Consider the following 54,696-nt stretch of genomic DNA (forward strand, 5'->3'; position numbering starts at 1 on the left):
CGCGAAGCGCTCTACATGGCGGCGCTAACCGCCATCCGTTACGAGCCCAGGCTACGTGACTTTTACGCGACCTTGAAAGCCAAAGGCAAGGCGAGCAAGGTGGCGCTGGTAGCGGTCATGCGCAAGATGCTGGTCATCCTCAACGCCCGCAAGCGGGACGCCGAGGCCGCGTTGGTCTGCACCTGATAAGACAGTTGCTACCCCTGGGGGCGGATGCCGCGTCGCAAAAACAAAACCCCGCTTGCGCGGGGTTTTGTTCTTCATCTCATTGCCGAAGGGATCAACCCTTGGCTTTGAGCTTCGCCAGACGCAGCCAGGTATCCACCACGGTGTCCGGGTTCAGCGACACCGATTCGATGCCTTCCTGCATCAGCCATTCCGCCAGGTCCGGATGATCGGACGGGCCCTGGCCGCAGATGCCGACGTACTTGCCCTTGGCGCGCGCGGACTTGATCGCCATCGACAGCAGCTTCTTCACCGCCGGGTTCCGCTCGTCGAACAGGTGCGCGACGATCGAGGAATCGCGGTCCAAGCCCAGGGTCAGCTGGGTCAGGTCGTTGGAGCCGATGGAGAAGCCGTCGAAGATCTCCAGGAACTCATCGGCGAGCAGTGCGTTGGACGGCACTTCGCACATCATGATGATCTTCAGGCCGTTTTCGCCCTGCTTCAGGCCGTTCTGTTCCAGCACCTCGACGACCTTGCGGCCTTCTTCCAGGGTGCGCACGAACGGGATCATGACCCACAGGTTGTCCAGGCCCATCTCGTTGCGCACGCGCAGCACGGCCTGGCATTCCAGGGCGAAGGCGGCCGAGAAGCTCGGGTCGACGTAACGGCTGGCGCCGCGGAAGCCGATCATCGGGTTCTCTTCGTGCGGCTCGTAGTTGCTGCCACCGATCAGGTTGGCGTACTCGTTGGACTTGAAGTCCGACAGGCGCACGATCACCGGGTTCGGGGCGACCGACGCGGTCAGCGTGGCGATGCCTTCGGCCAGACGACCGACGTAGAAGCTGACCGGATCGGCGTAACCGGCGATCTTCTCGTCGATCTTCTTCTTGGTCGCCGCGTCCTGGCGGTCGTACTCCAGCAGCGCGTTCGGGTGGATGCCGATGTGGCTGGCGATGATCATTTCCAGGCGGGCCAGGCCGATGCCGGCGTTCGGCAGCTGGCCGAAGTCGAAGGCACGTTCCGGGTTGGCCACGTTCATCATGATCTTCAGCGGCGCGGGCGGCATGTTGCCCAGGTCCGTGGTGGTGCGCTCGAATTCGAGGATGCCGTCGTAGATGAAGCCGGTGTCACCCTCGGCGCAGCTGACGGTCACTTCCTGGCCATCCTGGATCAGCTGGGTCGCGTTGCCGGAGCCGACCACGGCCGGTACGCCCAGCTCACGCGCGATGATCGCCGCGTGGCAGGTACGTCCGCCGCGGTTGGTCACGATGGCCGAGGCGCGCTTCATCACCGGCTCCCAATCGGGATCGGTCATGTCGGCGATCAGCACGTCGCCGGGCTGCACGCGGGCCATGTCGTCCAGGGTGCGCACGACGCGGGCGGTACCGGCACCGATCTTGGCACCGACGGCGCGGCCTTCGGCCAGCACCTTGCCGTCCTTCTGGTTCAGTGCGAAACGTTCGATCTGGGTGGCATGGCCACGCGACTTCACCGTCTCCGGGCGCGCCTGCACGATGAACAGCTTGCCGCTGACGCCGTCCTTGGCCCACTCGATATCCATCGGGCGGCCGTAATGCTTTTCGATCACCAGCGCCTGCTTGGACAGTTCCTGCACGTCCTCATCGCTGATCGAGAAGGTGTTGCGCAGCTCGGCCGGGGTGTCTTCGATGCGCACGCGCTCACCGGGGACATCCGAATACACCATGCGGATCGCCTTGCTGCCGAGCGAGCGGCGCAGGATCGCCGGCTTGCCCGCGCTCAGGGTGGGCTTGTAGACGTAGAACTCGTCCGGGTTGACCGCACCCTGCACGACCATTTCGCCCAGGCCGAACGAGGAGGTGACGAACACCACGTCGCGGAAGCCGGACTCGGTGTCCAGGGTGAACAGCACGCCGGAGGCACCGACGCCCGAGCGCACCATCAGCTGCACGCCGGCGGACAGGAACACGTCCTCGTGCTTGAAGCCGTGGTGGACGCGGTAGGCGATCGCGCGGTCGTTGTAGAGCGAGGCGAACACTTCCTTGACCTTGAGCACGACATCGTCGGCGCCGGTCACGTTGAGGAAGGTTTCCTGCTGGCCGGCGAAGGACGCATCGGGCAGATCTTCGGCGGTGGCCGAGGAACGCACCGCGACCGCGACGTCGCCGCCGCCGTTTTCGCTGCACAGCTTGGCGTAGGCGGTGCGGATGTCCTGGTCCAGCGCCGGGTGGAGCGGGGCATCGATCACCCAGCCGCGGATCTCCTTGCCGGCGATCGTCAGGGCACCGACATCTTCCACGTCCAGCGTGGCCAGCTTGTCGAAGATGCGCTTGGACAGATCGTTATGGGCGATGAAGTCCTTGAAGGCTTCAGAGGTGGTTGCGTAACCGCCGGGGACAGACACCCCCAGACCGGCCAGATTGCCGATCATTTCGCCAAGCGACGAATTCTTGCCGCCTACGCGGGCCAGATCGGCCAGGCGCAGTTCGTGCAACCACAGGATGTTCTCGTTCAAGCGCGATGCTCCGTTTGGCCATCGCCCGAGGCGGGCTGGATGGCCACGTCCGTAGGAAGAAGCCGATATGATGCCGGGCAGACCGCTGTCGGCACAAGCTTGTATCGACAGCCTTTTTAAGCTTCGGAGGGGGTAAAAGCCGTATGTCGACGATCCGTCCGGTGTTCTACGTGTCCGATGGAACCGGTATCACCGCTGAAACCATTGGGCATAGCCTCCTGACCCAGTTCTCCGGGTTCAGCTTCATCACCGACCGAATGTCGTTCATCGATGATCCGGAAAAAGCGCGGGAAGCCTGTGAAAGGATCCGTGCAGCGGGGGAGCGGTACCAGGTTCGGCCCATCGTGGTCAGTTCCTGCGTGGACAGCGGGCTGAGCATCATCCTGGCCGAAAGCGGCGGGTTGATGCTGGACGTGTTCGCCCCCTTCATCGAGCCGCTGGAGCGCGAACTGGCGGTCAACCGGCATTCCCGGGTCGGCCAGGCGCACGGCATGGTCGACTTCGAGACCTACCACCGGCGGATCAACGCGATGAACTTCGCACTGACCCATGACGACGGCATCGCTATCAACTACGACGATGCCGACGTGATCCTGGTGGCCGTGTCGCGGGCCGGCAAGACTCCCACCTGCATCTACCTGGCCCTGCATTACGGGGTCCGCGCGGCCAACTACCCGCTGACCGACGAGGATCTGGAGCAGGACCGCCTGCCTCCCCGGCTGCGTCCTTACCGCAAGAAGCTGTTTGGCCTGACCATCGACCCGGACCGCCTGCAGCAGATCCGCCAGGAGCGCCGCCCCAATTCGCGCTACGCCAACCTGGAGACCTGCCGCCGCGAGGTCGCCGCGGCCGAGACCATGTTCCGGATGGAGCGGATCCCGACCCTGAGCACCACCCACACCTCGATCGAGGAAATCTCGAGCAAGGTGCTGGGCACGCTGGGGCTGCAGCGCGAGATGTACTGATTCGGCACGCCGAATCAGTCCGCGCATTGCACCTCTCCGGGGGAGCGGCCGGCACTACCCCGCGTCCGTGAACCGGTTGCGGGCCGCCCCTTTGGCCGGGCTGCCACCGCCCCCACGTTGGGAGATCAACGTGTAGGATCGACCCATGGCCCAGGCATCGCCCCGTATCGAACGCATTCCCCGGCTCAGCCGCCTGAGCTGGCTGATGGGCCTTTACGCCGAGAACTACCAGCACCTGGTGCGTCTGTTCGCGCCGTCCGAGCTGGTGCCCGGCAGTTACGTCTCCTCGATCGGCGATGGGCTGGATGTGCGGCTGGACGTGATCGAGTGCCACCGCTACACGGTCGAGCTGCGGCTGACCTACGACTTCGCCGACCCGGTCACCGGGCAGCCGGACCCGTCGGCCTACGTGCGCCTGTACCGTGACGCCCGCCAGGCCGAGACCACCCATTGCTATGTCGGACGCCGCTGGCAGGACGTGGTGGGCATGTACCCGCCGCCGGCCGAGCTGATCAGCCACCGCATGCGGATGAACACCTTCCTCGGCAAATGGCTGGAATACCTGGCCGAACGCGGCCACGGCGTGGCGACCCTGCGCCGCGATGGCGCGGTGGCGGCACCGGCGGATGCCCGTCGCACCACCCTGGTGCCCTGAGCCGCCCCCTGGCGGATCACGCATAATCGGGGGTCTGTGTACCCCCGAGCCTGTGCGAAATGCCCTATACCCCCATCGTGGCCACCCTGGGCTACGTGCTGTCCGCCGACGGCAAGCAAGTGCTGATGATCCACCGCAACGCCCGCCCCGGTGATCTGCACCTGGGCAAGTACAACGGGCTGGGCGGCAAGATGGAGCGCGATGAAGACGCCGCCGCCTGCATGCGGCGCGAGATCCGCGAAGAGGCCGGGATCGAGTGCGGGACCATGCGCCTGCGCGGCACGATCAGCTGGCCGGGCTTCGGCAAGAACGGCGAGGACTGGTTCGGTTTCGTGTTCGTCATCGATGACTTCACCGGCACGCCGCTGACCTCCAATCCGGAGGGCACCCTGGAATGGGTGGACGTGGACAGGATCGACAGCCTGCCGCTGTGGGAAGGCGATCGCAGCTTCCTGCCGCTGGTGTTCGACGACGAGCCCCGCGCCTTCCATGGCGTGATGCCGTACCGCGATGGCGCCATGGAATCCTGGAGCTACACCCGGCTGTAGTGCCGGCCGCTGGCCGGCGACCCATGAACGGTGGTGCATGCGCCAGTAATGCCCGCCAGTGGCCGTCACTACCTGCGGGCGAGCAGCAGGTGGAAATGCTTGCTGACCTCGCGCCCGTCGTTGCTGCGCCCGGTTTCGTGATGGGCGCGCCAGCCCTGTACGGTCAATCCGGCGCTGCGCAGGGCCTGCTCGACATCGGCCAGTTCGTGCAGGTGAAAGCCATGCGCGGTGAACGGCAGGGTGCGCATGAAGGCGGCATCGCCGAAGGCCAGGCAGAGCCGGCCACCCGGGCGCAGCACGCGGGCCAGTTCGGCGAACGGGAATTTCAGGTCGTCCCAGAAGTACAGGATGTTCACCGCCAGCGCCGCATCGATGCAGGCCGCGTCCAGGGGCAGGGCCTGGGCATCGCCGAGCCGGACCTCGGCGCGATCCTGCAGCCCGCGCGCGGCCAGCAGCGTGTTGCCCGCGTCGACCATCGCGGCCGAGACATCCAGCCCCAGGTAGAGGCTGCCCGAGGAACGCAGCAGATCGGGCGCGAAGGCCGCATTGCCCGGGCCGATCTCCAGCACCTGCTCGCCCGCAGTGACCGCCAGCAGGGCGATCGCAGCGCGGTTGAGGTCGCCGTTGCTGCGGTTCATCGATTCGGCCACGACGAGCGCGTGCTCACCGTGCGGGTGGCGCAACTGGGCGGCCAGATGGTCGGGGGAAAGCACGCGCAAGACTCCTGTCGGTGGGCGGCAGGACCTGGCGGCGGCGGAGTCCATCCACCAGCTTAGCCCACCGGCGGCACCGATGGGCGCCCCTGTGAAGATGGATCGGCCATCCACGATGAAGATCGGTGATCAGAAAATCACCAAGGTCGCGTCTATTGAGACTGAGTTGTCCACAGGGGGTGTGGATGACTCGTGGGCAAGTTTGTGGATAAGCGCCTCCGGCCCCCGCTGGCACTCGCTGTCAAGATGGGTGGCCAAAAATTCACCGCAGGTCGTCCCCGCGTGAACGGCCCGGCAAGGGCGGGCTACGGTGGCGTAGGGTGGGCTGTCCGGGCGCGGGCCGCTCGCGGTACTCTCTTGTGATTGCCGCCACCCGATCTTCCATGAAACGTCATTTCTCGATGTTGCGCGAGTTCCACCTGGCCGACTGGTTCACCCTGGCCAACGCGTTCTGCGGCACCGGCGCGGTCTTCGCCGCCATGCGCTACCTGCAGGACGGCGAGCGCAGCTACGTGCTGTTCGGCATGGCGCTGATCCCGCTGGCTTTCATCTTCGACGCACTGGACGGGCGCATCGCCCGCTGGCGCAAGTCCAGCTCCACGCTGGGCCGCGAGCTGGATTCGCTGTCGGACATCATTTCCTTCGGCGTGGCCCCGGCGGCGCTGGCCTACGCCTGCGGCATGCAGGGCGGCTGGGACTGGCTGGTGCTGAGCTATTTCGTCTGCTGCGGCGTCAGCCGCCTGGCCCGCTACAACGTGACCGCCGAGGCGCTGGCCGGTGAAGGCGACAAGGTGCCGTACTTCGAGGGCACCCCGATTCCGACCAGCCTGGCGCTGGTGGTGGTGCTGGCCGTGGCGGCCAGCGTCGGCGCGACCGGCGCGGACCTGTGGCTGGGCCAGTGGCAGCTCGGCCCGTGGCAGCTGCACCCGCTGGTGCTGCTGTTCGCGCTGTCCGGCTCGCTGATGATCAGCAAGACCCTGCGCATCCCCAAGCCGTGAGGCAGCGCGGCGAGCCATTGCTATCATCGTTTCCCGAGACGGGAGCACGGTCATGACCACGGCGGGCAGCGGCAGCGGCGCAGGCGATGTAGAGGCCTTGGCGCGGCAGTATTTCAGTGCCTGGGGCGATGCCCTGCGGCACGCTGCGGCAGCGCCGGGCCATGCGGGTGGCCCCGACGGTCAGGGCAACTGGCAGCAGGCGATCGACGGATGGGCGCAGATGATGCCCAACGCCGCCAGCGGCCCGGCCGACGAGGCCGTGCACCGCTTCCGTGAGCAGGCCGGCGGCTGGTACGGGACCATGCAGCAGGTGGCCGCGCAGTTCGCCGGCCGCGACACCACCAGTGCCGACGTCGCGCAGGCCTGGCGGAAAGCCGTGCTGGGTCAGGGCGACGGATTGCTGCAGTGGATGCTCCAGGGCGCACGCGGACACACGCATGCCGAGGGTCCGGATCTTCTTCAGTTGCTGGAGACCTTGCAGCGCCAGCTTGGCCCGTGGCTGCAGAGCCCGGCGTTCGGTCCCGGTCGCGAGCATCAGGCCCGCTGGCAGGCGCTGCTGCGTGCGCAGCAGGAGTATCAGGCGCACTCGCGCGATTACGTGGAGCAGATCAAGCAGGCGCTGGACGATGCGTTCACCCTGTTCGAGCAGCGCCTGGCCGAGCACGAACAGCCGGGCAACCAGCTGACCAGTGCGCGGGCGATGTTCGATCTGTGGATCGACGCGGCCGAAGAGGCGTATGCCAAGGTCGCGCTGTCCGAGCCGTTCCAGACGGTCTATGCCTCGCTGGGCAACGCCCAGATGCGGCTGCGCGCGGCCACTCAGCAGGAAATCGAACGGCTGACCGAGAGCTTCGGGCTGCCGACGCGCACCGAGATGGATGCGGCGCATCGCCGGATCGCCGAGCTGGAGCGGCTGGTGCGACGCATGGCCAGCGGTGCGGGTGCGGCGGGCCGCAACAAGGCAACATCCGGCAAGGCAGCACCGAAGCAGGGCAAGGCACCTGCGGCAGCGCGTGCGGCTGCGGCACCTGCCAGTAAGGCCAAGGCGAGCAGGCCCGCGGTAAAGCCAGCCGCCGCGAGCAAACCCGCAGGCAACGTTTCCACGCCGGCCAAGGCCACCAAGCCCACCACCAAGCTCACCTCCAAGCCCACCTCCAAGCCCCGGAAGCGCAGCGCATGAAAGGCCCCCTGGGCTTCAACGCCGAAGACCTGCTGCAGGAAACCCTGGCCATGCAGCGCAAGCTGATGGATGGCCTGAAGCTGCTGCCGTCGGTGGACGATGTCGATTACGGCGTGACCACGCGCGAAGAGATCTGGCGCGACGGCAAGGTCACGCTGTACCGCTTCGTCGGTACCGAAGCGCCGGTGCACCGCACGCCGCTGCTGATCGTCTATGCGCTGGTCAACCGGCCGTACATGGTCGACCTGCAGACCGACCGCTCGCTGGTGCAGAAACTGCTGGCGCTCGGCCATGATGTCTATGTGCTGGACTGGGGCTACCCGGACCGCTCCGAGCGCTACCAGACGCTGGAGGATTACCTGCTGCGCTTCGTGGATGGCGCGGTGGATCACCTGCAGGCGCGCAACGGTGGCGAGCCGATCAACATGCTGGGCATCTGCCAGGGCGGCGTGTTCGCGCTGTGCTATGCCGCGCTGCGCCAGGCCAAGCTGGCGAACCTGATCACCATGGTCACCCCCGTCGATTTCCACACCCCGGACAACATGCTCTCGCACTGGGCGCGGCAGGTGGATGTGGACCTGCTGGTGGACACGCTGGGCAACATCCCGGCTGACCTGATGAATGCCAGTTACCTGATGCTCAAGCCGTTCCGCCTCAACGTCCAGAAGTACGTGGGCCTGCTCGACATCCTCGACGACAAGGACGCGCTGGAAGATTTCCTGCGCATGGAGAAGTGGATTTTCGACTCGCCCGATCTCGCCGGCGAGGCGTTCCGTGACTTCATCAAGCAGTTCTACCAGGGCAATGGCCTGATGCACGACGGCGTGCGCATCGGCGAAGAAACGGTCGACCTCCAGCAGGTCACGTTGCCGGTACTGAACATCTATGCCGAGCAGGACCATCTGGTCCCGCCGGATGCATCGCGCGCGCTGCGCGGCCGGATCGGCAGCACGGACTACACCGAGAGCAGTTTCCGCGGTGGCCATATCGGCATCTACGTTTCCGGGCGCGCGCAGCGCGAGGTTCCGGCGACCATCACCGGTTGGTTGAACGAGCGCGCACAATGAACATGCGTCCCCTTCTCTGGCTGGCCGTGAGTCTGTCGGGCATCGCTACCGCGCAGGCCGCCCCCAGCGAGGCCGCCCGCCGCGAGATCGCCGGCCTGATCGGTGCGCTGGATGGCTCCAGCTGCCGCTTCCAACGCAACGGCAGCTGGCACGATGCGCCCGAGGCGCGCGCCCACCTGCAGCGCAAGTACGACTACCTGCTCAAGAAGGACAAGGTGGACACCGCCGAGCAGTTCATCGAGCGGGCCGCCAGCCAGAGCAGCATGAGCGGCAAGCCGTACCGGATCGCGTGCCCGGGCCAGCCGGAGCAGACCGCCGCGGTCTGGTTCGGGGCGCGACTCAAGGCCCTGCGCCAACGCACCCCGTAGACACGGTTCGCGCTAGAGTCGGCACCTACCGGCTCGAGACCCCGTGCATGAACACACCGCCGCGCCCGCTGTCCCGTTCGCTCAACGACCGCATGATCGCCGGGGTGATGGGCGGCATCGCGCATCGCTACGGCTGGAACGTCACCCTGGTGCGGGTGCTGTTCGTGCTGATCTCGATCGGCTCGGCCGCCTTCCCGGGCATCCTGGTCTACCTGATCCTGTGGCTGTTGATCCCCAACGAGGCCTATTGAGCCTGTCGCCACTGCTGCTGCGCGCCCTGCAGGTGCTGGGCGCGCTGTGGACGTCACCCAACACCCTGATCGGCCTGGCCGCGGGCACCGCCGGGATGCTGGCCGGTGCGCAGCCGTCGTGGAACGCGCGCGACTGCGCGATCGTGTTCCGCGAGTTTCCGTGGGGGCCGGGTGGGGCGATCACGCTGGGCAATGTCATCCTGCATACCGGACCGGTGCTGGACGTGCCGTGCCGCACCTACGCGCACCAGGCGGGCCACGCCAGCGAGCCGGTGATCGGCCTGCACGACCACGAGCGTGCGCACGTCTACCAGTATCTGGTGCTGGGGCCGTTGTATCTGCCGGTGTATCTGCTCTGCGGTGGCGTGAGCGCACGCAATCCGTTCGAACGGGCCGCCGACGTGTACGCGCTGCACGGGCGGGGTTGGTGGCCCCGTTATTTCCGCGTTAAATCCATGTAAGAAAAATGTCGACAACGCGGCGTCATCTGCATGCAAAAAAACGTTATTAGCCTGCATGACGAATCAGTCAGGTTTGCCGGGGTAAACTTGCATCGCTGTATGAGCAACAACGTTTTTCTGGAGGAATACATCACATGGCAATCGTCCTTTATGTCGGTGGTAGCAAGGATGGCGACAAGGGCCTCGTGCCCCATGGCTTCAGCAAGTCCCAGGCCGATACCGAGCTGGGCCCGGAGATCTACACCGAGCGGTTCATGGAGCTGCAGGGTGTGGGCAAGGTGCGGGTGATGGCGTTGGAGTCGATGCGCGACGACATCGTCCATCAGCGTGCAGCGGTGCATTACCGGTAAGCGAGCCACACCGCGGAGGTGCCCGGTTGTCGCGGGCGCCCGCGCCGGCATCCCAGCCCCACGCAGGATGCCGGCGTGAACGCAGGACCTCTCGTGTGGTGATCGCCACGGGGCGACAGGTTCGGTCCGCCCTGTCAACGGCTTTCCCCCGCCGCCCGGCATCGCCAGAATGGGTTCTTTCCGCAAAGCGGCTCCGGCCGGAAGCAATGCCTGACATCAAGCTCGCGCAGCAGATCGCCCAGACCATCGCCGATGAGATCGGTGCCCAGACCGCCCAGGCCCTCGCCGCCATCGCCCTGTTGGACGAAGGCGCCAGCGTTCCGTTCATCGCCCGCTACCGCAAGGAAGTCACCGGCGGCCTGGACGATACCCAGCTGCGCAACCTCGAAACGCGCCTGACCTACCTGCGCGAGCTGGAAGACCGCCGCGCCGCGGTGCTGTCCAGCATCGACGAACAAGGCAAGCTCAGCGATGAGCTGCGCAACGAGATCCTCGGCGCGGACACCAAGTCGCGCCTGGAAGATCTGTACCTGCCCTACAAGCCCAAGCGCCGCACCCGTGCGCAGATCGCGCGCGAGGCCGGCCTGGAGCCGCTGGCCGATGGCCTGCTGGCCGATCCCGGCCTGGACCCGCAGGTGTTCGGCGCGCGCTTTGTCGATGGCGACAAGGGCGTGGCCGACGTCAAGGCGGCCCTGGAAGGCGCTCGCGCAATCCTGATGGAACGCTGGGGCGAAGATGCCGCGCTGGTCGGCGAGCTGCGCACCTGGCTGGGCGAGAACGGCGTGATCCGCGCACGTGTCGCCGAGGGCAAGGAAGAGCAGGGCGCCAAGTACCGCGACTACTTCGAGCATTCGGAGTCGCTGGCAAAGATCCCGTCGCACCGGCTGCTGGCGCTGTTCCGTGCGCGGCGTGAGGAAATCCTGTTCCTGGAACTGGACCCGGGCAGCGATGCGGAGGCCGGCAATCTGTACGCCGAAGGCCGTGTCGCGCACAAGGCGGGCATCCGCGACGCCGGCCGCCCCGGCGACCGCTGGTTGCTGGACGCCTGCCGCCTGACCTGGCGCGCCAAGCTGCACATGCACCTGCTGCTGGACCTGTTCAACCAGGCCCGCGAGAAAGCCGAGGCCGAGGCGATCGCGGTGTTCGGCGACAACCTCAAGGATCTGCTGCTGTCCGCCCCGGCCGGCCCCAAGGCCGTGCTCGGCCTGGACCCGGGCATCCGTACCGGCTGCAAGATCGCCGTGGTCGATGCCACCGGCAAGCTGGTGGCCACCGACACCATCTACCCGCACGAACCGCGCCGCCAGTGGGACCAGTCGCTGCACGCGATCAAGCAGTTGTGCGTGCAGCACAACGTGGACCTGATCGCGATCGGCAACGGCACCGCCAGCCGTGAAACCGACAAGCTGGCCGGTGAGGTGATCAAGGCGCTGGGTGATACGAAGCTGCAGAAGATCGTGGTCAGCGAGGCCGGTGCATCGGTGTACTCGGCCTCGGAATTCGCGGCCAAGGAATTCCCGAACCTGGACGTGTCCATCCGTGGCGCGGTGTCGATCGCCCGCCGCCTGCAGGACCCGCTGGCCGAACTGGTCAAGATCGATCCGAAGGCGATCGGCGTGGGCCAGTACCAGCACGACGTGGACCAGTACCGGCTGGCGCGCGCGCTGGATGCGCGCGTGGAAGACTGCGTCAACGCGGTCGGCGTGCACGTCAACACCGCCTCGGCCGCGCTGCTCTCGCGCGTGTCTGGGCTGTCGTCCACCGTCGCCGAGAACATCGTGCGCCACCGCGACGACAACGGTCCGTTCAAGCGCCGCAAGGACCTGCTCAAGGTGCCGCGCCTGGGCGAGAAGACCTTCGAGCAGTGCGCCGGCTTCCTGCGCATCGCCGATGGCGACCAGCCGCTGGATGCCTCCTCGGTGCACCCGGAAGCCTACCCGGTGGTGGAGCGCATCGTGGCCGCCACCGCACGCCCGATCAAGGCGCTGATCGGCGACGGCAGCTTCCTGCGTGGGCTCAAGGCCGAGCAGTTCACCGACGAAACCTTCGGTGTGCCGACCGTGCGCGACATCCTCAAGGAACTGGAAAAGCCCGGCCGCGATCCGCGCCCCGAGTTCAAGGCCGCGCGTTTCGCTGACGGTGTCGAAGAACTGAAGGACCTCAAGGTCGGGATGATCCTGGAGGGCGTGGTCAGCAACGTGGCCGCGTTTGGTGCCTTCGTGGACGTCGGCGTCCACCAGGACGGCCTGATCCACATCTCCGCGTTGTCGGACACCTACGTCAAGGACCCGCGCGACGTGGTCAAGGCCGGTGACATCGTCAAGGTGAAGGTGCTGGAGGTCGACGTGGCGCGCAAGCGCATCGCGCTGACCCGCCGCCTGGACGACGCCCCGGCCCCGGCCAAGGCACCCGGCGAGCGCGATGCGCGCCCGGCCGGTGGGGGTCGCCGGGAGGGCGGGGCAGGCAACGGCCCGCGCAATGGCGGCCGTGGCGCCCCCTCCGGGCCGCGCCCGGGCAGTGCCGCGCCGCCGGCCAACAATGCGCTGGCCGACGCCTTCGCCCGGGCCAAGCGCGGCGGCTGAACGCCTCCCGCGGCCTGACAGGGGCCGCCTTCGGGCGGCCCTTGGCGTTTCTGGTCCCTGCCGATGGCCGGAGGCACTTCTGGTTTCGCCCGGGTTTACGCACACTTCGCGTTCAATGCCCGTAGGGTAGGTGGACGGCGGGGAGCCCAGATGACAGACGACCAGGCAGGACCGGGCGACCGGGCGGGCCGCAGCGCCGATGACCGCGCTGGTGCCGCGCTGCGCGAGATGGCCGAACAGCGCCACCGGCTGGAAATGATCATCGAGGGCACCGCGGCGGGCACCTGGGACTGGGACATCCCCGGTAACCAGATGCGGGTCAACGAACGCTGGGCGGAGATCGTGGGCTACACCCGCGAGGAACTGGCGCCGATCACGCCGGAGACCTTCTTCCGGCTGGTGCATCCCGACGACCTGGCCCAGTCCAACGCGTTGCTCGAGGAGCACATGGCGGGGCGCTCGCCGCGCTACGACAGCCTGTGCCGGATGCGGCACAAGCAGGGCCACTGGATCTGGGTGCAGGACCGTGGCCGCGTCTACGAACGCGATGCACAGGGCCGGCCGCTATGGATGGCCGGCGCGCATGCCGACGTCACCGAGCTGCAGGAGGCCCGGCAGGATGCGGCGAACATGCGCCAGCGCCTGCAGGCGGTGGTCGATGCCTCCGACGAGGTGGCGGTGATCGCCACAGACATCGACGGGGTGGTCAATCTGTTCAACACCGGTGCGCAGAAACTGCTCGGCTACCGCCCCGATGAAGTGATCGGACGGGTCAACCCGGGCCTGTTCCATGACCCGGAGGAGATGCGTGCCTACCTGCAGCCCCAGATGGGGGCGGACGGGCGCCTGCCGACCGTGTTCGAGGCGTTGAGCGCGCGGGCGGCGAAGGGCACCTGGTCGCATCAGTGGACGTTCCTGCGCAAGGACGGCGAGCGCCGCCAGGTGCGCCTGTCGATCAGTCCGCTGGACTGCGCCGGCGGCAACCGGATCGGCTACGTGGGCATGGCGGTCGACCTGACCCCGCTGCTGCAGGTCCGCGAGCAGGCGTTCCTGGCCTCGAAGAAATTCGCCGGGGCGTTCTCGTCCGCAGCGCTGGGCATGGCCCTGGTGTCGCTGGAAGGGCGCTGGCTGGACGTCAACGACTCGCTGTGCGGCATCCTCGGCTACACCCGCGCCGAGCTGTTGCTGATCGATTTCCAGACACTGACGCATCCGGACGACCTGCATACCGACCTCGCCCTGCTCGGCGATCTGCTGGCCGGCCGCCGTGAGCATTACCACATGGAGAAGCGCTACCTGGGCAAGGCGGGCAACCTGGTCTGGGGGCGGCTGTCGGTCTCGCTGGTCCGCACGGAAAATGGCGAGCCACTGCATTTCGTCTCCCAGATCCAGGACGTGACCGCGCAACGGCTCAGCGGCCAGCAGCTGCGCGAATCCGAGCAGCGCACCCGGGTCACGCTGGATGCGGTGGCCGACATGGTGCTGACCCTGGACCTGCAGGGTGGCATCCAGTACGCCAACGCAGCGGCCACCCGCGCGCTGGCGGGCGAGGGCGCCGAGGCACTGGCCGGGAGCCAGCTGCAGGAGGTGGTGGAACTCACCACCGAGTACGCGCCGCGCTCGCCGTTGGACGTGGCGGTGCTGCTCGACCCGGACAGCAATGCGGTCGACCTGCATTCGGACCTGCTGCTGGCGGTGGGAACCCACCTGCTGCCGGTCGACCTGACCCGTGCCTGGCTGCGCGATGAGGACGGCCTGACCAGCGGCGCGGTCTGGGTGATCCGTGACGTCACCCAGCAGCGCGCGCGCCAGCGCGAGGCCCGGCACCTGGCCGAGATCGACCCGCTGACCGAGCTGAGCAACCGGCGCGGATTCGAGGCGCACCTGCAGCAGGCCATCACCCGCGTGGCCCGGACCGGCCAGTCGGCCTCGTTGATGTACATCGACCTGGACCACTTCAAACCGGTCAACGACACCCATGGCCATCTGGCCGGCGATGCGGTGCTGTGGGCCGTGGCCAGCGTATTGCGGCACGGGGTGCGGGATTCGGACATCGTGGCGCGGCTGGGGGGCGATGAGTTCGCGGTGATCCTGGCCGGCTGTTCGCTCAAGCGGGCCCGCCGCATCGCCACCGACCTGCTCGAGGCGATACGCGGGCTGTCCATCCCGTGGGACCAGCGGCGGCTGAGCGTGGGCGCGAGCATCGGCATCGCGCCCCTGTCCGGCGGCATGAGCGTGGATGACGCCGTGGCGGCGGCGGATGCGCAGTGCTACCGGGCCAAAGCGCTGGGGCGCGACAACGTCCAGGTGGAGGCCCAGGCGCTCGGCGCGATCGACCCGCTGGACGCGCTGGATGCCAGTGAAAGCGGCGAGTAGACGCCGGTCCACCCTGCGCCACGGCGCGGCGATGATGGCCCTAAAGCTTTCAGAACACGGGCCGTTATATGACTCGCAGTTGCTGCCTGTCTGCTCACGTGGATATCTGGCCGTACACCTTCTTTAAATGGTTCATGTTCACCGGCCTGCCCGGTGTTTGCAGTCCATCGAAGCGACGTCATCCCCACTGGCGATCTTCGTGAGTCCCAGCCAACGGAATACCGCCACCGGGCCACCGCCCGGCGCTGACCTATTCGCTAACCGGACACCGAGGTCTAAAGATGATTACTTCAGACTTGCACACGCATGTGCCAGGTCGTGACAGCGACGCCGATGCAGGCTCGTTGTGGCGTTCGCTCACCGCATTGTTCGTTTCCCGTCGCGCCGCCCATGGCGCTGCGGCATCCGCCGCGTTGCAGCGGCAGGCCGAGCTGGAAGACCAGGTCAAGGCGCTGCACCGGGTGCAGGCGGTGATCGAGTTCCATCTCGACGGCACCATCGTGCACGCCAACGACAATTTCCTGCAGACGCTCGGCTACACCCTCGAGGAAATCCAGGGCAAACACCACGCCATGTTCGTCGATGCCGGGTATGCGCAGAGCAGGGAATACCGGGACTTCTGGGCCAACCTGGGCCGCGGTGAGTTCGAGGCGGGCCAGTATCGGAGGCTGGGAAAGGGCGGCCGCGAAATCTGGATCCAGGCGTCCTACAACCCGGTCTTCGACAGCCACGGGCGGCCCTACAAGGTGGTGAAGTTCGCCACCGACATCACCGCGCAGAAATTCCAGGCCGCTGATTTCGCCGGCCAGCTGGCGGCGATCAACAAATCGCAGGCCGTGATCGAGTTCGACCTGGAGGGCCGCATCCTGGCCGCCAACGAGAATTTCCTCGCCGCGATGGGATATGCACTGGACGAGGTGCGCGGGCAGCATCATGCGATGTTCGCCGAGCCCGCCTATCGGCAGAGTGCGGAGTACCGTGCGTTCTGGGCGAAGCTGGGCCGCGGCGAGTACGATGCCGGTCAGTACAAGCGGCTGGGAAAAGGCGGGCGCGAGGTCTGGATCCAGGCCTCGTACAACCCGATCTACGACATGAACGGACGCCCGTTCAAAGTCGTCAAGTACGCCACCGACATCACCGCGCAGGTGCGTGACACCCTGGCGCTGCAGCAGGCCGTCGCGCAGACGCGCGAGGTCGTCGCCGCGGCGCAGGCCGGCGACCTGACCGGCCATATCGCCACCGAGGACAAGTCCGGCCCGATCGCCGAGCTGTGCCAGGGCATCAATGCGCTGGTAGAGGCGATGGCCGGGATCATTGCCCAGATCAAACTGGCCGCCGACACCATCGCGGTGGGTGCCAGCGAGATCGCCGAAGGCAACAGCGACCTGTCCGTGCGCACCGAACAGCAGGCCGCCTCGCTGGAGGAAACCGCGGTTTCGATGAAGGGCCTGACCGCCACCGTGCGGCGCACCGCCGACAATGCCCGCCAGGCCAATCAACTGTCCGGCGGCGCGGTCGAGGTGGCCGCGCAGGGCGGGCAGGTGGTGCACGAGGTGGTCTCGACCATGTCGCTGATCAACGATTCCTCGCGCCGCATCGTCGACATCATCGGGGTGATCGACGGCATCGCGTTCCAGACCAATATCCTGGCGCTCAACGCGGCGGTGGAGGCGGCGCGCGCGGGTGAGCATGGCCGTGGCTTTGCCGTGGTCGCCTCGGAAATCCGCTCGCTGTCGCAGCGTTCGGCCGAGGCCGCCAAGGAGATCAAGCAGCTGATCGACGACTCGGTCGAGAAGGTCGGGGCAGGCACGCGCCAGGTCGAGAGCGCGGGGCGCACCATGGACGAGATCGTGGTCAGCGTGAAGCGCGTGAGCGATCTCATGGCCGACATCAGCGCCGCAGCCCAGCAGCAGAGCGAAGGCATCGAGCAGATCAACCAGGTGGTCGAGCATATCGACGAGAGCACCCAGCAGAATGCCGCGCTGGTTGAAGAGGCCTCGGCGGCCGCACGCAGCATGGAAGAGCAGTCGACCCAACTGCTGCAGACGGTGGCGGCGTTCCGGGTGACGGGGGCGGTGGGTGCGGCGCGGCCGGCTGCGGCGAATACGCTCAACGGCGCACATCCGACGCTTCGGCTGGTCTGAGCGGGTCTGGATGCACCTGATGTCAGAAGGCCGGACTGGAGGGGTCCGGCCTTGGCGCCGCCTTGGGCAGTGCGCGCTCATGCTCCGCTAAGAGCATCGATCCTTCTCTCTCACATATTCCCAACCGCATAGCGTTGATGCGGTGGATAGGTCTAGTCGGCTATGAACGACGCTTGGCGGGAAGTCGTCCTGAAGCTCCACAAAGGAGCGATCACTGCAGATGTTGCCAGGGAAAACAGCCAGACATGTCGATCCAGGTTGCTTGCTGGATCGAAACAAGACGCCCTCATAGCCTGCCCACTTGAGCATGAGACCAAACCGCTGACTCGGTGACGGCAAGCCGAACTGGACCGGCCATGCTCGCCAGTTGACGTCCTGCAGGTTGGTCTGGAGACGGGATGGCGTACGAATGAGGAGGCGTTCCGGCTTGCCAAGTCGCAGGGCTCTTGCGAGCCGGACCAGTTCATCGGGCACTGTGAACTTGGCGAGAACTCTCGCGACCGGCCTGAGATTCTCAACGTTCCTGACGTCGAACACCCTCTCGATCCTGCCACGGATGCGAACCGTCGCATCACTCTTGCGCAGACTCATTTCTGCAGCAGTCAATCCCGTTGCTTCCATCTTTTCGGACGAGGACTGGTAGCACTCGCGAAATGCAGTTTCATGCGAGTCACCGAGGTACAGCGCCGGAAAGATCACGGCCGCACCAGATTCGTCGCAGTCGTTGCCGATGTTGAATCGGCCGCCTATGGAGCGCACGCTCCCTGCGGCTGAAAGTGGATCGCTGGAGTATCGATACTGAACCATGCGAGCCCAACTATCGAATTCAAAGGCCGGCGCAGGCTTTGCATTCAGTGCGTCTATCAGCTGATCCCTTCGACGTAAGCGTTCACCTTCAAGGCCGTGGTAAAGGGCGTCGTGAAGGTCGTCAAGCTCTCGGGATCGCTTCTTCCATACCTCCAGATCAGATTCTGAGAATCTATCGAGGACATGAATCGTTGCAGGAAAGTCGTTCGGAACACCGTGAAGAGGGACAGGCTGTTTCGACCTCCTTGCCATGGACTCTCAGGCCTGATCCTCTTGAATTGCCGTAACAATAAAGCGGCGCAAACGATCATGTCTACCAAGCCTGATCATGTCGCGTGGCGCGATGTCACCTAGCAGAGGGTTCTTGGTGCGAAACCAGAGGGCAGTCTTTGCCGCATCGCCCGCGAAGATGTCCGCCACCATGTTGGCAACGGCACCGATCTCCTCGAGTCGTTCCCTGACAGCCTTCGGAGCGCCGTCGTCCCAGCGGACGGAGGCAACCGCAACGGATGCGATCTTCGAGACTGCGTTTCGGTCGAGCTGCATGAACTCTGCAACCTTCTTGGGCTCAAAGTCGGTGCCTTTCCCGAAATGCAACGAGTCCCTGAGCGGGACGCTACGGAAGAGCGGGGCGGTTTGCATGGCGAGCCAGGCGAGGGCGGGGTTGGCGGAGTATTGCATACCTCGCGCAGCGATGCACCACGGGAAAAACAATTTTTGACCATGTTTGAAGCAAGATTAAATCCTTCAAAATCATAGAGGTATCGTCAATCGCTGGCAGGGGTTGGTGCCATGCACTGTGCGCAGAAGGCGCGGCGTGTCCCGGTGCCCGCCATCAGGCATCGGCAGCTCCATCGGGCATCTATTCTGTGCTTGGAGGCTAAACCGCCCGAAACGAAAAGACCTCGCCAAAGGCGAGGTCTCCATCCGCAATTGCGGAGCGCATCGTTTTTTGCGAGCGGTTCTGACCATCCAGAAACCCCGCAAACCATTGGTGCCGAAGGTGGGACTCGAACCCACACGCTTTTAAGGGCGGCGGATTTTGAGTCCGCTGCGTCTACCGATTCCGCCACTTCGGCTGGCTGGCCGCGTAGTGTATACAAGATGTCGACATTTGTGCAGACCTGAATGCTTAAGTTCCTGTCAGGGTTTCACCTACGCAGGACGCTATACTCATCGCGCTGAACCATACAGGGAGTCGTCATGAGCGCGCTGCAGGATCTTCGGGTGCTGGTGGTCGAGAACGACGAAATGAGTGCGGCCCTGCTGCAGATGCAGCTGGCGCAGTCCGGCGCCGTGGTGGTGGGGCTGGCGGCCTCGGTCGCCGAGGCGCTGCGCCTGCTCTCGGAAACCGAGCCACAGGTGGTGCTGCTGGATTACCGCCTGGCCAACAACGAGACCAGTGAAGCGGTGGCCGCTGCGCTGGTGGCGCGCCAGATCCCCTTCGTACTGGCGACCGGCATGGCGACCGAGCATCTGCCCGAGGCTTTCCGGCCGGGTGTCATCCTGACCAAGCCGTACCTGACGGCCGACCTGAACGCCGCGCTGGGGCGCGCCCGGGTGGGCGACTCCGTCGCCGGCTGAGCGGCGACGTCACGCTGCTTCGGCGTGTGCCAGGTCGACCGGTTCGCGGTCGTCCAGGATCCGGTACAGCGCGGCCAGATCCTGCGGGTCCGGATTCAGCCACGCATCCAGATGTTCGCGCCGGATCGGCACGATGCAGCGGTCATGGCCGGTCCGCGCCACATCGGCAGGCGGATCATCGGTGATCGCGGCGAACGACAGCAGGCGACCTTCCGGTCCTTCCCATTCCGACCACAGGCACGCGATCAGCAGATCGCGCGGCGGCTGCGGACTGAACTCCAGCACGACGTTCTCGGCCTTCTCGCCGGGCGAGAGCGGGCGCTGCTCCAACGCGTGCCGTGGAACGTGCTCGTAGAACGACTGCACCACCACCACGCCATGCCGGTGGCCGAACGCGGATTTCCAGTACGCCTCGAGGCTGTCCCGGCGTGCGTTGTACGTGCCGGGATACAGCGCGTCGTTGCGCGCGGGCTTGTCCGGCAGCCGGCACTGGTATCGCATCGGCTTGATCATGCGCTGCCCGTGCTCGGACACGATCACCGGCGCGTAGACCCCCGGGAAAATGCGGCTGTCGCGCGGCACCAGACCCGCGCGCTGCAGATCGGACAGGCGCATCTGCGCGCGCTCGATGCGGTTGGCGGCCACGCGTACCTCGGTGCGCGCCTTCTGCGTGGGACGCGTAGACAGTTGTTCCTCGGCCGCTTTCAAGCGCGCGCCCTGCAGGCGCACTTCCTCATCCAGTGCCTGCATTTCCTCGGCATGCCATTGCTGGATCCTTGCCACGATCTCCTGGCCCTGCGCGGTACGCGCGCCGGCAAAGCCGTCGTCCATCGCCTTGGGGGTCTTCGGGCGCTGCTTGCCGGCGTCGTGGGCATAGAGCTGGGCGAACTCGTCCAGCGACATCATGGCGCCGTACTCACGGACCAGCTTGGTGTAGTCGGCGCGGATCTGGGCGGAATAGCACATGGCGGGAGAGCAGGGTGGGCAAGCGGACAGGATAGGCCCATGGGTCGCAGATCCTGCGAATCCGTTCGGGCATGCTGAGCGTCCATTCAGTGCTGGATCCGCGTCATGTCGCTGCCCGTTGGTGTTCACTGCATTCCGTTACCGCCCAGCGTGGAGGAGTATCGCGCGCTGCGGGTGCTGGCCGGCCTGAGCCCGAAGACGGTCGAGGCGGCGGCGCGTGGCCTGCCCAATACGGTGTTCGGCGTGAGCCTGCGCGAAGGCGACCGGCTGCTGGCCATGGGCCGGATCATCGGCGACGGTGGCTGCTTCCTGCAGGTGGTGGATATCGCGGTGGTGCCGGACCGCCAGGGGCAGGGCCTGGGCAAGGCAGTGATGGCCGAGCTCGATGCCTGGCTTCGCGCCAATGCCGTCGGTGCCTACGTGAGCCTGATCGCCGATGGGGAGGCGCATCGGCTGTATGCGCAGTTCGGCTTCGCCTTGACCGCACCGCGCTCGGTCGGCATGGCGAAGGTGGTGGCGTAGCGCCCATAAACAAACAGCCCCGACCGAAGTCAGGGCTGTTTGTTTGAAGCTGGCGTCCCCACGGGGATTCGAACCCCGGTCGCCACCGTGAAAGGGTGATGTCCTAGGCCTCTAGACGATGGGGACGCGTTAAACCGAATTTTGGCTTCCATCGGACGGCCTGTGTCCGGAGAAGTGGTGGAGCCAGGCGGGATCGAACCGCCGACCTCCTGCATGCCATGCAGGCGCTCTCCCAGCTGAGCTATGGCCCCACAGTTGTGCTGCGAGCCGCCTATCATAGCGGCGGTTTTGCCGGATGGGAAGGGGTTGGTCAAACAAAAAGCCCCGACCGAAGTCAGGGCTGTTTGCTTGAAGCTGGCGTCCCCACGGGGATTCGAACCCCGGTCGCCACCGTGAAAGGGTGATGTCCTAGGCCTCTAGACGATGGGGACGCGTTAAACCGAATTTTTGGCTTCTGTCGGACGGCCTGTGTCCGGAGAAGTGGTGGAGCCAGGCGGGATCGAACCGCCGACCTCCTGCATGCCATGCAGGCGCTCTCCCAGCTGAGCTATGGCCCCACGTTGTACCGCGAGCCGCCTAGTATATCTGCCTGTTCACGTTTGTGGAAGCCTTTCAGGACATCCGCAACGCAACCGCAGTAGGCGGTGAACAAAAAGACCCGGCATGCCGGGCCTCGGTGTTCTTCTGATGAGTGGCGTCCCCACGGGGATTCGAACCCCGGTCGCCACCGTGAAAGGGTGATGTCCTAGGCCTCTAGACGATGGGGACGCATGAATCTCATCAAATTGTTCAGCACACCCGGACGGCCTAATGTCCGGAGTGGTGGAGCCAGGCGGGATCGAACCGCCGACCTCCTGCATGCCATGCAGGCGCTCTCCCAGCTGAGCTATGGCCCCACGATGCTGGAGGCGGAATTCTACGCGGCCGTGAAGCGTTCGCCAAGTCTTTTTTCTGAAACACCGAAGAAAGCATGCACGCAACCACTCGACCCTCGATGCCGGCGGTTCCCGGCAGTCCGCATCGACACGCAGACCAAAAAAACAGATCGCACGTGCGGTGCCATTGAACGGCACGCCACAAACAAAAAGCCCCGACCGAGGTCAGGGCTGTCTGCTTGAAACTGGCGTCCCCACGGGGATTCGAACCCCGGTCGCCACCGTGAAAGGGTGATGTCCTAGGCCTCTAGACGATGGGGACGCACGAAAACTTCAAATTTTGTCACTGCAATCTGATCGGCCTAATGATCGGATTGGTGGAGCCAGGCGGGATCGAACCGCCGACCTCCTGCATGCCATGCAGGCGCTCTCCCAGCTGAGCTATGGCCCCACGTCGTGAGGAGCGAAATCATAGCGACGACGTTTTGGATTGGCAAGGAAAATGTGAAGAAATTTCGTCATGCAGGCGTGCTCGTTCGATGATCGCCTCGGCATCGCGGAACAGCACGCCGCGCTCTGTGCAGCGCTGCCATCGTCGCGCAGCAAATGGCCTTGCGCGGCTCGTAGGCGGGGTTCATGGGCGTACGTCCGTCAACGCCGTCAGGATCGGGCATCGTTCCTGATCGCCGTGCCCGGGGCAGGCATCGACCAGTTGCTTGAGCGCACCGTGCATGCGCTGCAGCTCGCCGATGCGCTGCTCGATATCCGTGAGTTTGTTCACCGCGCTGTCGCGGATCTGCGCCATGTCCTGGCCGCGCTGATCGCTGAAGCCAAGCAGGTCGGCGATCTCGTCCAGGCTGAAGCCCAGTGTCTTGGCGCGGCGGATGAACTGCAGCCGGGTCAGGTCGGACTCGCTGAAGACGCGGTAGCCGCCGGCGCTGCGTCGGGCGGTCGGCAGCAACTGTTGCCGCTCGTAATAACGCACCGTGTCGATGGGCACGCCGGCCAGGCGCGCGAGCTGTCCAATGTTCATGAGCACCTCGTGGATGACGCGCTCATTCTGAACCTTGGAGTCTGATCCAGGGTCAAGCCTTGCTCAAACCCCACTGGAAGTTCAGCCGATGTGAAATTTGCAACTAGTTGCATGGTCCTCCTCCCGGGACGTCCGTAGCCTCAGGCCAACGTTACGAATCGACTCGTTCTGACCGGCCCCGCGTCGGCAGGCACTGTTCCAGGAGAATGGCCATGGATGCACCCCGCAACACGCTGCAGCCGGATCGCCGGCCCGACAAGCCGACCCTGATGGAGATCGCGGTGGTGGAATTCCCCGGCAGCCTGCGTGCCGCCGCGCCGGTGCTGTCCGAGCTGGCGCAGCGCTGCAACCGCACGGTGGCGGCCGGCCGCCGCACCGGCGCACGGATGCTGGTGACGCGCTGGACGATGTCCGCCCGCGGCATGCAGCGCGTGGCCGGAGTGGAATTGTTCGGTGATGCGCTGCCGGCCATCATCGTCGTGCCGGGCAGTGAAGCGGGCTGGAGCATGGCAGCGCCCGACGAACGCCTGCTGGGCTGGCTGCGGGAATGCCACGATGGCTGCAGCCTGCTCGCCGGGTGCGACGAAGGCGGCCTGCTGCTGGCGGCGGCGGGTGTGCTGGCCGGGCGCTCGGTCAGCGTGCCCGATCCCGCGCGGTGCCCGCCGCTGCGCATGATGGTGCCCAGCTGGTTGCCCAGCGAGCGCACCCTGGTTGATGACGGCGATCTGCTGACCGCCGCCGGCCAGGACGCCTGGAAGTATCTGAGCCTGCGGCTGCTGGCGCGCGTCTATGGGCAGAGCGTGATGAACACCGTCATCCAGCAACTGCAGTTGGTCATCCCGCGTACCGAACTGGACGACCTGGAGCGCTTCAGCCCGAACTTCGCGCACGGGGACCGATGCATCCTCAAGGCGCAGCGCTGGCTGCATGGGATCGCCGCTCGCGGCGTCGGGCTGGATGACATCTGTGTGCAGGCTGGCCTGGAACCACGCACGTTGCAGCGCCGTTTCCTGAAAGCCACCGGGATGCGGCCGATCGAATATTGCCAGCGCCTGCGCATCGCCAAGGCGCAGTTGCTGCTGCAGGCCGGTGGCGTGGTCGACCAGGTGGCAGCGCTGGTGGGGTATTCCGACCAAAGCGCGTTCCGTCGCCTGTTCCTGCGCATTGTCGGGCTGACGCCGGCACGCTATCGGCGTCAGGTGGCCGCGCAGCTGCGTGAGCGTGTGGCCCCGCGAACGGTCGCTCGGGTGGTCGAGTCGGTGCACTCCGTGGCCTGAATCGCGCACCACCGGCACACTTGCTGCATTGATGCCTTGCTGGGACCATGCCAGCGGGCACGAAGCAACAGCCGTCGCAGCGTGGTAGACGCCGAGCGATGGCGGAGACAATCAATGATCAGCAGTGTAGGCCCGGTACCGCTTGCGGTCGTGTGGGTATTGGTGGCCGTCGGCATTGCGATGCTCGTGGCCAGCGTGGTGCGTGCGCCGACCATCGAGGGCGCACCGCGTCCGCGATCGGTGGTGGTGGACATGCTGTTGCTGGGCCTGCTGGCCGGTCGCGCCGCCTTCGTGCTCTGGCATGTGGGCGATTATGCGCAGGATCCCTGGGGCGTCCTGCGCATCGGCGATGGCGGCTTCCTGCTGTGGCCGGCCCTGGTGGCTGGGCTGGGGTGGGGCGCCTGGCGCCTGCGCCGATGGCCTTCGCTGCGTCGCCCGGTATGGGCCGGTGCCTTGGCCGGGGTGCTCGGCTGGGCGCTGCTGTCCAGCGGCGCTGGCTGGCTGCAGCAATCGCGGGTGACGCTGCCGGCGATCACCCTGACCTCGCTGGAGGGCGCGCCAACCGCGTTGTCCGACACGCAGGGCAAGCCGGTGGTGGTCAATCTCTGGGCGAGCTGGTGCGGCCCCTGCCGGCGCGAGATGCCGGTGCTGGCCCGCGCGCAGCAGCGCCATCCGGATATCCGCTTCCTGTTCGTCAACCAGGGTGAAACCCGCGAGGAGGTCCAGGGTTTCCTGGCCGCCGAGCGGTTGACGCTGGCCAATGTGCTGCTCGACGAGGACGCGCTCACCGCCGAGCGGCTGCAGGTGCACGCCTATCCGACTACCCTGTTCTTCGATGCGCAGGGTCGGCTGCGGGAAATACACCTGGGTGAACTCAGTGCCGCTGGCCTGCAATCCAAGCTCGACAGCCTGTAACCGGGGTCGCGTTGTCATGTTTATTGAATCCAGGAGTCACCATGAAATTGAAGTCCCCGCGCCCGCTGGGCACCGTGCTTGCCGTGTCGCTGCTGATGGCCCTGGCCGGGTGCAGCCAGGCACAGACGCCGAAGGCCGGTGAGGCCGCCCCGGCCAGGTCCGGTGGAGATCGTCCGGCGGTACTGAAGGGCATTGAAAAGCATGGTTTCGAGGTGATCGGCGAGTTCGACGCGCCCGGTGGCCTGCGCGGGTTCGCCGGCGTGGTCGGTGGGCAGCAACCCGCGGCGGCGTATGTCACTGCGGATGGGAAGCACGTGGTCGTCGGCAGTCTGTTCGATGCCAGTGGCGAAGACGTGGGTGCGGCGCCGCTGGAAAAGCTGGTGGCCAAGCCGATGTCCGAGCGCAGCTGGAAGAAGCTCGACGAAAGTGCCTGGGTGCGCGACGGCCGTGCCGACGCGCCGCGCGTGGTCTACACCTTCAGCGATGCGAACTGCCCTTACTGCCATCGCTTCTGGGAAGCGGCACGACCGTGGGTGGATGCCGGCAAAGTGCAGTTGCGCCACGTGATGGTCGGCGTGATTCGCGAAGACAGCCCGGCCAAGGCGGCCGCAATTCTCACCGCGCCCAATCCCAGTGCTGCACTGCTGGAGAACGAACGGCTGTTTGATCGTGGCGGTATCAAGCCGGCGGCATCGCTGACCGCGGAGGTCGCCAACAAGCTGGATGCGAACCAGGTGCTGATGATCGAGCTTGGCTTCCAGGGCACGCCGGGCATTCTGTTCAAAGATGCACAGGGCATGGTGCAACGCCGCTCCGGCATGCCGCAGGGCGATGACATGACCGTGGTGCTCGGCCCGCGCTGAAGCCACGCGCTCCGTCACACCGCACACCTCGCGCCGGGTCATGCCCGGCGCGTTTTGTTTTGGGTTGGCGCTGCAGCGTTGCCTTTCCCCAAGGGCGGAAGCCGTCGGCTTGATCTGGATCAAGGCCGGAATCTGCCGGATCGCTACGCTGGGCTCCATGCGCTATTCCCTTGATTTTCCCGCACGTATCGGTGCCGTGGCCGCCCAGTCAGAAAACTGTCTGACAACGTTCACGGCATGCTCACCTTGCGATTGGTACTCAAAACGTTGGCCGACACGCTTGGGCGCGTCGGCCATCAGGAATGAGGGGATTCCGTGCGGGCGCGAGGTTCGCGCGCGTTGCAGTGCCGGGCTGCGCACCTGTCGCCGTCGACGTCCTGGACGTCTGCCGGTAGGGGTGCGCCGGACTGTGTACGGTGCAAGGAGTACATGATGCGCTTGGCTGTGTTCACGGTCGCATGCGTGGCAGCGATGGCTGCGGTGCCGGTGTATGCGCAGGATTCGGCCGCCGCGTTGCGGCAGGACATCCACGCGCTTCGGCAGACCCTGGAGAAGATGGAGCAACGTCTGGAAGCGATCGAGTCCGGCAAGCCTCCTCCTGCCACCTCGCCGATGGTTAAGACGGTTCCTGCGCCGGGCATGACAGGTCCGCCCCTGCCATCGCCGACCTCGCTGACCGCCCAGGCCCAGGTGCCGGGCATGGGCCAGGCCATTCTCCCGCAACGTGATTCCGTTTCCGATCCGTCCACCGCCGCGTCCCGCCCGGACAGCGCCGCCGGCCCGACCGATCCCGAGCTGAAAGGCTTCTTTGCGATCCCCAACACCGACACTCTGATCCGCATCGGCGGCTACGCCAAGCTCGATGCAATCGCCGATTCACGTGCGGCCGGTGACCAGGAGCAGTTCATCACCTCGTCCATTCCGGTCGGCAGTGCGCACCGGGATGTGTCCAACTTCACGCTGCATGCCAAGCAGACCCGCTTCAGTTTCGAAGCGCGGCGCCCGACCACGCACGGCAACCTGCGCTTCTACCTGGAGAACGACTTCTTCGGCAGCAGCGACAGCTATCAGTTCCGCCTGCGCCACGCGTACGGCCAGCTCGGCAACACCTACGCCGGCTACGGCTATTCCAGCTTCATGGATGCCGACAGCCTGCCCGACACCCTGGATTTCGCCGGGCCGGGCGGCGCGGGCTACCTGCTGGTGGCCGGCATCCACCACAGCTTCGCGATGGGCAAGGGCAACACGCTCACCGTGGCGGCCGAAGATCCGGATACCCAGTTGAGCAACCCCGCCGAGGGGATCATGCCGGTCGACCAGCTCCCCGATGTAACCGTCACCGCCCGCATGGAGCGCGACTGGGGTCACCTGCAACTCGGCGCGGTCGCACGCAGCCTGGGCTACGACGGCGATGCCGGCGATGGCCGGCGTTTTACCGGTGGCCTGCAGCTCAGCGGTTCGGCGGCGGTGGGCGAACAGGACCTGCTGCTGTTCGGCCTGCTCGGTGGCAAGGGGCTGGCGCGCTATACGGCCGACCTGACCGGGTCGGGCATGGATGCGGTGGTGACCGCCGATGGTCGCCTGCAGGCGCTGTCGCTGTATGGCGGCTTCGTCGGGTACACGCATTACTGGTCGCCGCTGTGGCGCTCGAACCTGATCTACGGACAACTCACCAGCGCGCGCAACGATGCGCTGGCCGCCGACGCCTTCCGCCAGAGTCGCTACGGGGTCTTCAACCTGCTGTGGAGCCCGGCGCCGTCGTGGACGATGGGCATGGAACTGCTCTACGGGCAGCTGGAGCAGCAGGGTGGACAGCGCGGCGACACCGTGCGGCTGCAGGGCAGCCTGCAATACAACTTCATCAAGTAACTCCCAACGCCCGGCATGACCGGGTCCCTGCCTGGCAAAGGAGCAAGCGTCATGGCACAAGCAAAGAAAATCGGGGTCGTCGGGGCCACCTTCCTGGTGGCCGGCAACATGATGGGGTCGGGGGTGTTCCTGCTGCCCTCCAGCCTGGCCAAGATCGGCACCGCCTCGATCTGGGGCTGGCTGATCACCACGGCCGGCGCGCTGCTGCTGGCGTTCGTGTTCGCCAAGCTGGGCAAACTGGCGCCCAAGGCCGGTGGGCCGTATGCCCACGCGCGTGACTGGTTCGGGCCCTACATGGGCTTCCAGACCAACGCCGTCTACTGGTTCGCCAACTGGATCGGCAACGTCGCCATCCCGATCGCGGCGGTGGGCTACTTCAGTTACTTCTTCCCGATCCTGTCCGAGCCGGTGCCGCGCTGCATCGCGGTGCTTGCGCTGGTGTGGGCGCTGAGCTTCGCCAACGTCATCGGCCCGTCGTTCGTCAGCAAGCTGCAGACGGTGACCACCAGTTTCGCCCTGGTGCCGATCCTGGGCATCGCGATCTTCGGCTGGTTCTTCTTCGATCCGACGATCTTCAAGGGTGCCTACAACGTGTCCGGGGAATCCAACTTCGGCGCGATCTCCAGTGCCGCGGCGTTGACCCTGTGGGCCTTCATCGGCGTGGAGTCGGCCTCGGTGACCGCCGGTGTGGTCGAGAATCCGGAGAAGAACGTGGCGCGCGCCACGCTCGCCGGCGTGTTCCTGGCGGCGATCGCCTACATCGCGAGCTCCTCGGTGATCATGGGCATGGTGCCCAATGGCGACCTGCAGGTGTCCGATGCGCCGTTCGCGCTGGCGGCGGCCAATGCGGTGGGCGGGTGGGGCGGGGCGGTGGTCAGCCTGTGCGCCTTCGTCGGCGCGGCCGGCTCGCTCGGCGGCTGGATCCTGCTGACCGCGCAGAGCGCCAAGGCCGCCTCGGATGACGGCCTGTTCCCGAGCATCTTCAGCAAGACCAACAAGGATGACGTGCCGGTCAAGGGCGTGCTGATCGTGGCCGTGCTGATGACGCTGGCGGTGCTGGTCACCTCGACCTCCAAGACCGCATCGGCGCAGTTCGATGTGATCACCTCGGCCGCCGTTGTGCTGACCCTGCTGCCGTACATCTACTCCTGCGTGGCCTGCTATTTCGTGGTCGAGCGCTCGCACACGCTGGTGCATACCGGCGCGTTCTGGCTGCTGACCAGCGTCACCGTCGTGTACTGCCTGTGGGCGATCTTCGGCTCGGCCGGCAACATCGTGCAGTACGCCTTCCTGTTCGTGTTGTTCATCACGGTGTTCTATCCGTTCTTCAGCGAGGAGCGTCGCCGCCAGCGCGGCCAGCTGCCCGCCCTCGACGCCGCCGTCCGCACCACGCTTTCGTGATCTTCCCCCAGGAGAATCCCTGTGTACTTCAAGTCCCTTGACTACCCGATCATCGTCATCGACGACGATTACGAATCCCCGCGTATCGGCGGCATCCTGATCCGTGCGCTGGTGGACGAGCTGCGCAAGAGCGACCAGCGCGTGCTGTGTGGCCTCACGCTGGCTGACGCCCAGGCCGGTGCGCGCACCTATGTGGCGGCCTCGGCGGTGCTGATCTCCATCGACGGCACCGAGGAGAACCCGGAGCAGTTCCAGCGCCTGCTCGGCTTCCTGCGTGAGCAGACCGCCCGCCGCGCGAACCTGCCGGTCTTCCTGTACGGCGAGCGGCGCACGATCGAGAAGGTGCCGAGCAAGCTGCTCAAGTTCGTGCACGGCTACATCTTCCTGTTCGAAGACACCAAGAGCTTCATCTCGCGCCAGGTGATGCGCGCGGCCGAAGATTACATGGCCAACCTGCTGCCACCGTTCTTCAAGGCCCTGATCCATCATACGGCCGAGTCGAACTATTCCTGGCACACGCCCGGTCATGCCGGCGGCGTGGCGTTCACCAAATCACCGGTAGGACGCGCGTTCCACCAGTTCTACGGTGAGAACACCCTGCGCAGCGACCTGTCGATCTCGGTGCCGGAGCTGGGTTCGCTGCTCGACCACAGTGGCCCGATCAAGGAAGCCGAGAACGAGGCGGCGCGCAACTTCGGTGCCGACCATACCTTCTTCGTCACCAATGGCACCTCCACCGCGAACAAGATCGTCTGGCACGGCACCGTGGGGCGCGGCGATGTGGTGTTCGTCGACCGCAACTGCCACAAGTCGCTGCTGCACTCGCTGATCATGACCGGGGGCATTCCGGTGTACTTCACCCCGAGCCGCAACGCGCACGGCATCATCGGTCCGATCAGCCTGGATCAGTTCACGCCCGAATCGCTGCAGCAGGCCATCGCCGCCAACCCGCTGGCCAGCAAGGCCTACAAGGCCGGCTCCAAGCCGCGCATCGCCGTGGTGACCAACTCGACCTACGACGGGCTGTGCTACAACGCCGAGAAGATCGCCGAGGAGATCGGCAGCGCGGTCGACTTCCTGCATTTCGACGAAGCCTGGTACGCCTACGCCGCGTTCCATCCGTTCTACGAGAACCATTACGGCATGGCCAAGGGCAAGCCGCGCGAGCAGGATGCGATCATCTTCACCACGCACTCCACGCACAAGCTGCTGGCCGCGTTCTCGCAGGCCTCCATGATCCATGTGCGCAACGCAGCCTCCCGCGAGCTGGATGCCGAGCGCTTCAACGAAGCCTTCATGATGCACACCACGACCAGCCCGCATTACGGGGTGATCGCGGCCTGCGATGTGGCCTCCAAGATGATGGAGGGCGCGGCCGGTGAATCGCTGGTGCAGGAAATGCACGACGAAGCGATCGCCTTCCGCCGCGCGATGCTGCATGTGCGCGAGGACCTGGGCCGGGATGACTGGTGGTTCAGCGTCTGGCAGCCGGACAAGCTGGAGCGCTCGCTGGCCAAGGGCGACGCACCGGCCCCGATGGTGGCCAAGCGCAGCGAGTGGTACCTGCAGCCGGACGCGCACTGGCACGGTTTCGAGGGCCTGGTCGACGACTACGTGCTGATCGATCCGATCAAGGTGACCCTGCTGACCCCCGGGCTGTCGATGGACGGCGAAATGGGCCAGCGGGGGATTCCGGCCGCGGTCCTGAGCAAATTCCTGTGGACCCGCGGCATCACCGTGGAGAAGACGAACCTGTACTCGGTGCTGTTCCTGTTCTCGATGGGCATCACCAAGGGCAAGTGGAGCACCCTGGTGACCGAGCTGATGGCGTTCAAGGAGCTGTACGACAGCAACGCGCCGTTGACCCGTTCACTGCCGCAGCTCGCCGCCGAATTCCCGATCGCCTACGCCGGCTGGGGCCTGCGCGACCTGTGCGATGCACTGCATGCCTTCAACGCCGAGTTCGGTGTGGCCCAGGTGATGCGCGCGATGTACGTGGACCTGCCCGAGCCGGTGATGACCCCGGCCGAGGCCTACGACCACCTGGTGCGCGGCCAGATCGAGCGGGTCGACATCGAGCAGATCAGTGGCCGCATCGCCGGCACCATGCTGGTGCCATACCCGCCGGGCATCCCGACCATCATGCCGGGCGAGCGCTTCGGTGCCAGCGATGAGCCGATCATCCAGTCGCTGCGGATCGCCCGTGAGCAGAACGCGCGCTTCCCGGGCTTCGAGTCGGATGTACACGGGCTTATCATCGACACCGACGGCGATGCGCCGCGCTACAAGGTGGAGGTGCTGAAGGTCTGACGCCCGCGCGGAGGACCCTCGGCCAGCGATGGATACAGCACGCGAGCAGCGGGTCCTCACGTTTTCCATCGGAGTGACGATGGCGGTCAGCGCCGTCGGCTTCATCGGGGGCCTGCTGGTGGGATCGCAGGCCATCCTGTTCGATGGCGTCTACAGTCTGGTGGACGTGGCGCTGACCCTGGTGGCGTTGTCGGTGCTGCGGCTGGTGGCGCGGGAAGAAAGCCCGCGCTTCCAGTATGGGTACTGGCATCTGGAGCCGATGGTGGAGGCCCTCGGCGGGGCGATCCTGTCGCTGGCCTGCATCTATGCGCTGGCCAACTCGGTGATCGGGCTGACCACCGGCGGGCACGAGGTCAAGGCCGGGCCTGCGCTGCTGTGGGCCGCTGTGCTGTGCGTGAGCAACCTGGCCATGGCGGCGTTCGTGCGTATCCGCGCGATGCAGCTGCATTCGGCCCTGCTGTGGCTGGACGTGCGCGCCTGGCTGCTCAGCGGACTGATGAGCCTGGCCGTGGTGCTGGCGTTCGCGATCGCCTTGCTGCTGCGCGGCGGCGAGCACGCCCACTGGATTCCCTATCTGGATCCGCTGGTGCTGGCCGCGATCAGCGTCGCGGTGCTGCCGGTACCCCTTCGCAGCGCCTGGAAGGCCATGCGCGAAGTCCTGCAGGTGGCGCCGGATACGCTGGATGCGCGCGTGCAGGCGGTGATGAAGGACTTCGTTGCCGAGCACGGCTATCTGGATTTCACCAGTCACGTGGCCAAGATGGGCCGCATGCGGTTCGTGGAAATCCACATCCTGACCCATCCGGACACCGTGATCGGCACCATCGGCAACGTGGACGCGATGCGCGACGAGATCGCCGAGCGCCTGGATGCGCGCGGCAGCGAGTTCTGGCTGACCATCGATTTCACGGCCGATCCGGCCTGGGCCTGAGGCTAGGGGCGGCCCTGGCCCTAGATATACGAAATATATATGATGCGTATATCAATCTTCAGAGGGCTCGCCCATGGGCATCGTCAACATCGACGACGAACTGCACGACAACCTGCGCCGCGCCAGCGGCGTCTCGGGCCGCTCGATCAACGCCCAGGCGGGGTTCTGGATCAAGATCGGCATGCTGTGCGAGATGAATCCGGGCATGAGCTACCAGGAGATCGTCGGCCGTGAACTGCGTGCCGCCGGGGTCGAACCGGGCGCGTTGCGGGTGGCCGAAGCATGATCAAGACCGCTGAAGAACAAGCGCTGATGCGCGCATCGGGGTGTCTGCTGGCACAGGTGTTCGAAGCGCTGGACGCGCTGTCGCTGGAGGGCATGAGCACGCTGCAGGTGAACGACTGGGTCGAGCGCTTCATTGTCGATCAGCTGCACGCACGCCCGGCCAGCAAGGGCCAGTATGGCTTTGCCTACGTACTCAATTCGTCCATCGACAACGTGGTCTGCCACGGCGTGCCCTCGGCCGATGACATCCTGCGCGGCGGCAGCATCGTCAACCTCGACATCACCCTGGAGAAGGACGGTTACATCGCCGATTCCAGCAAGACCTATCTGATCGGCGAGGTGGACTACGCGGCCAAGCGGCTGGTACGGGTCACCCGCGAGGCGATGTGGAAGGGGATCGGCGTGGTGCGCCCGGGCGCGACGCTGGGCGACATCGGTTTTGCGATCCAGCAGCATGCCAAGGCGCATGGCTACAGCGTGGTCCGCGAATTCTGCGGCCATGGCATCGGCCAGGAGATGCACGAGGAACCGCAGGTGCTGCATTACGGGCGCCGCGGCGACGGCTTGGAGCTGGAAGAGGGCATGACCTTCACCATCGAGCCGATGATCAACCAGGGCCGCGCGGCCATCGACATGAGTGACGACGGCTGGACCGTGACCACCCGCGACGGAAAGCTGTCGGCGCAGGCCGAGCACACGGTGCTGGTGACCGCCGAGGGCGTTGAGGTGCTGACCCTGCGTGCGGGCGAGCGGATGCCGGAGTGATCCGTCATTCGCTGCGCGTGGAGACCAGTTTGAGGAATGCCTCGTTCTGATACCGGCTCATGCGCAGCTGCTGGCCGGTGTCCATGGTCACCACGTGGTGGCCGTTGAACCACGGATGGATCGCCTTGACCCGGCGCACGTTGACGATCGCCGAGCGATGCACGCGCGCGAAGTGCCGCGGGTCCAGGCGCGCGGCGAGGGTGGTCATGGTCTCGCGCAGTTCGTGCATGCGGTCGACCAGGTGGATCTCCACCGTGTTGCGTGCCGCCTTGATCCAGACGATGTCCTCCACCGCCACCAGCACCACATGCTCATCGACGCGCACCGGGATGCGCTGCAGGTAGTCGTCCCGCTGACGCAGGGCATCCAGCGCCTGCAGGATCTGCGCCGATGCCTGCGTGCCCATCGCGCTTGACGCGGTCACGCGGGCTTTGGCCCGCTCAAGCGTAGTGGCAAAGCGCTCGCGGCTGAACGGCTTGACCAGATAGTCCACGGCATTGGCCTCGAAGGCCTTCACTGCGTACTGCTCGTACGCGGTGACGAACACGGTGGCCGGCATCCGCGCCGCGCCGATGGTGGCGACCACGTCCATGCCGTTGATCGCCGGCATCTGGATGTCCAGGAACACCAGGTCCGGTGAGTGGCTGCGGATCGCGCCGACCGCCGAGATGCCATCGCCGCATTCGCCGACGATCTCGATCCCGGGATCATCGCGCAGCAACCGCACGATCGCGTGCCGGGCGATCGGCTCATCATCGACCACCAGCACGGTCAGGCTCATGCCGGTGCGATCCCCGGCGTTGTCCCCGGGATGAATTCGGGTGCCTCGTCGGCACTGTCCAGGTCACGGAACGGCACGCGGATGCGGCAGGCCACGCCCTCTGGCCAGAGCATGTCCAGCCGGACATCGGCGGCATCGCCGTACAGTTCCTTCAGGCGCAGCCGTGTGTTGTTCATGCCGATGCCGTGCCCGGCCGATGCGGTCGGTTCGGCCGAGAGGGTGCTGTTGCGGTTGCGCACTTCGATGCACAGCGTGTCGCCATCGCGGCGGGCCTCGATCTCGAGGGTGTCGCTGCCCACGCGCTGGCCGATGCCATGGCGCAGCGCGTTCTCCACCAGCGGCTGCAGGATCAGGCTGGGCACCGCGCAGTCCAGCGTGTCCGGCGCGATATACGTGCGGGTGGTCAGCCGATCCTTGAAGCGGGTGCGCTGGATGCCCAGGTACAGCTCAATCAGGTCGAGCTCCTGGCGCAGGCGGATTTCCTGGCCGTCGTAATCTTCCAGGAACGCGCGCAGCAGTTCGCTCAGGCGCAGCAGCATGTCTTCGGCCGAAACCTTGTCCTCGTCGAGCAGGGTAATGATCGCGTGCAGGGTGTTGAACAGGAAGTGCGGCTGCAGCTGGGATTTCAGCGAGAGCAGGCGCGACTGCGCCAGTTCGGTGGCCAGCTGGCTCGCCTCCAGTTCACGGCGGGCTTTCTCGGCGTGGAAATGGATGGCCTGCTGGATCGCGAACAGGGTCCAGTAGGTCAGCAGCCCGATGGCGAAGTGCTGCTCCAGGAAGTAGCCCAGCTGCTCGAAGAAACCGCTGGGCTCGAACAGGGTGGAAACCATCGCGCCCACCGCCATGGCGATGAATGTCATGCAGACGCTGGCCACCCCCTGTGTGCCGAGCCCGTGCAGGCGCCCGCTGCCGCGTACCGGAAAGCGCTCGGCGAGGCGGAAGACCGTGGGTGCCAGGGCCGCCCAGGTGTACCACTGGATCAGCGACCACCGCAGGAGATCCCAGAGGGGTTGTTGGCTGTTCGGCAGGCCGGCGTTGATCGAGGTCTGCAGGGCGAACACCACGGCCACCGCCGTCCACAGGGCGAGGTAGCGGGACAGGCGGATCCGGGTGCTGCCGAGGCGGATGTACATGGTCGATTCCGGGCCAGGCGTCTCTGGCGAAGCTCATCTTAGGCAGGCGGCGGGAGCGCGGGAAGCGCCATGACGGCCCATTACGATTGGCCTCGTCGTAGCGACGATTCGTCCCGGATCGGTTGGCGGCGAGGGCGGCTGGGTGCGTGATGCAGGTGCCGGACGGGCTGCGCTGCAGCCTGATCGGCGACCCTATCCGACCGGAGCATCCTGCCATGTCCCTCCTTCGAACCGCCGCCGTTGCCGTGCTGCTCGCCGCCACCACGCCTGCCATCGCCGCCGCCGAGGGCGTGCGCTACCTGGCGCTGCTCAACCGGGCACACCACAGCGTCACCACGCTGGCGATCGCGCCCGCCGGCAGTACCCACTACCGTGAAACGCCCATCGACGCGGTGCCCGGCGGTGGCGGCGCAGCCACCGTTGGCGTTGCCGATGCAGGTTGCCGCTACGACCTCCAGGTCGGCTTCCGCAACGGGCGCAGCGTGGTCTATTCCAACGTCGATGTATGCCGTGGTGGCACGCTGGTGATCAGTGCCATGCCCAAAGACGGGCGCTACGCGCTCAAGGCCGCGCAGCCCGCCACGCAACCGGCCACGCAGGTGGCAGCGCGGGGCGTAACACCCGAGTAAGCGAGGCCAACGCTACTGCAGACCTTCCGCAACAAGCGCGCGCCGCACGGCCGGGCGTGCGCTGACGCGCGCGTACCAGCCCTCCAGATTGGCCAGTCCGTCGAAATGGATGTCAGCCTTGTAGTACGAGGTCAGCCATGCGGCCTGGCCCCAGCCAGCAAGCGCAAACAGGTAGGCATCGGCGATGCTGAAGCCATCGCCCATCAAGTAGTCCCGGTCGGCCAATTGCTGGTCGATCCAGGCAAAGCGCTGTTCCAGCTTGGGCCGCGCGGTATCGACGTACTTGCCTGCGGCCACGGCGTAAAGCAGTGGGATGAATCCCTTGTGGATCTCGGTGGCGAGGAAATTCAGCCACTCCTGCAAGCGATAGCGCGCCAGCGTCCCGTTTGCCGGTGCCAGCCCGGCGACGGGATCCAGATCGGCAAGGTACTGCAGGATTGCCGCGCCTTCGCGCAGGACCGTGCCGTTCTCCAGCATCAGCGCGGGAACGTAGCCAAGTGGATTGACCAGCAGGTAGTCCTCACCCTGGTCGGTACGATGGGTGCGATGGTCCACCTTGACCAGGGAAGCCTCGAGGCCCATTTCGTTGAGCACGATATGCGGGGCCAGCGAGCAGGTGGCGGGCAGGTAGTAGAGTTTCATCATGGACTCCAGGCAAGGCAGCGGCAGGGCCTCGGTACGAGGCGGTCCGGCGCATTCTAGGAGCGCGGTATAAAAACGGAAGAAGGCACTTTCGTGTGGTGTAGGTACATAATTGTGACCTGTGCCTGTGGACCCCTGCGATGAAAGACACCGTGTCCGGCTGTTCGGTGGAAGAAGCAATGCGCCTGCTGGGCGGGCGCTGGCGATTGCTGATCGCGTCCTACCTGCTGGACAGACCGAAGCGCTTCAACGATCTGCGCCGGGATATTCCGGCCATCTCGCAGCGCATGTTGACCCTGGATCTGCGGGCGCTGGAAGAGGCCGGGCTGGTCAGCCGCACGGTGTATCCCACGGTGCCGGTCAAGGTCGAATATGCCTTGACCGACGACGGCCGCCGCCTGCAGCCGGTGGTGGAGGTGATGAAGGTGTTCGGCTTGTGGGTAAAAGGGCGTCCCGCCGGTGAGGGCTGATGGCTCGTGGGGCGATGCGGCCGTGGTGTGATCAACGCCTGCCCGCCGCCTCCACCGACGCTACCCGCAGCATCAGCGCGGCTACCCAGTCGATGAAGACGCGCAGCTTGGCGCTGACGTGCCGGTTCGGGGGGAACGCAAGGTACAGCGGCATCGCATCGATGTGCCACTCCGGGAACAGCCGGACCAGCTCGCCGGTGGCCACATGCGGGGCGGCCATGTAGTCGGGGAGCCACAGCGCGCCCAGGCCCGCCACGCCCGCGGCGAGATACGCATTGCCATCATCGACCGCGAGCAGGTGGTGCCCCTTCACCGTGACCTGATCGTCGCCGCGCTGGAGGGTGTAGGGAAGCACCGTGCCGCTGCGCGAGCGCAGGTAGCCGACCACGCGATGCGGGGCCTGCTCCAGGTCCTGCGGATGCGCGGGGATGCCTGTCTGCTGCAGGTAGGCGGGCGAGGCGTGGATGCCGGCCTGCAGATCGCCGATATGGCGCGCGACCAGCGATTGATCGGTGATCTGTCCCCCGCGGATCACGCAGTCCACGTTCTCGTCGATCAGGTCCACGTGGCGATCGCTGACGCCCAGATCGAGCTGGATCTCCGGATAGCGGGCAAGGAAGTCGGGCAGGGCGGGCACCAGCACCAGCCGCGCGAAGGGGGCGGGCACGTCCACCCGCAGACGCCCGCGCGGCGCCGCCGCCGCGGTGGACAGGCTGGTTTCAGCGTCGTCGATGTCGGCCAGCAGCCGGATCACCCGCGCGTAGTAGGCCGCACCATCGGCGGTGACGTTCACCTGCCGGGTGGTGCGGTTCAACAGGCGCACCCGCAGCCGGGCCTCCAGGTGCTGCACCAGCTGCGTGACCGTCGTTCGGCTCATGTGCAGCGTGTCGGCGGCCTTGGTGAAGCTGCCGGTTTCCACCACCCGGGCGAAGGCCTGCATTGCGTCGAACCGGTCCATCTGCATTCCACGGGGGCTGATTGTTTGGATTCTACAAACAATCCTGGTGGGCAGGCCGCGTTTATCCCGCGCTCCTGCGGGTCTACTGTGGCGTTTCATTCTTGACGGGCCGTTCGTCGGCCCAGGGCAGAGGTTGATCATGGCAACACGTGATGTCGTTTTCCCGCCGGGCCGCCAGGCTCTGTACGAGCGCAACCGCTATTCGCCGGCCGTGCGCTCCAACGGCTTCCTGTTCGTGTCCGGCCAGGTCGGCAGCCGCGAGGATGGCTCGCCCGAACCCGACCTCGAGGCGCAGGTGCGGCGCGCGTTCGAGAACCTCAACGCCGTGCTCGGCGCGGCGGGCTGCACGTTCGAGGACGTGGTCGACGTCACCGTGTTCCTGGTCAACCCCGAGCAGATCTTCGAGCGCGTGTGGGCCATCGTGCCGGACTATTGGGGCGAGGCGCCGTATCCGACGCTGACCGGCATCGGGGTGACCTGGCTGTACGGATTCGACGTGGAGATCAAGGTGATTGCGAAGCTGCCGTAGCACGCCTTCACGCGGTGACGGCCGCACGTTGTCGATAGTGGGCCGTCACCCTGCTTCCTGTTGCGGATCCACATGCCCCTGATTCCCGAGCGCGTCCAGCGCTGGCCCCGGCCGTGGCGCGTGGCGTTGCTCTCCTTGCTGGCGCTGTACGCGCTGTACCTGCTGGCAGGCAACGTATTCCTCAATACGCCGCTGTTCGATGCGGTCACCAACCGCAAACCTGAAAAATTCACGATGCAGACCGGGCCGGCGCTGACCCTGATGCCGGGCCAGGCCGTGGTCTGGAACATCCGCATGCGTGGCCAGGCCAACCGCACGCAGTATGTGTTCCGTGCCGATCGGGCCAGTGCGTGGATCGACCTGCCGGCGCTGTTCCGCAAGGAAGTGCGCATTCCGCGGATTGACGCGACCGGGGTGGAAGCCGAGGTCGAGCGGGTCGACAAGGCCATCCCGCCACCGCCGCGCGGCGACCGCGGCTGGACGCTGCGCTTCGATGCCATCCACAGCGACACCATCCGCAGCGGCCGTTTCGGCAAGTTGCTGGTGGTCGGCCAGGGCCACGGCACGGTCGGTTTCCTCAAGCAGCTCAAGGGCGGCCCTTCGGAGCTGTTCGATTCCACGGCAGGCTTCGATGACGCCCAGGTCAGCTTCGACGGGGTCAACGTGCTGGACGATGCGCATATCGCCGCGCGCTTCCACTTCCCGCGCCACTATCGTGACGACGCGCCGGGGCTGCAGAAACTCGGCATCACCTGGGCACAGCTGCAGATCGACGCCCGCAGCCAGGGCCTGCGCATCGACACCGGCGGGCCGCACGTCAAGGTTGGCAGCGCGGTCTCCAATGCGCGGCTCACGGCGGATGTGACCCTGGAAGACGGCGCGCTGCGCCCCGGCAGCCGGCTGGTCTGGCGTCTGCCGCTGCATGCCGGCGTGCACGCCGACGACCGTGGCCTGCTGTCCCTGCAACTGGACGTTGCGCAGGACATGCGGGTGCAGGCGCGGCTGCCGCGCGACCCGGAGACGGGCAGCGAGATCAACGCCGATGTCCGCGTGACCGGCCGGAAGATACCGTTCCAGGCGCCGGCCGAGCTGCTGCCGCGACTGACCGGCAGGGTGCAGGGCGCGTGGCAGTTCCAGTCGCTGAACTGGATCAGCGACCTGTTCGTGAAAAAGCCCTGGTTCCATCTGGACGGCGGTGGCCTGCTGAAGGCCGACGTCCTTCTGGCCGAGGGTGAGCTGGCACCGGGCAGCAAGGTGGACATCCCGCAGGTGGCGGCCGTGGCCGAAGTGGCCGGCGTCCGCATGCGTGGCGATGCGCAGGCACAGGGCCGGATTGTCGAGGGTACGCCGGCGCAGGCCGAGCTGAAGGTGCAGATTCCGCGGTTCCAGGCCGCGCCGACCAACGCGCCCAAAGCGCTGTTGTTCGATGGGCGCCAGCTCGCGCTCACCCTGAAGGGCGATGCGCGCCTGAAGCAGTTGAGTGACGGCATGCGCGCCCAGTTGCGTTTCACCGATGCACGCGTGCCGGACCTGACGGCCTACAACCGGTACCTCGGCAACGACAACGTGCGCCTGCTCGGCGGCACCGGACTGCTCAGCGGGGATGTGTCGCTGGATGCGTCCGGCCGGGTCGGCAAGGGCAGGGCCGATCTGCGCGGGACCGGCGCCCGCCTGAGCGTGGCCGGCATCGCGATGCGCGGCGATGCGCAGCTGCAGGCGCGCCTGCAGCGAGCGGATTTCGACAGCCGCCAGTTCGACCTCGGCGGCACCACGGTGGACCTGCGCAACATCCACGTGGGCGATGAGAAGAGCGATGGACGCTGGTGGGGCAAGGTCGCGATCCGCAGCGGCCACATCGATGCGGCCGCGCCGTTCCAGGTCGATGGGCTGGCCGACCTGCGCCTGCGCGATGCCGGGCCCTTGCTCGGCGTGTTCGCCCAGCGCAGTGAATACCCGCGCTGGGTGCTCGGCATGCTGGACTCGGGCGAAGTGCAGGCCAGCGGCCAGCTGCGCTGGCGCAGTGGCGAGCTGATCGTGGAGGACCTGCAGGCCGAGAACGAGCGGTTGTCCCTGCAGGCGCGACTGGATCTGAGTCACGCCAAACGTCGGGGTGATCTCTATCTGCGCTGGGGCGTGCTGGGGGCCGGCATCGAGCTGCAGGGCGAGCAGCGCAAGTGGCACCTGGCCGGGGCCCGCGACTGGTATGCGGAGCAGCCGCGGTTGCTGCCGGCCAAGCCGGCCGCAGCGAAGCAGGGCAACGGCACGCCCTGACCGACGGCCGTTGCTCCCCCTTGCCGGGCCCGGCTTGGTATCCTCGCCGCGCCCACTGTCTGGTGACAGCGTGCCTTCTCGCCGTCATCGACCCGTTATCCCATGAGCAACAGCACCCACCGCGTCCAAGGCCTCAACAACGATGAGGTGGCGGCCGATTGGCCCGCCATCACCGATCGCGAGATCGCCTGGCTGCGCGGGCGCTTCGCCCAGCTGGACGGGGAGTGCCAGCTGCTGTGGCACAGTCCGCGGCCGCTGTCCGCCGCGGCCATCGTGGAAAGCCGGGGCGGCAGGGTGTTCGTCAAGCGCCACCACGGCAGCGTCCGCACGACCGAGGGACTGGCCGAGGAGCATCGGTTCCTGCAGCACCTGGCCGGGCACGGCGTGCCCGTGGTCGAGGTGCTGCGTGACCGCGACGGTGCAACCGCGGTCGAGCACGAGGGGTGGACCTATGAGCTGCATAGCGTGGGCCGTGGCCACGACCTGTACCGCGACGCGCCGTCCTGGACGCTGCTGACCGACGCCGCGCAGGCACGCGAGGCGGGACGGATGCTGGCGACGCTGCATCGCGCGTCGGCCAGCTACCGCGCGCCCCAGCGCAGCACGCATCTGCTGGTCGCGCGCGACGATCTGATCCGCGCCGCCGATCCCGTCGCCGCCCTCCAGGATGGTCTCGGTGATCGCCCCGGCCTGGCGGCCTATCTGGCACGGCAGGACTGGCAGGCCGACCTGCAGCGTTCGGTGCTGCCGTGGCATGCCGGGCTGGCCGTCCGGCTGCAGGCCGAACCGCGCCTGTGGGCGCACAACGACTGGCATGTCTCCAACCTGCTGTGGCGCCCGCACGGCGATACGTCCGTGGTCGCGACCGTGCTCGATGTCGGCCTGGCGTCACCGACCAGTGCCTTGTTCGATCTGGCCACGGCCATCGAACGCAATGCCATCGCCTGGCTGGCGCTGGAGCACGGGGAGGAGGCCGTGCGCGTGGATATCGCGCTGGCGCTGCTCGCGGGCTATCGCGAGATCGTGCCGCTGTCGGCCGAGCGCGTGCACCTGCTGGCCGATCTGCTGCCGGTCGTGCAGCTGGATTTCGCGCTCTCGGAGGTGGAGTACTTCGAAGGCGTGACCCACTCGCCGGCCAATGCGGACGTGGCGTACCACACCTTCCTGCTGGGGCATGCTGACTGGTTCAGCACCGCCGCAGGCCAGGGCCTGCTGAAGGCGCTGCACGCCGCCGCCTGAGGGCAGGCTCGCAAATCCGTACGGTTTGTAGTGAAATAGTCGCAGAAGCGGGGGTGCCTGGCGAAACCAGGCTGAGAGAGTCCCTTGGAACCTGATCCGGTTTGCACCGGCGTAGGGAGCTTTGAGCAGCAGGCATACCGCCGTGATGGGTCGGTGCGCGTGCGCGCCTTCGCTTCGTCTCCCCTTGCTGATGACGAATCGAATGAACCGCTGCTTCCGCCCCACGCTGTTGTCCGCCGCCCTCTTCGCCGCGCTGCCTCTTCATGCCAACGAATCCGTGGACGCGCCCGAACGCTCGCCGACGGAACTGGCTGCCGTGCGCGTGCAGGCACATCAGACTGTGCCTGCAGCGACCCAGACCAGCAGCTTCGGCGCCGGTGACTGGAAGAGCACCCCGGCCTCGGTGAACGTGCTGGACCGCGATCTGCTGGACAGCCGCCAGGTCCGTACGCTGTCCGAGCTGGCCAGCAACGATGCCTCGCTGGGCGACAGCTACGCCCCGGTCGGCTACTACCAGAACATCGCGATCCGCGGCTTCCCGCTGGATACCGGCACCGGCTACCGCTTCAATGGGCTGGCCATCACCGGCGAGCAGCGCCTGGCACTGGAGAACATCCAGTCAGTGGAGATCCTCAAGGGCGAGGTGGGTCTCGCCGCGGGCGTCATGGCGCCCGGCGGCATCATCAACTACGTGGGCAAGCGCCCGGCCGAGGTCCGCGACATCACCCTCGGCACCGATTCGGAAGGCTCGCGCTACACCGCGGTGGATCTCGGCCATTGGCTGTCGCCACGTTTCGGCGTGCGCTTCAATGCGGCCTGGGAAGACAGCGATTCCTATATCGACCATGCCGATGGTCGCCGCAATTTCTACTCGCTGGCCACCGACTGGCTGATCGGCGAACGCGGCAAGCTGGAAGTGGATGCCAACTACCAGACCAGCGCGCAGCGCTCGGCCTCGGGCTATCAGCTGCTGGGCGCCACCGCGCTGCCGCGCGGCGTGGACCGCAAGCACATGCTGGGCTATCAAGCCTGGCAGCGACCGGTCGGCATCGACAGCACCAACCTGACCGCGCTGCATACCTACGATTTCAGCCCACGCTGGCAGTCGCGCGTGTCGGCCAGCTACAGCCGCTCGGTGATCGACGACAACGTCGCCTTCGCCTACGGCTGCTACTACGCCGCCGGATGCGCCGATGGCAGCGTGCCGGGCAACTACTTCGCGCCCAACGGCGACTACGACATCTACGATTACCGCAGTCCGGACGACACCCGCCGCAACCTGGAGTTCCGTGGCGAGCTGCGGGGTGCGTTCGATACCGGCGCCGTCAGTCACGCGCTGAGCATGGGTGCGGATCGTTTCGAGCGCACCGTGGACAAGCGCCGCAACGTCAACGAGTACGTGGGCACCGCCAACATCCATGACGCACAGGTGCCGCAGTTCGTCCCGTCGCCGTTGATGCCCGGTGCGTCCGCGCGTCGCCTGGACAGCGCGCAGACGGCGGTCTTCGCGCTGGACCGGATGAGCTTCGGCGATTGGCAGTGGCTGGCCGGGGGCCGTTTCGTGCGCCTGGACGAGCGGGCCTACGACAAGCGCGGCACGCCCGAGCGCCACAGCCGCCTGTCGCGCTTCCTGCCGCAGACCGCGCTGGTCTGGAAGGCCACCGATGAGGTCAACGCCTACGTCAGCTACGTGCGCGGCATCTCGCTCGGCCAGGAGGCCCCGTTCTGGACGTCCAACGAAGGCACGTTCCTGCCCGCGGTGCTGTCGCGCCAGGTCGAAGTAGGCGTCAAGTTCGTCCCCGGCGATGCGCTGACGTTGGGTGCCGCGCTGTTCCGTACCTCGCAGCCTTTCCAGTATGCCAAGCCGGACGGCAGCGATGCGGGCTACACCTTCGTTGAAGAAGGGCAGCAGACCCACACCGGGCTGGAGCTCACCGCGCAGGGGCAGCTCAGCGAGCGCCTGTCGCTGACCGCCAGCGCCAGTTTCCTGCGCGCCCGTGCACGCGATGCCGGCACGCCGGACTATGAGGGCCACCAGCTGATCAACGTGCCGAAGACCCGCGCGACGGTGCACGCGGAGTACCAGGTGCCGTTCGTGACCGGACTCGGGTTGACCGGTGGCTGGCGCTATGCCGCGTCCAACGTTGCCACGGCCGATGGCCGGGTGAGCGCGCCGGCCTACAGCGTGTTCGATGCCGGCCTGCGCTTCAAGCATCAGGTGGGCGAGCATCCGGTGACCTGGAACCTTTCGGTGGACAACCTGTTCAACCGCTTCTACTGGCGCGATACCGGCAGCAGCTCGGGCGACTACTACCTGTTCCCGGGCGCGCCGCGCCAGGCCCGGTTGTCGGTGACGTTCGCGCTATGAACCCGGCGATCCTGGAATGGTCGGCGGCCGCTGTCAGCATGCTCGGGGTGTGGCTGATGACGCGCCGGGTGCCGTTGGCCTGGCCGGTCGGGTTGGTGTCGGTCGCGCTGTACGCACTGGTGTTCGGGGAGGCCAGGCTGTATTCGGACACGTTGCTGCAGATCGTGTTCGGCGGTTTCCTGGTCTATGGATGGGTGCGCTGGCGCGGCCAGCTCGAGGACGATGGCCGGGTTGCGATCCTGCCGCTGGCGCGGCTCGCCTTGTGGCGCGACCTGGGCATCGGCGTGGCCTTCGGTATCGCGCTTGGCGCGGCGATGCACTTCTACACCGATGCGGCGCTGCCGTGGCTGGATGCGATGCTGGCCGCACTGAGCCTGGTCGCCCAGTGGTGGCAGGCGCGCCGGCACACGGCGGCGTGGTGGCTGTGGATCCTGGTCGATGTTGTCTACGTCGGGATGTACATGGTCAAGTCACTGCACGTGACCGCCGTGCTGTATCTGGTGTTCGTCGGCCTGGCCGTGATGGGGTTGCGGGCGTGGACGGTGGCGCGCAACGACGCGCTGCTCCACAACGCGGAAGGGCGGCGCGGATAAGTCCGCGCCGCCCTTCGTCACCTCAGGTCTGCAGTCGACCCCGCGCGGTCAGAACCGCGCCGTGGCACCCACGAAGAAGGTGCGGGCACCGCCGTCGTAGTTGTTGCCTTCTTCGATGGTGGAGACATCGCCCAGGTTGAGCACGCCTGCACGCACGGTCAGGTGCTCGTTGACGTCGTAGCCGGTGACCAGGTCCCAGGTGGTGTACGCCTTGGCGAACGTGGCACTGGTGGAGGACACCAGCTGCTCGCCGATGTGCTGCGCGCTCAGGTTGAGCGACCAGGCATCGGTGACCTGCCAGTCCAGCGAGGTATTGGCGGTCAGCTTGGGCACCACCAGCAGGCTGGCGCCGGTGGTGCGGTTCTTCGATTCCAGCATGCGCGTGGCGTTGGTGATCCAGTTCAGGCGCTCATGCAGCGGCACGGTGACGCTGGCTTCGACGCCGCGGGTGCGGGCCTTCTGGATGTTCTGCGCGACGGTCCACCAGAACCCGTTGACGAAGCTGGTGGTCTGGCCGGGAATCTCGCGCAGCGGAACCTGCTGGATCTTGTCATCGAAATCGGTCAGGAAGTAGGTGGCCGACGCCGACCAGCCGTTCTTGTCGAAGCCGACGCCCAGCTCGTAGTTGGTGCTGGTTTCCGGTTCCAGGTTCGGATTGCCGGCCATGTAGCAACCGGTGGTGCCATCGGCGCTGACCGAGCGGTTGGTCCAGCCTTCGGCGGTCAGGGCGGCGCAGCCGTTGCCACCGGACTGCGTCGCCGCACCGGCCGTGCCCTGCTTCAGCGTGGGCGCACGGAAGCCCTGCGAGACACCGCCGCGCACGGTCCAGTCATCGGACGGGTGCCACACGCCGTAGACGCGCGGGCTCAGGTTGTCGTCGTAGTTGTCGGTGTTGTCCCAGCGCAGGCCCACGGTGAGGATGAAACGCTCGTGCAGGGTGATGTGGTCTTCGGCGAACAGCGCCCAGGAATCGGCTTCGCTGACCGGACTGATGCGGCCGGTGCCGGTCCAGGTCACCGGTACGGTGCCGATGGTGTCGCTGTTCTTCAGCTCTTCGCGCTTCCACTGCCCGCCCACGTTCAGGCTCTGCTCGAAGCCCCAATGGAAGCTGCGGGTGAACGCGGTATCGAACACCGTCTCCTTGGAGTGGTTGCCGACGGCGCTGCCCTTGTCTTCGTAATCGTTCTGCACCAGCGTCGTCTTGGACGTGGCGGCATCGCCGTAGCGACCATCGTGCATGACCACATAGCCGGTCTGCACCAGCTTGGACAGGCCCCACGCACCGACTGCGCCGGCACCGCTGTTGCGCTGCTCGCCGCGGGAGGCTTCAAAGCCCACGGTGTGGTCGTCATTGATGCGCCAGTTGAGCAGCGCGTTGGCGTTCTCGGCCTTGTTGCCAGGCGTCTGCCGGCGGCCGGTATCCGATTCGCGGTTGGTGACATTGGCACCGACGCGCAGGCCCAGGTTCTCGGTCAGCGGGCCACTGAACAACGCGCCCATCTGGGTGGTATCACCGCGGGTGGGGGAATCGGGCTTGCTGTAGTTGAAGGTGACCGAGCCACCCCATTCGTCGGCGATCTTGCGGGTGATGATGTTGATCACGCCGCCCATGGCGTCGGAACCGTACAGCGAGGACATCGGCCCCCGCACCACCTCGATGCGTTCGATCATGTCCGGCGAGAGCCAGTTCAGATCCTGCGGGCCCAGGTCATCGCGGTAATTCACGCCGGAGGAATTGCCCTGGCGGCGGCCGTCGATGAGGATCAGCGTGTATTGCTCGGGCAGGCCGCGCAGGCGGATCTTGGACTGCGCGCCGGACAGCGCATAACCACCGGTCACGCCAGGAACCGTGCTCAGCAGCTGGCCGATGCTGCTGACCGGCTTGCGTTCGATCTCCTCGCGGGTGATCACGCTGATGCTGGCCGGGGCGTCCTTGATCCACTGCTGGGCGCCGGTGGCGGTGACCACGACGGTGTCCATCTGGCGGGGCGAGGCGGCGGCGTCCGCGGAAGCGTCGGCATGCGCCTGGGCGGTCAGGACCAGACCAATGGCAACGGCCAGCGTGGCGGCGGAACGACGGGAAGAGGGGGAGGGGTACGACATCGCGAATTACTCCGTGGCTATGGGAGCCCGCTGGCGATGGCTGGGGACGTCCGTGTGGGGTTTCAAGAAATTTTAACAATCGTATCACGAACCATTCGCATTTGAAATATTAGGATACGTTTGCATGCCCGCGTGTTGTCAACGCCAGCTGGGCGGTTCCCCTTTCTTCCAACAGATCAGCACCAGCGCTATGACGACAGTCCAGGTGCACACTTGGAACGCCACGGGTTCCTTGAATGGCGAGAACACGAATGGGCTGGCCATCAGCAACGCGAACGCGACGGTGTAGACGACCCATCCCTGCCAGGCGCAGGGAAGTCCCCATCCCCAGCCATTGGAACGCGCGACAAACCAGTACTGCGTGTCCTTCATCTGCGGCTATCTCCTTATAGCGGGGTCAAACATCGCGTAGGTCTGGCCGCCATGCAGGCACCCACAGACCGCGTTATTCCACCAAGGCCAATTGTCCGGCAACAACCGGCCGCAGTGCCAGCTTGTGGGTGACACTAGTGATCGTGCGGCGCGGATCGGTCGGATGCGGCCGGGAGGTGGTGCTGCTCCTGCCTTGGCGCCAAAGCCCGACCATCACGATCTCAGCGCCCACCGGGAAGGACTTCAGCCACGCGGCATCGGGGTGCCCGACGCTGACTTCGTAGAAATCCCGGCGGTCGGTCACGCCGGTGTGCTGATACTTCGGGGCACAGTTGAGGAAGGTGACGCCATGGGGGTCACCGGGCTGCGGCGTGCGATGTGACCGCACGGTCCCAAGCAGCGCCATCGGCAGCTCGCTGGATGCTGAGCCAAGCCGTTCCCATGCCGCGTCGTAGCGGTCCTGCCGGTAGACGAAATTCGTCCAATCCACCCGCTTCTTGCCCAGGCGCAGGGTCAGCTGCGCAGCCAGCAGCGTGTCGTCCTCGCACATCGCCTGCAGCGTGAGCAGGTCGGTGAGGGTGCGCAGGTAATGGTCGAGCGGTGCGTCTGCCGGGAGAAGCGTCGGCCCGGCGCTGCCGCGTTTCAGGGCCTGCTGGAGGATCAACAGGCGAAGCTCATGCCTGCCATCGTCCATGGCCAGCAGGAACTCGGGATCGGCTCCGCTGGCAAGGAGGACCTGCAGGTGCCCGGGCGCGTTGTAGCGACAGCCGGGCAGATGCTCGGTGCCTTTCTGCAGCGCGATGTAGGCGGGGACCAGGAGCGGCGGGGCACGATCCACGCCGGGTCTGCTGTGCTCGGGGACGAACCGCACCGGCACGTTGCAGCCATCGCACAGCAGGGTCGGCAGGGTCTGCTGCGCGTCATGGCGCTTCTGCAGGTCGCCCACCCGGTGCAGGGTGCCGTGCGTGCCCACCGCCTTGCGCATCTTGATTCCGCGACTCATCTGCAACCACTGCTTCGTTCAATGGCGACCATCATAGTCGCTTCGATCAGTCGCCCTGCGTCGCAAACCGCAGCCGGTTGTGGTCCGGATCGATCACCATCATCTCGCGCCCGCCCCAGGGCACGTCCGCCGGCGGTCGGAACACCGGCGCTCCGGCCGCGACAAACGCAGCGTGCAGTGCATCCACGTCCGGGACGTGGAAATAGACGGCGCCGCCAGGCTCGCAGTCGCCGGCATGCTCGCTCAGGAACAACGATTGGCCCTCACGGCTGATCTGCACGAACAGCGGCATGTCCGGGGCGAACCGGTGTTCCCAGTCGATTGCAAACCCCAAGCGCTGGTAGAAGGGCACGCTGACCGTGGCATCGGTCATGCGCAGCTGGGGGATGACGGTCTGCTGCATCAATGATCGCCTCAGCCCGGATAGGCAGGAAAACGCTGATCCGGGTGGGTCTTCTTCCATTCGGTATGCGCCACGGTGCCTTCCCAGGACAGGAACGCATTGGGCACCCGGCCGCGGCCGGACCAGGTGGCGCCGCTGTGCGGCAACCAGAAACGCGGTGGCAGATCTTCTTTGGCGGCCTTGGCGGGCTTTTCACGCCTGGCCGGGCCTTCGGTTCCGACCAGTGCCTGGATCCTGCGCTGCTGCTCCGGAGTGAAGTCAGCGAAGCTGGTGCTCAGCAGCACAGTGACGCGTTCGTAGGCCTCCCGGGTGGCGGCCTTCAGCAGTGCCTGCTCATCCATGCCTGATCGCGCGACCGCCGCTGCCAGGCTGGCGTTGATCTTGGATGCGGAGCGGGCAGTGGAGGGCGTTCGGGGCATGGGATTCCAGGGTAGGTGGGACGGACGGAGGGCACGATAGCAAATGCCGGCGTGAAGCCATCGCAGATCGGCGCGAGGGGAAAGCTGTACTTTCGCCAAACTGAACAGGGGGAGGTTCATCTGCGGGTGCGCAATGTTCCGGCAATCTTCGGCCACCAGATTCAATTCAACACCGTTCCACTCAAAGGATCCAACGATGCTTACCTCGACCGCTTTCAGCTTCCGTGGCCTGGCCTTGGCGTTGGCCCTGACCGCTGGCGTGACCGCCGCAGGCAACGCCGATGCGATGTCGCGCAAGGACAAGAACACCCTGGTGGGTGCCGTGGTGGGTGGCGTCGCCGGGCACGTGCTCTCCAACGGCGATCCGCTGATGACCGCAGGCGGTGCAGTGGCCGGCGGTGCGATCGGCAACGTGACCACCAAGGACCGCCGCGACCGCGACTATCGCTACGACCGTGATCGCCGCTATGACCGCGACCACCGTTACGAGCGCAGCAGCCGCCACGACCGCCGTCATGACCAGCGTCGCTGGAACCAGGACCGTCGCCACCATAACCGCGGCTGGCGCTGACGGCTGGCCGACAGGCAGCAACCGCGCGTTGAGGCATCCGCTGGGCGGTGCCTCAACGATCCCGATCCAGCAGGCAATCAATGAAGGCGCGCAGTGCGGGCAGCAGGTGGCGCCGGCTGGAGTAATAGAGGTACAGGCCAGGCACGGTAGGCGACCATTCCGCCAGGATGCGCTTGAGCCGCCCATCCGCCAAGGCTTCTGCGATTCCTTCGTCGTCGTACGCGTAGAACACGCCAAGACCCTGCAGTGCTGCGGGGACCACGATGTCCTGGTGATTGGCGATCACCGCGCCTTCGCCAAAAAACTCGACGGCCTGCGTGCCGTTCCTGAAGTCCCAGCCAGCCACTTTTCCGCTGCCTGGAAATCGCCAGTTGATGCAGGCATGACGATCCAGGTCTGCGGGTGATCGCGGTTCGCCGTGTCGGGCCAGATAGTCGGGCGACGCCACCGCCAACAGCTGTACGTCCGGTGTGAGCCGAACGGCGACCATGTCTTTCTGCAGGCGGCCCCCCACGCGGATGCCCGCATCGAACCCTTCCCCGGCGATGTCGGTCAGGCCATCGTCGATCACGATATCGAGCACGACGTCAGGATGCGCTGCTGCAAAACGTCCGAGGCGTGGGGCGATCACCTTGCGTGCGCCCATGCTGAGCGTGTTGATCCTCAGCGTGCCCGCAGGACGTGCGTGGGCGGCGACCGCCTGCGCGACCGCCTCGTCCATGTCGCGGAACATCGGGGCGATCCGCTCATGCAGGCTTCGCCCCGTCTCCGTCGGCGACACGCTGCGCGTGGTCCGGTTCAACAGCCGAACGCCGAGCCGAGACTCCAGCTGGCGAATGATCTGGCTTAGGGCGGACCGCGACAGCCCGAGATGATCGGCTGCGCGGGCGAAGCTGCCCCGGTCCACGATCGCCACGAAGGCCTTGAGCTCCGCAAATTCGGCACCGCGCATTGTGTTCTGATTCCTGCATAGCCTGGTTCGATAATAGGTGATTCTCTTATTTATCGGCACGGCTCACGCTAGGCCCATCAACCCGATGGAGCACGCCGATGAACGACCTGACCCTGCCCGAGCCGATCACGGCGTACTTTGCTGCCGACCTCACGGATGCCCACACAGTCGCACGCTGCTTCACCGCGGACGGACGCGTGCTGGACGAGGGGCACACACATGTGGGACGCGCCGCGATCCAGGCCTGGAAGGCGGCTGCCTCGACCCGCTACCGCTACACCACCACGCCCCGCAGGCTGGAGAAGCACGGGGGGGCCTATGTCGTGACCAGTCATGTCTCGGGCGACTTCCCCGGCAGCCCGGTGGATCTGCGCTACACCTTCACTTTGAAGCAGGGCAGGATCGCCATGCTGGAGATCGCGCCGTGAGCTTCGATCTCCAACTGGCCGGCACGCGGGTAGTGGTTACCGGGGGAACGCGCGGCGTCGGTGCCGCCGTCGTCGATCTCCTGGCCCGGCTGGAGGCCCGGATCGTGGCGACGGCGCGATCGCTGCCGCCAAGCGGGAAGAAGGCCGTCCACTACGTCACCGCAGACCTCTCCACGGCCGAAGGTGCCCGTCATGCAGCCGATGCGGCGCTCCGCCACCTCGGCGGAATCGATGTCCTGATCAACGTGGCGGGCGGCTCGTCTGCTCCGGCGGGCGGATTTGCCATGCTGGACGACGCCGAATGGATGAAGGAACTCGACCTCAACCTGATGTCCGCGGTGCGTCTGGACCGCGCGCTGCTGCCGGCGATGATCGCCCAAGCGGCGGGGGTGATCCTGCATGTGACGTCGATCCAGCATGCATTACCACTGCCCGATGCCACGACGGCATACGCCGCTGCCAAGGCCGCGCTGTCGACGTACAGCAAAGCGTTGTCAAAGGAAGTCACACCAAAGGGCGTGCGCGTGGTGCGCGTATCGCCGGGGTGGATCGAGACCGAGGCTGCCATCGCACTGGTCGAGCGTGTCGCCGCACAGGCGGGCACCGACCAGGAGGGCGGCAAGCAGTTGGTCATGCAGCAACTGGGCGGCATCCCGCTCGGCCGGCCCGCCAGACCGGAGGAAGTAGCCGACCTCATCGCCTTCCTCGTCTCGCCACGTGCGGCATCCATCTCCGGGACGGAACACACCATCGATGGTGGAACCGTGCCGACGGCGTGACCGTGGTGGGCTGCATCCGCCCGGGGGCAGGGTAGGTCGGTCAATTTGAACGAACGATCAAGTTATCTGGACTATAAGCAACAAATCGTCCTAATGTGCGGTGCATAGTGGCCCTGCCGGCCACCGGGCCGTGCGTTCATCCACCCGAGGATACGTCCATGTTCAAGCCGATCTCTGCAGTGCTCGCGGTCGCTCTGGCGGCCAGCCTTGCTTCCTCTGCCTACGGCCGGGACGCCGTGCCCACGCCGCAGGGTGCGCAGGTCAGGAACGTGGTACTGGTGCACGGCGCGTTCGCCGACGGAAGCGGGTGGCGCCCGGTCTATGACGACCTCACCGCGCGCGGATACCGCGTCTCCATCGTCCAGAACCCGCTGACCTCGCTGGCCGATGATGTAAAGGCGACCCAGCGTGTGCTTGATCGCCAGGACGGCCCGACCCTGCTGGTCGGGCATTCCTGGGGCGGGACGGTGATCACAGAAGCCGGTGTACACGACAAGGTGGCCGGTCTTGTCTATGTGTCCGCCTTGGCACCCGACGCTGGCGAAACGACGGCCCAGCAGTACACAGGCTTCGCGCCCACGCCCGAGTTTGTGATCGAGACAAGCAGTGACGGCTACGGCTTCATCGCTCCCGCCGCATTCAAGGCAGGCTTTGCCCATGACACCACCGACGCCGATGCGGCCTTTCTGCGTGATTCGCAGGTGCCCATCAACATGTCGGCGTTCGGCACGAAACTGACCCATGCGGCCTGGCGCACGAAACCCAGCTGGGCCGTGATTGCGACGGAGGACAAAGCCTTCGATCACGCCATGCTGCTCCACATGGCGAAACGCATCAACGCGCGCATCACCCAGGTTGCCGCGAGTCATGCCGTCTTCATGACGCAGCCCAAGGTGGTCGCCGATACGATTGACCAGGCGGCCCAGGCGGCCGGACAATCGACCCGATAAGCGTCGCGCGGGTGCGACGGAGCAACGCCTTCCAGGCAGATGCGGGTCACTCATGACAAGGATGTCCCTCTCGAACAGGACCGGGAACGACCAACGCCTTCGCTGGCGCTTCAGCGGTTGTGTCGCGGCAGCGATGGCCGTCAACGGAGTGATGGCCTCTGCAGCTGCGACCCAGGCCCCACCGGCTGGGATCGAAGCGGTACTCCAGCGCGTCGCCACCGTCGCCGGCGCTCTTGGCTCCAGGCAGGCCGCAGAGAAGCTGTGGGGTGTTCCGCTGGATGCCCCGGTGGTCGTGCATGACCGTGCCTCCGGCACGAGCTGGCAACGGAATTCCGTGACCGGGGCAACGGTGCCGGTGGCGCTGCGGAAGGATCAGCCGCCTGCCAACACCTGCACCCTCATCGACGGCGTACCCAGTGTCCTGCTGCTACTGCCGTTGCCCGCCGACCGGGATGGGCTGGCGACGCTGCTCTGGCACGAGCAGTGGCATTGCGTGCAGGCGGCCCTCGGTCTTCCTGCTGCCGAAGGCGACACGGCCCATCTGGACAGCGAAGCCGGTCGCACGGCGTTGCGGCTGGAAATGCGCGCCTTGGCACAGGCCGTTGCGGAAACCGATGACCGCCAGGCGCGTCAGCACGCCGCGGCGGCGCTGGGCTTCAGGGCGCTTCGTTCCGAAGCAGCGGTACCATCGACGCGCGCGCGGGATGAGGAAGGAAAGGTGGAGCGCAACGAAGGCCTGGCCGAGTACACAGGACGCGTGGTCGCTGCGTCGGCCAGCAATGCCAATGCCGCCCCCGCCGTTGTGGAGGCGCTCGCCAGGGCGGATGTCTCGCAGAGTTTCGTACGCTCGGCTGCGTATGCGACCGGGCCGGCGTACGGGATGCTGCTGGATCGTTGGTCGCCGTCATGGCGCAGCGGGCTCTCGGCTACTTCGGACCTGCCGGGGCTGCTGGCAGAGACGCTTGATGTGCCACTGAGCGCGACGGACCTTGCCCGTGCCGGTGACACCTATGGAACGAACGCAGTGCGCGCAGAGGAGGGCCAGCGGGCTAAAGCGCGGGAGCAGCGCAGCGCCGAGTATCGTCAGCGTTTCCTGGGCAACGATGCTGTTCGCCTCTCCCTTCGCACGCCTTCGGTGTCCTTCGATCCGCGCTCGCTGTTTCCGCTGGATGACGCGGGGACGATCTATACGCCCCTGACGGTTCGGGATGAGTGGGGAGAGCTGACGGCGGAATCCGGGGCGCTGTTGTCCAAGGATTGGGCGCTGCTCAGCGTCAGCGGCGACCCAGTAGAAGGCGAGGCCTCCAGATGGACGGGGCCGGGCTGGACGCTGGAGCTCAGCGGAGGGTGGAGCCTCGGCAGGGACGCGGGCGTTTGGCGTTT

General features: G+C 66.3%; 53 protein-coding genes, 9 tRNA genes and 1 riboswitch (2 of these 63 cut by a window edge). Of the genes, 37 read left to right on the top strand and 25 right to left on the bottom strand.

Going from position 1 to position 54,696, the window contains the following annotated elements; genetic code table 11:
* A protein-coding gene (locus HDC96_RS02915) for an IS110 family transposase (RefSeq protein WP_179458664.1) crosses the window boundary here: on the top strand, positions 1–186 show its final stretch. 729 nt of this gene lie to the left of the window's left edge; 186 of the gene's 915 nt are visible here — the last part of the coding sequence; its start codon lies off the left edge, out of view; the stop codon is at positions 184–186.
* Positions 187–280: 94 nt separating this feature from the next.
* Here the strand turns inward: HDC96_RS02915 and ppsA are convergent, their stop codons facing one another.
* A complete protein-coding gene (gene ppsA, locus HDC96_RS02920) occupies positions 281–2,659 on the bottom strand; it encodes a phosphoenolpyruvate synthase (RefSeq protein ID WP_179458665.1) in 2,379 nt (792 codons plus the stop codon).
* Between the two features lie 143 nt (positions 2,660–2,802).
* Here ppsA and HDC96_RS02925 point away from each other — a divergent pair, with 143 nt between their 5' ends.
* The 3 genes from HDC96_RS02925 (at position 2,803) to HDC96_RS02935 (ending at position 4,827) form a co-directional block, all read left to right on the top strand.
* Positions 2,803–3,624, top strand: coding sequence for a pyruvate, water dikinase regulatory protein (locus tag HDC96_RS02925; protein ID WP_019184148.1), 822 nt, complete (start codon positions 2,803–2,805; stop codon positions 3,622–3,624).
* Positions 3,625–3,769: 145 nt separating this feature from the next.
* Complete coding sequence (locus HDC96_RS02930) at positions 3,770–4,279, top strand: DUF1249 domain-containing protein (RefSeq protein WP_179458666.1); 510 nt, start codon at positions 3,770–3,772, stop codon at positions 4,277–4,279.
* 59 nt (positions 4,280–4,338) lie between these two features.
* A complete protein-coding gene (locus HDC96_RS02935) occupies positions 4,339–4,827 on the top strand; it encodes an 8-oxo-dGTP diphosphatase (RefSeq protein ID WP_179458667.1) in 489 nt (162 codons plus the stop codon).
* Positions 4,828–4,895: 68 nt separating this feature from the next.
* On the opposite strand, the gene HDC96_RS02940 is transcribed toward HDC96_RS02935, so the two are convergent.
* A complete protein-coding gene (locus HDC96_RS02940) occupies positions 4,896–5,546 on the bottom strand; it encodes a methyltransferase domain-containing protein (protein ID WP_257018568.1) in 651 nt (216 codons plus the stop codon).
* A 377-nt stretch (positions 5,547–5,923) separates the two neighbouring features.
* On the opposite strand from HDC96_RS02940, the gene HDC96_RS02945 reads away from it, so the two are divergent.
* From HDC96_RS02945 to HDC96_RS02990, 10 genes are all read left to right on the top strand, one after another.
* Positions 5,924–6,538 (top strand): CDP-alcohol phosphatidyltransferase family protein, encoded by a 615-nt coding sequence (locus HDC96_RS02945; protein ID WP_179458669.1) that lies wholly within the window; start codon positions 5,924–5,926, stop codon positions 6,536–6,538.
* Positions 6,539–6,590: 52 nt separating this feature from the next.
* Entirely contained in the window at positions 6,591–7,718 is a 1,128-nt protein-coding gene (gene phaE, locus HDC96_RS02950) for a class III poly(R)-hydroxyalkanoic acid synthase subunit PhaE (protein WP_257018569.1), read from the top strand.
* Complete coding sequence (locus HDC96_RS02955) at positions 7,715–8,785, top strand: class III poly(R)-hydroxyalkanoic acid synthase subunit PhaC (protein WP_179458670.1); 1,071 nt, start codon at positions 7,715–7,717, stop codon at positions 8,783–8,785. The genes phaE and HDC96_RS02955 overlap by 4 nt, the downstream gene beginning before the upstream one ends.
* Positions 8,782–9,153: a YfeK family protein gene (locus HDC96_RS02960; protein ID WP_179458671.1), complete on the top strand. Its 372-nt coding sequence runs from the start codon at positions 8,782–8,784 to the stop codon at positions 9,151–9,153. The genes HDC96_RS02955 and HDC96_RS02960 overlap by 4 nt, the downstream gene beginning before the upstream one ends.
* Before the next feature lie 47 nt (positions 9,154–9,200).
* The gene (locus HDC96_RS02965) at positions 9,201–9,404 is read left to right on the top strand and encodes a PspC domain-containing protein (protein ID WP_179458672.1); all 204 of its coding nucleotides are present in this window, start codon (positions 9,201–9,203) and stop codon (positions 9,402–9,404) included.
* Positions 9,401–9,865 (top strand): hypothetical protein, encoded by a 465-nt coding sequence (locus HDC96_RS02970; RefSeq protein ID WP_179458673.1) that lies wholly within the window; start codon positions 9,401–9,403, stop codon positions 9,863–9,865. Before HDC96_RS02965 ends, HDC96_RS02970 begins: the two co-directional genes overlap by 4 nt.
* Before the next feature lie 134 nt (positions 9,866–9,999).
* Positions 10,000–10,215, top strand: coding sequence for a hypothetical protein (locus HDC96_RS02975; protein ID WP_179458674.1), 216 nt, complete (start codon positions 10,000–10,002; stop codon positions 10,213–10,215).
* A 206-nt stretch (positions 10,216–10,421) separates the two neighbouring features.
* A complete protein-coding gene (locus HDC96_RS02980) occupies positions 10,422–12,797 on the top strand; it encodes a Tex family protein (RefSeq protein WP_179458675.1) in 2,376 nt (791 codons plus the stop codon).
* Positions 12,798–13,025: 228 nt separating this feature from the next.
* A complete protein-coding gene (locus HDC96_RS02985; RefSeq protein ID WP_179459593.1) occupies positions 13,026–15,173 on the top strand; it encodes a PAS domain-containing protein in 2,148 nt (715 codons plus the stop codon).
* 281 nt (positions 15,174–15,454) lie between these two features.
* Positions 15,455–17,317 (top strand): methyl-accepting chemotaxis protein, encoded by a 1,863-nt coding sequence (locus HDC96_RS02990; protein ID WP_257018570.1) that lies wholly within the window; start codon positions 15,455–15,457, stop codon positions 17,315–17,317.
* An 87-nt stretch (positions 17,318–17,404) separates the two neighbouring features.
* On the opposite strand, the gene HDC96_RS02995 is transcribed toward HDC96_RS02990, so the two are convergent.
* From HDC96_RS02995 to HDC96_RS03005, 3 genes are all read right to left on the bottom strand, one after another.
* Positions 17,405–18,376: an RES family NAD+ phosphorylase gene (locus HDC96_RS02995; protein WP_179458676.1), complete on the bottom strand. Its 972-nt coding sequence runs from the start codon at positions 18,374–18,376 to the stop codon at positions 17,405–17,407.
* 6 nt (positions 18,377–18,382) lie between these two features.
* Positions 18,383–18,805, bottom strand: coding sequence for a hypothetical protein (locus HDC96_RS03000; RefSeq protein WP_179458677.1), 423 nt, complete (start codon positions 18,803–18,805; stop codon positions 18,383–18,385).
* Between the two features lie 311 nt (positions 18,806–19,116).
* Positions 19,117–19,203: transfer RNA gene (locus HDC96_RS03005), tRNA-Leu, on the bottom strand.
* Between the two features lie 124 nt (positions 19,204–19,327).
* On the opposite strand from HDC96_RS03005, the gene HDC96_RS03010 reads away from it, so the two are divergent.
* Positions 19,328–19,708: a response regulator gene (locus HDC96_RS03010; RefSeq protein WP_179458678.1), complete on the top strand. Its 381-nt coding sequence runs from the start codon at positions 19,328–19,330 to the stop codon at positions 19,706–19,708.
* A 9-nt stretch (positions 19,709–19,717) separates the two neighbouring features.
* Here HDC96_RS03010 and HDC96_RS03015 read toward each other — a convergent pair whose 3' ends face one another.
* Positions 19,718–20,674, bottom strand: coding sequence for an SOS response-associated peptidase family protein (locus tag HDC96_RS03015; RefSeq protein WP_179458679.1), 957 nt, complete (start codon positions 20,672–20,674; stop codon positions 19,718–19,720).
* Between the two features lie 105 nt (positions 20,675–20,779).
* On the opposite strand from HDC96_RS03015, the gene HDC96_RS03020 reads away from it, so the two are divergent.
* Positions 20,780–21,196: a GNAT family N-acetyltransferase gene (locus HDC96_RS03020; RefSeq protein ID WP_179458680.1), complete on the top strand. Its 417-nt coding sequence runs from the start codon at positions 20,780–20,782 to the stop codon at positions 21,194–21,196.
* A 50-nt stretch (positions 21,197–21,246) separates the two neighbouring features.
* On the opposite strand, the gene HDC96_RS03025 is transcribed toward HDC96_RS03020, so the two are convergent.
* The 9 genes from HDC96_RS03025 to HDC96_RS03065 form a co-directional block, all read right to left on the bottom strand.
* A tRNA-Glu gene (locus HDC96_RS03025) sits at positions 21,247–21,322 on the bottom strand.
* Positions 21,323–21,371: 49 nt separating this feature from the next.
* Positions 21,372–21,447, bottom strand: a tRNA-Ala gene (locus HDC96_RS03030).
* A gap of 104 nt (positions 21,448–21,551) precedes the next feature.
* Positions 21,552–21,627 (bottom strand) — tRNA-Glu (locus tag HDC96_RS03035).
* A 50-nt stretch (positions 21,628–21,677) separates the two neighbouring features.
* Positions 21,678–21,753: transfer RNA gene (locus HDC96_RS03040), tRNA-Ala, on the bottom strand.
* Between the two features lie 135 nt (positions 21,754–21,888).
* A tRNA-Glu gene (locus HDC96_RS03045) sits at positions 21,889–21,964 on the bottom strand.
* 52 nt (positions 21,965–22,016) lie between these two features.
* A tRNA-Ala gene (locus HDC96_RS03050) sits at positions 22,017–22,092 on the bottom strand.
* A 225-nt stretch (positions 22,093–22,317) separates the two neighbouring features.
* Positions 22,318–22,393: transfer RNA gene (locus tag HDC96_RS03055), tRNA-Glu, on the bottom strand.
* A gap of 53 nt (positions 22,394–22,446) precedes the next feature.
* A tRNA-Ala gene (locus HDC96_RS03060) sits at positions 22,447–22,522 on the bottom strand.
* Positions 22,523–22,705: 183 nt separating this feature from the next.
* A complete protein-coding gene (locus HDC96_RS03065; protein ID WP_179458681.1) occupies positions 22,706–23,104 on the bottom strand; it encodes a heavy metal-responsive transcriptional regulator in 399 nt (132 codons plus the stop codon).
* Positions 23,105–23,316: 212 nt separating this feature from the next.
* Between HDC96_RS03065 and HDC96_RS03070 the strand changes: the two genes are divergently transcribed.
* The 9 genes from HDC96_RS03070 (at position 23,317) to map (ending at position 33,720) form a co-directional block, all read left to right on the top strand.
* On the top strand, positions 23,317–24,381 hold the full coding sequence (locus HDC96_RS03070; protein ID WP_179458682.1) for a helix-turn-helix domain-containing protein: 1,065 nt from the start codon (positions 23,317–23,319) through the stop codon (positions 24,379–24,381).
* Positions 24,382–24,495: 114 nt separating this feature from the next.
* Positions 24,496–25,296, top strand: coding sequence for a TlpA disulfide reductase family protein (locus HDC96_RS03075; protein ID WP_179458683.1), 801 nt, complete (start codon positions 24,496–24,498; stop codon positions 25,294–25,296).
* A gap of 41 nt (positions 25,297–25,337) precedes the next feature.
* Complete coding sequence (gene dsbG, locus HDC96_RS03080; protein WP_179458684.1) at positions 25,338–26,159, top strand: thiol:disulfide interchange protein DsbG; 822 nt, start codon at positions 25,338–25,340, stop codon at positions 26,157–26,159.
* A 432-nt stretch (positions 26,160–26,591) separates the two neighbouring features.
* Positions 26,592–28,028 carry a DcaP family trimeric outer membrane transporter gene (locus tag HDC96_RS03085; RefSeq protein ID WP_179458685.1) on the top strand — a complete coding sequence of 479 codons (1,437 nt, stop codon included), beginning with the start codon at positions 26,592–26,594 and terminating at the stop codon, positions 28,026–28,028.
* Between the two features lie 51 nt (positions 28,029–28,079).
* Positions 28,080–29,429 carry an arginine/agmatine antiporter gene (gene adiC, locus HDC96_RS03090; RefSeq protein ID WP_179458686.1) on the top strand — a complete coding sequence of 450 codons (1,350 nt, stop codon included), beginning with the start codon at positions 28,080–28,082 and terminating at the stop codon, positions 29,427–29,429.
* A gap of 21 nt (positions 29,430–29,450) precedes the next feature.
* Positions 29,451–31,739, top strand: a complete 2,289-nt coding sequence (locus HDC96_RS03095; protein WP_179458687.1) for an Orn/Lys/Arg decarboxylase N-terminal domain-containing protein — start codon at positions 29,451–29,453, stop codon at positions 31,737–31,739.
* Between the two features lie 28 nt (positions 31,740–31,767).
* Positions 31,768–32,670 carry a cation diffusion facilitator family transporter gene (locus HDC96_RS03100; protein WP_179458688.1) on the top strand — a complete coding sequence of 301 codons (903 nt, stop codon included), beginning with the start codon at positions 31,768–31,770 and terminating at the stop codon, positions 32,668–32,670.
* A gap of 73 nt (positions 32,671–32,743) precedes the next feature.
* Positions 32,744–32,956 (top strand): ParD-like family protein, encoded by a 213-nt coding sequence (locus HDC96_RS03105; protein ID WP_179458689.1) that lies wholly within the window; start codon positions 32,744–32,746, stop codon positions 32,954–32,956.
* Positions 32,953–33,720, top strand: coding sequence for a type I methionyl aminopeptidase (gene map, locus HDC96_RS03110; RefSeq protein WP_179458690.1), 768 nt, complete (start codon positions 32,953–32,955; stop codon positions 33,718–33,720). Before HDC96_RS03105 ends, map begins: the two co-directional genes overlap by 4 nt.
* A 4-nt stretch (positions 33,721–33,724) precedes the next feature.
* Here the strand turns inward: map and HDC96_RS03115 are convergent, their stop codons facing one another.
* Both HDC96_RS03115 and HDC96_RS03120 read right to left on the bottom strand, forming a co-directional pair.
* Positions 33,725–34,501, bottom strand: coding sequence for a LytTR family DNA-binding domain-containing protein (locus tag HDC96_RS03115; protein WP_179458691.1), 777 nt, complete (start codon positions 34,499–34,501; stop codon positions 33,725–33,727).
* Complete coding sequence (locus HDC96_RS03120) at positions 34,498–35,634, bottom strand: histidine kinase (RefSeq protein WP_179458692.1); 1,137 nt, start codon at positions 35,632–35,634, stop codon at positions 34,498–34,500. Before HDC96_RS03120 ends, HDC96_RS03115 begins: the two co-directional genes overlap by 4 nt.
* Positions 35,635–35,849: 215 nt before the next feature.
* On the opposite strand from HDC96_RS03120, the gene HDC96_RS03125 reads away from it, so the two are divergent.
* A complete protein-coding gene (locus tag HDC96_RS03125) occupies positions 35,850–36,263 on the top strand; it encodes a hypothetical protein (RefSeq protein ID WP_179458693.1) in 414 nt (137 codons plus the stop codon).
* A 12-nt stretch (positions 36,264–36,275) separates the two neighbouring features.
* Here the strand turns inward: HDC96_RS03125 and gstA are convergent, their stop codons facing one another.
* The gene (gene gstA / locus HDC96_RS03130; protein ID WP_179458694.1) at positions 36,276–36,905 is read right to left on the bottom strand and encodes a glutathione transferase GstA; all 630 of its coding nucleotides are present in this window, start codon (positions 36,903–36,905) and stop codon (positions 36,276–36,278) included.
* A gap of 140 nt (positions 36,906–37,045) precedes the next feature.
* Here gstA and HDC96_RS03135 point away from each other — a divergent pair, with 140 nt between their 5' ends.
* On the top strand, positions 37,046–37,375 hold the full coding sequence (locus HDC96_RS03135; RefSeq protein ID WP_179458695.1) for a helix-turn-helix domain-containing protein: 330 nt from the start codon (positions 37,046–37,048) through the stop codon (positions 37,373–37,375).
* 31 nt (positions 37,376–37,406) lie between these two features.
* On the opposite strand, the gene HDC96_RS03140 is transcribed toward HDC96_RS03135, so the two are convergent.
* Positions 37,407–38,333, bottom strand: coding sequence for a LysR family transcriptional regulator (locus HDC96_RS03140; RefSeq protein WP_179458696.1), 927 nt, complete (start codon positions 38,331–38,333; stop codon positions 37,407–37,409).
* 139 nt (positions 38,334–38,472) lie between these two features.
* On the opposite strand from HDC96_RS03140, the gene HDC96_RS03145 reads away from it, so the two are divergent.
* The 5 genes from HDC96_RS03145 to pnuC all read left to right on the top strand — a co-directional run bounded on the left by HDC96_RS03145 (position 38,473) and on the right by pnuC (position 45,333).
* Positions 38,473–38,862, top strand: a complete 390-nt coding sequence (locus HDC96_RS03145) for a RidA family protein (RefSeq protein ID WP_176988673.1) — start codon at positions 38,473–38,475, stop codon at positions 38,860–38,862.
* Between the two features lie 72 nt (positions 38,863–38,934).
* Positions 38,935–41,133 (top strand): hypothetical protein, encoded by a 2,199-nt coding sequence (locus HDC96_RS03150; RefSeq protein WP_179458697.1) that lies wholly within the window; start codon positions 38,935–38,937, stop codon positions 41,131–41,133.
* A 102-nt stretch (positions 41,134–41,235) separates the two neighbouring features.
* A complete protein-coding gene (locus tag HDC96_RS03155; protein WP_179458698.1) occupies positions 41,236–42,372 on the top strand; it encodes a phosphotransferase in 1,137 nt (378 codons plus the stop codon).
* 39 nt (positions 42,373–42,411) lie between these two features.
* A riboswitch (TPP riboswitch) is annotated at positions 42,412–42,507 on the top strand.
* Between the two features lie 67 nt (positions 42,508–42,574).
* A complete protein-coding gene (locus HDC96_RS03160; RefSeq protein WP_179458699.1) occupies positions 42,575–44,740 on the top strand; it encodes a TonB-dependent siderophore receptor in 2,166 nt (721 codons plus the stop codon).
* On the top strand, positions 44,737–45,333 hold the full coding sequence (pnuC, locus tag HDC96_RS03165; protein ID WP_179458700.1) for a nicotinamide riboside transporter PnuC: 597 nt from the start codon (positions 44,737–44,739) through the stop codon (positions 45,331–45,333). The genes HDC96_RS03160 and pnuC overlap by 4 nt, the downstream gene beginning before the upstream one ends.
* Before the next feature lie 48 nt (positions 45,334–45,381).
* On the opposite strand, the gene HDC96_RS03170 is transcribed toward pnuC, so the two are convergent.
* The 5 genes from HDC96_RS03170 to HDC96_RS03190 all read right to left on the bottom strand — a co-directional run bounded on the left by HDC96_RS03170 (position 45,382) and on the right by HDC96_RS03190 (position 49,633).
* Positions 45,382–47,436: a TonB-dependent receptor gene (locus tag HDC96_RS03170; RefSeq protein WP_179458701.1), complete on the bottom strand. Its 2,055-nt coding sequence runs from the start codon at positions 47,434–47,436 to the stop codon at positions 45,382–45,384.
* A 138-nt stretch (positions 47,437–47,574) separates the two neighbouring features.
* Positions 47,575–47,808 carry a hypothetical protein gene (locus tag HDC96_RS03175; RefSeq protein ID WP_179458702.1) on the bottom strand — a complete coding sequence of 78 codons (234 nt, stop codon included), beginning with the start codon at positions 47,806–47,808 and terminating at the stop codon, positions 47,575–47,577.
* A gap of 73 nt (positions 47,809–47,881) precedes the next feature.
* Positions 47,882–48,811, bottom strand: a complete 930-nt coding sequence (locus HDC96_RS03180) for a hypothetical protein (RefSeq protein ID WP_179458703.1) — start codon at positions 48,809–48,811, stop codon at positions 47,882–47,884.
* 46 nt (positions 48,812–48,857) lie between these two features.
* Positions 48,858–49,214, bottom strand: a complete 357-nt coding sequence (locus tag HDC96_RS03185) for a VOC family protein (protein ID WP_179458704.1) — start codon at positions 49,212–49,214, stop codon at positions 48,858–48,860.
* An 11-nt stretch (positions 49,215–49,225) separates the two neighbouring features.
* A complete protein-coding gene (locus tag HDC96_RS03190; RefSeq protein ID WP_218842014.1) occupies positions 49,226–49,633 on the bottom strand; it encodes an H-NS family nucleoid-associated regulatory protein in 408 nt (135 codons plus the stop codon).
* Between the two features lie 196 nt (positions 49,634–49,829).
* On the opposite strand from HDC96_RS03190, the gene HDC96_RS03195 reads away from it, so the two are divergent.
* Positions 49,830–50,204 (top strand): glycine zipper 2TM domain-containing protein, encoded by a 375-nt coding sequence (locus HDC96_RS03195; RefSeq protein ID WP_176988680.1) that lies wholly within the window; start codon positions 49,830–49,832, stop codon positions 50,202–50,204.
* Positions 50,205–50,256: 52 nt separating this feature from the next.
* On the opposite strand, the gene HDC96_RS03200 is transcribed toward HDC96_RS03195, so the two are convergent.
* The gene (locus HDC96_RS03200; RefSeq protein ID WP_179458705.1) at positions 50,257–51,156 is read right to left on the bottom strand and encodes a LysR family transcriptional regulator; all 900 of its coding nucleotides are present in this window, start codon (positions 51,154–51,156) and stop codon (positions 50,257–50,259) included.
* Positions 51,157–51,254: 98 nt separating this feature from the next.
* Between HDC96_RS03200 and HDC96_RS03205 the strand changes: the two genes are divergently transcribed.
* From HDC96_RS03205 to HDC96_RS18310, 4 genes are all read left to right on the top strand, one after another.
* Positions 51,255–51,584, top strand: a complete 330-nt coding sequence (locus HDC96_RS03205) for a nuclear transport factor 2 family protein (RefSeq protein ID WP_179458706.1) — start codon at positions 51,255–51,257, stop codon at positions 51,582–51,584.
* Entirely contained in the window at positions 51,581–52,363 is a 783-nt protein-coding gene (locus tag HDC96_RS03210) for an SDR family oxidoreductase (protein WP_179458707.1), read from the top strand. Before HDC96_RS03205 ends, HDC96_RS03210 begins: the two co-directional genes overlap by 4 nt.
* A gap of 158 nt (positions 52,364–52,521) precedes the next feature.
* On the top strand, positions 52,522–53,313 hold the full coding sequence (locus tag HDC96_RS03215; protein ID WP_179458708.1) for an alpha/beta hydrolase: 792 nt from the start codon (positions 52,522–52,524) through the stop codon (positions 53,311–53,313).
* 52 nt (positions 53,314–53,365) lie between these two features.
* Positions 53,366–54,696, top strand: the 5' portion of a protein-coding gene (locus tag HDC96_RS18310; RefSeq protein ID WP_257018571.1) for a hypothetical protein. It continues 52 nt past the right edge of the window; only the first 1,331 of its 1,383 coding nucleotides appear in the window; its start codon is at positions 53,366–53,368; the stop codon falls past the right edge of the window.

This window comes from Stenotrophomonas sp. JAI102, assembly GCF_013409105.1.
GTDB lineage: Bacteria > Pseudomonadota > Gammaproteobacteria > Xanthomonadales > Xanthomonadaceae > Stenotrophomonas > Stenotrophomonas maltophilia_AA.

What these genes read in the sequence shown, in the direction of transcription:
- HDC96_RS03135 (WP_179458695.1), top strand. Translation starts at nt 37,046, where the DNA reads ATGAAAGACACCGTGTCCGGCTGTTCGGTGGAAGAAGCAATGCGCCTG.
- HDC96_RS03185 (WP_179458704.1), bottom strand. Translation starts at nt 49,214, where the DNA reads ATGCAGCAGACCGTCATCCCCCAGCTGCGCATGACCGATGCCACGGTC.
- HDC96_RS03070 (WP_179458682.1), top strand. Translation starts at nt 23,317, where the DNA reads ATGGATGCACCCCGCAACACGCTGCAGCCGGATCGCCGGCCCGACAAG.
- HDC96_RS03215 (WP_179458708.1), top strand. Translation starts at nt 52,522, where the DNA reads ATGTTCAAGCCGATCTCTGCAGTGCTCGCGGTCGCTCTGGCGGCCAGC.
- HDC96_RS02955 (WP_179458670.1), top strand. Translation starts at nt 7,715, where the DNA reads ATGAAAGGCCCCCTGGGCTTCAACGCCGAAGACCTGCTGCAGGAAACC.
- HDC96_RS03155 (WP_179458698.1), top strand. Translation starts at nt 41,236, where the DNA reads ATGAGCAACAGCACCCACCGCGTCCAAGGCCTCAACAACGATGAGGTG.
- HDC96_RS02980 (WP_179458675.1), top strand. Translation starts at nt 10,422, where the DNA reads ATGCCTGACATCAAGCTCGCGCAGCAGATCGCCCAGACCATCGCCGAT.
- HDC96_RS03160 (WP_179458699.1), top strand. Translation starts at nt 42,575, where the DNA reads ATGAACCGCTGCTTCCGCCCCACGCTGTTGTCCGCCGCCCTCTTCGCC.
- HDC96_RS02935 (WP_179458667.1), top strand. Translation starts at nt 4,339, where the DNA reads ATGCCCTATACCCCCATCGTGGCCACCCTGGGCTACGTGCTGTCCGCC.
- HDC96_RS03085 (WP_179458685.1), top strand. Translation starts at nt 26,592, where the DNA reads ATGCGCTTGGCTGTGTTCACGGTCGCATGCGTGGCAGCGATGGCTGCG.
- HDC96_RS03175 (WP_179458702.1), bottom strand. Translation starts at nt 47,808, where the DNA reads ATGAAGGACACGCAGTACTGGTTTGTCGCGCGTTCCAATGGCTGGGGA.
- HDC96_RS03170 (WP_179458701.1), bottom strand. Translation starts at nt 47,436, where the DNA reads ATGTCGTACCCCTCCCCCTCTTCCCGTCGTTCCGCCGCCACGCTGGCC.
- HDC96_RS02990 (WP_257018570.1), top strand. Translation starts at nt 15,455, where the DNA reads ATGATTACTTCAGACTTGCACACGCATGTGCCAGGTCGTGACAGCGAC.
- HDC96_RS03125 (WP_179458693.1), top strand. Translation starts at nt 35,850, where the DNA reads ATGTCCCTCCTTCGAACCGCCGCCGTTGCCGTGCTGCTCGCCGCCACC.
- gstA (WP_179458694.1), bottom strand. Translation starts at nt 36,905, where the DNA reads ATGAAACTCTACTACCTGCCCGCCACCTGCTCGCTGGCCCCGCATATC.
- HDC96_RS02930 (WP_179458666.1), top strand. Translation starts at nt 3,770, where the DNA reads ATGGCCCAGGCATCGCCCCGTATCGAACGCATTCCCCGGCTCAGCCGC.
- HDC96_RS02925 (WP_019184148.1), top strand. Translation starts at nt 2,803, where the DNA reads ATGTCGACGATCCGTCCGGTGTTCTACGTGTCCGATGGAACCGGTATC.
- HDC96_RS03200 (WP_179458705.1), bottom strand. Translation starts at nt 51,156, where the DNA reads ATGCGCGGTGCCGAATTTGCGGAGCTCAAGGCCTTCGTGGCGATCGTG.
- HDC96_RS03115 (WP_179458691.1), bottom strand. Translation starts at nt 34,501, where the DNA reads ATGAGCCTGACCGTGCTGGTGGTCGATGATGAGCCGATCGCCCGGCAC.
- HDC96_RS02960 (WP_179458671.1), top strand. Translation starts at nt 8,782, where the DNA reads ATGAACATGCGTCCCCTTCTCTGGCTGGCCGTGAGTCTGTCGGGCATC.
- HDC96_RS02975 (WP_179458674.1), top strand. Translation starts at nt 10,000, where the DNA reads ATGGCAATCGTCCTTTATGTCGGTGGTAGCAAGGATGGCGACAAGGGC.
- HDC96_RS03140 (WP_179458696.1), bottom strand. Translation starts at nt 38,333, where the DNA reads ATGGACCGGTTCGACGCAATGCAGGCCTTCGCCCGGGTGGTGGAAACC.
- adiC (WP_179458686.1), top strand. Translation starts at nt 28,080, where the DNA reads ATGGCACAAGCAAAGAAAATCGGGGTCGTCGGGGCCACCTTCCTGGTG.
- HDC96_RS03105 (WP_179458689.1), top strand. Translation starts at nt 32,744, where the DNA reads ATGGGCATCGTCAACATCGACGACGAACTGCACGACAACCTGCGCCGC.
- HDC96_RS03075 (WP_179458683.1), top strand. Translation starts at nt 24,496, where the DNA reads ATGATCAGCAGTGTAGGCCCGGTACCGCTTGCGGTCGTGTGGGTATTG.
- HDC96_RS03065 (WP_179458681.1), bottom strand. Translation starts at nt 23,104, where the DNA reads ATGAACATTGGACAGCTCGCGCGCCTGGCCGGCGTGCCCATCGACACG.
- HDC96_RS03205 (WP_179458706.1), top strand. Translation starts at nt 51,255, where the DNA reads ATGAACGACCTGACCCTGCCCGAGCCGATCACGGCGTACTTTGCTGCC.
- HDC96_RS02945 (WP_179458669.1), top strand. Translation starts at nt 5,924, where the DNA reads ATGAAACGTCATTTCTCGATGTTGCGCGAGTTCCACCTGGCCGACTGG.
- HDC96_RS03020 (WP_179458680.1), top strand. Translation starts at nt 20,780, where the DNA reads ATGTCGCTGCCCGTTGGTGTTCACTGCATTCCGTTACCGCCCAGCGTG.
- HDC96_RS02985 (WP_179459593.1), top strand. Translation starts at nt 13,026, where the DNA reads ATGGCCGAACAGCGCCACCGGCTGGAAATGATCATCGAGGGCACCGCG.
- HDC96_RS03145 (WP_176988673.1), top strand. Translation starts at nt 38,473, where the DNA reads ATGGCAACACGTGATGTCGTTTTCCCGCCGGGCCGCCAGGCTCTGTAC.
- HDC96_RS03000 (WP_179458677.1), bottom strand. Translation starts at nt 18,805, where the DNA reads ATGCAATACTCCGCCAACCCCGCCCTCGCCTGGCTCGCCATGCAAACC.
- map (WP_179458690.1), top strand. Translation starts at nt 32,953, where the DNA reads ATGATCAAGACCGCTGAAGAACAAGCGCTGATGCGCGCATCGGGGTGT.
- HDC96_RS03015 (WP_179458679.1), bottom strand. Translation starts at nt 20,674, where the DNA reads ATGTGCTATTCCGCCCAGATCCGCGCCGACTACACCAAGCTGGTCCGT.
- dsbG (WP_179458684.1), top strand. Translation starts at nt 25,338, where the DNA reads ATGAAATTGAAGTCCCCGCGCCCGCTGGGCACCGTGCTTGCCGTGTCG.
- HDC96_RS03100 (WP_179458688.1), top strand. Translation starts at nt 31,768, where the DNA reads ATGGATACAGCACGCGAGCAGCGGGTCCTCACGTTTTCCATCGGAGTG.
- HDC96_RS02965 (WP_179458672.1), top strand. Translation starts at nt 9,201, where the DNA reads ATGAACACACCGCCGCGCCCGCTGTCCCGTTCGCTCAACGACCGCATG.
- pnuC (WP_179458700.1), top strand. Translation starts at nt 44,737, where the DNA reads ATGAACCCGGCGATCCTGGAATGGTCGGCGGCCGCTGTCAGCATGCTC.
- HDC96_RS03120 (WP_179458692.1), bottom strand. Translation starts at nt 35,634, where the DNA reads ATGTACATCCGCCTCGGCAGCACCCGGATCCGCCTGTCCCGCTACCTC.
- HDC96_RS03190 (WP_218842014.1), bottom strand. Translation starts at nt 49,633, where the DNA reads ATGCCCCGAACGCCCTCCACTGCCCGCTCCGCATCCAAGATCAACGCC.
- HDC96_RS02995 (WP_179458676.1), bottom strand. Translation starts at nt 18,376, where the DNA reads ATGGCAAGGAGGTCGAAACAGCCTGTCCCTCTTCACGGTGTTCCGAAC.
- HDC96_RS03180 (WP_179458703.1), bottom strand. Translation starts at nt 48,811, where the DNA reads ATGAGTCGCGGAATCAAGATGCGCAAGGCGGTGGGCACGCACGGCACC.
- HDC96_RS03195 (WP_176988680.1), top strand. Translation starts at nt 49,830, where the DNA reads ATGCTTACCTCGACCGCTTTCAGCTTCCGTGGCCTGGCCTTGGCGTTG.
- HDC96_RS03150 (WP_179458697.1), top strand. Translation starts at nt 38,935, where the DNA reads ATGCCCCTGATTCCCGAGCGCGTCCAGCGCTGGCCCCGGCCGTGGCGC.
- HDC96_RS03010 (WP_179458678.1), top strand. Translation starts at nt 19,328, where the DNA reads ATGAGCGCGCTGCAGGATCTTCGGGTGCTGGTGGTCGAGAACGACGAA.
- phaE (WP_257018569.1), top strand. Translation starts at nt 6,591, where the DNA reads ATGACCACGGCGGGCAGCGGCAGCGGCGCAGGCGATGTAGAGGCCTTG.